The sequence below is a fragment of the Streptomyces sp. LaBMicrA B280 genome (assembly GCF_049222185.1).
GTDB classification, from domain to species: Bacteria; Actinomycetota; Actinomycetes; order Streptomycetales; family Streptomycetaceae; genus Streptomyces; species Streptomyces murinus.
In genome coordinates this window covers 225,899-282,051 of the sequence record NZ_JBMJCT010000044.1, presented here as the reverse complement: position 1 = coordinate 282,051, position 56,153 = coordinate 225,899, and the positions used below count along the sequence as shown (strand labels likewise).

Genomic DNA, 56,153 nt, shown 5'->3' with positions numbered 1-56,153 from the left:
GGCTCGGCGGCCCGGTCCTCACCCTGCTCCGCCCGCGCCGTCCCGGGCGGGTCCGGATCCGGGTGCCGCGTCCCTCCGCTCATCCCACTCGCTCCTTCCGCCGCCCCGCCGGGCCGACGCCGTTGTGTCCGGCCCTCGGCGGCCGGTGGGGCACGCACCGTGGTGAGCGCCGTACGCCGGTGAGACCGGGCCGGGCCTCACCTCACGCCTACCCGTGCACGGGCGATCCGCAGCGACCCGGAGGGGTCAGTCCGGGGGAACCGGTCCGGGACCGGCCGGTCCGCCCCCGGGGTCACCGGCCGTGTCCCCGGTGCCGCCCGGCCTGTTTTTGGTGGTGGCGGCGCCGTCCTCGGCGGCTTCGACGTCCCCGGGTTCGTTTTCGGCACCACCCGGTCGGCCCTCACCCGCTCCGTCCCCGTCCGTCCCGAGTTCCCCGCCCGCCCGCGCGATCCTGGACAGATCGGCCATGAGGGAGTCCAGCCAGGACACGGTGGCGTAGTAGAGCCGGGGTGCCCCCGGCGGCTCCGCGTCGGCGCCCGCCAGGGAGCGGGCGAGGTGCGGCACCTGGCCCGTAGGGGTGTCGCCACCGGGGTCCAGGGCAGCCGAGATCAGCAGCATGCGCCCGGCCACCCGGTCCCCGAGACCGCTGACCGCCGTGGCGGCGGGGCCGAGACCGGTGCACGGCGGCTCCAGCAGGCGCTCCGAACCCCACAGGGTGTGATGCCCGGCCATCAGGGCCGCCTGCCAGTCCACCCCGGGCAGCACCGGGCCGCGCCCCCGGCCGCCGAACGGCGTCGGCTCGCACTGGAACTGCCCGTACGCGGACTCCGCCAGGATCACGGCGTGCTGGAGCGAGCGGTGCCCCGGCATCCCCGCCGGTACGACCGTCTGCCCCTCCCGTCGCAGTGGCCCCTCCAGCGCCACCGAGGCACTGGTCGCCACCACGATCTCGGCCGCCCTGCGCAGCAGCTCCGCCGCCGCGTACCGCAACTCGTCATGGGCGCCGCGCGGCCAGGCCAGCAGCCCGAACACCGCGCCGATCGCGCTGCCGACCAGCACATCGAGCAGTCGTACCTCCGCCAGCCGCCAGGTCGGCGGCGCCAGCTGGGCGAAGACCAGGGCCACCAGCACGGTGAACAGACCCTGCGCCCAGCCGACCCCCTTGACCGGCCCGACGGTGAAGGCGAACAGCATCCACAGGGGGAGGAGCACGGCGTAGACATTGGTGTGCGTGCTGACCAGGGCCAGCGTGCCGCCGGTCACCAGGGCGCCGGCCAGGGTGCCGGCGAGTGCGGATCTGATGGTGCTCCAGGTCTCGTCCATGGTGGTGCGGGTCAGGGTCAGGGTCGCGAGCGTCGCCCAGAAACCGTGGGGCAGCGTGTCCACGCCCGCCACCAGCCGCGCCGCCGTCAGCGCCAGGGCGATGCGCACCGCGTTCTGGAAGAACACCGACCGCCGTCCGGCGTGCCCGCGCACCCGGTGCCACCACAGCGCGGGGGCCCGGGCGGCGGCGTACCAGAAACGCTCCGGCGGCCCCGTCACCGAGGCCCGTCGGCCGTGCACCGCGAGATCGGCCGCCGCCCCCATCGCCAGCGCGGCGTCGGCGACCTCCAGCGCGGCCGCGTGCCGCCGCAGCACGTCCGGCGCCGGTGTCTCCCCTTGACCCGGGTGGGCCGCGGACCGGGCGGCCAGCACGGCACGCACCGCGGCCAGCTCCTGGTACGCGGCCAGCGGCGAGGCGCCCGTTCGCAGACAGCCCGCGGTGGCGGTGGCCAGCCGCGCGACGGCGTCGAGTACGTCGGTCACGAGGGCGTCGGGCGGGCAGCAGGGCGCGGCCGGTGGGCGGGCGTCGCCGTCCGGCGTGGTCAGCGGCCGGACCCCGCCCCCCGACATGGCCGACAGCCGGGGCAGCCTGCTCAGCAGCGCCCGGGTCGCCAGGCCCGTGTGGGCCAGGGCGCGGTCCCGTACCCCCGGGCCCGCCGGGCGGTCCGCCTCCGGCACGGTCAGGGAGCGCAGCCGGTGACCGGCCTCGCGGGCGGTACGGATCTCGGCCCGGGAGAGGACGTACGGCGGGGCGGCGAGCAGGGCGGTGCAGCGGGCCGCGACGGCGGCGGCGTGGGCGGCGCGCGCCCGGTAGGGCGGCGGGGTCGGCTCGGGGAAGAGCAGGGCCTCGGCGAGGACGAGCAGGGCCATGCCGGTGGTCGTGCCGAGCAGCCGGTCGCCGAGCTGACCGGGGTCGTAGGGCGGGAACGACGGCAGGATGTACAGGAGTTGCAGCCCCGGCGCCGCCCCGGCCGGGCGCGGGCCGCCCACGGCGGAGAAGGCCAGCGCGAAGCCGACGACCAGCATGCCGACGACGGCGCTCCAGGTCCGTACGGACAGATACGTCCCGACGATCACCAGCAGCCAGCCCACCGGGATCAGCCGCAGCACCACCACGGCACGCTGCCGCCCGGTGCCCGGGATCCTGGAGAGGCCGCCCAGCGCCACGGCGGCGAACAGGGCGTACGTGGCGGCGGCGGGGCGGTCCAGGCCGTAGCGGAAGAGATAGAAACCGCCCGCGGCGACCAGCGTCACCTGGACCGCCCGGCGCCCCGGGGCGGCGTACGGCGCGGGGATCCGGCCGGCGGGAACACCAGACACCTCTCCAGGCTCACGCATCACCGCGCGCCCGGCACCTGCGGGCAGGCACCGGGCGCGCGGTCGGAGGACCCTGAGGGACTCTTGCCCGGGTACGGGACGCCCCCTGCGGGCGCCGCTCAGCCGAGGGCGAGATCGTCGGCGTAGACGCTGCCCTGGCCGTACCAGCCGTGGACGTACACCGTGACGGTGCCGCTGCCGCCGGTCGTGAAGGAGACCTTCAGCTGGTTCCAGCTCGAACTGTTCGACCAGGTGCTGGCGGTGGCGCCGCCGCTGACGCCGAGGTAGGCGTAGGGGCCCTGGACCCAGCCGGTGAGCGTGTAGCTGTGATTGGGGGACAGGGTGACGGTCTGGTCGCACTCGCCGGTGCCCCCGGAGTCGGGGGTGACCTGGAGGGCGTGGCCGCCCGAGTGGACCGGGGTCGAGACCAGGGTGCTGCCGCCGGCGCAGGTCCAGGGGCCGAGGCTTCCGGTCTCGAACCCGGCGTTGGTCAGCGAGCCCCCACCGCCACCGCCCCCGCCGCCGCTGCCGGTGACGGTGAGCGTGTAGGTGGCGCTGTGGGTGCCGCCGGTGCCCGTGCCGGTGACCGTGATCGGGTAGGTGCCCGCGGCCACGGACGACCCGACGGCCGCCGTCAGGGTCGAGGAGCCGCCGGAGGTCACCGTCGCCGGGCTGAAGGAGACGGTGACGCCGGAGGGCGCGCCGGAGGCGGTGAGGGCCACGGACTCGGCGCTGCCCGAAGTGGTGGCCGTGGCGACACTCGCGGTCGCGGAACCGCCCTGGGCGACCGAGGCGGAACCGGGGGAGAGGGACAGCGAGAAGTCGCTGCTCGTACCGCCGCCCCCGCCCCCGCCGCCCGAACTGCCCTCGTACGGCACGAAGGCGTCCGTGAAGGCCAGGCTGCTCTGGCTGATCTCGCTGCATGTGGGCAGGGAGTTGGCGCTGCCGCTGCACGGCTGGTCCCGGTTGACCGACCAGAAGGCGAGCCGCCCCACGCCGTTCTGCGCGGCGAAGCTCTCGACGGTCTGCGCGTCGGCCAGGGTGAACGTGGAGCCGTCGTCGTTCTTGCCGATCATCGGGGTGATGCCGAGATCGGCGTAGCCGTACCCGGAGTCGACGGACTGCATCTGCGCCAGCGTGGCCTTGGCGGCGTCGATCGCGCCCTGGCCCATCTCGGCGCCCGTACCGGCGTAGTAGTCCATGGTCATGATGTTGACCACGTCAATCTTGACGCCCGCGTTCTTGGCGGCCTTGAGGATGTTGACGCCGTCATTGGTCAGCCCGCTCGTCAACACCGGCAGGGTGATGGAGAACTGGAGGTTCGGGTTGGCCGCCTTGAGGTCCTTCATCGCCTGCATCTGGCGGGCCGCGGCGGCGGTGTCCGCGACGGCGGCGCCCTCGACGTCGAAGTCCAGCTGGGTGACGCCGTAGTCGTCGATGAGCGCCTGGTACCCGGCGTCGATGCTGCTCTGGGTGGTGCAGGTCCAGGCGAGCGGCAGACCGCTGGCACCGCCCGAGGAGATGATCACCGAGGCGCCCTCGGACCTGGCCTTCGCGATCTCGGGGTCGGTGTAGGAGTCGTTGCCGATGGGGAGCGTGTCGCCCCAGACCTGGTTGCAGCCCTCGCCGAGGACGAAGGCGGCCGTGTAGGCCTTGAGATGGTGCCCGGTGACGGCGGTGTCGAGCAGCCCTTCCTGGCCGTTCGACATGTCGACGTAGGGAGCGACGGAGTAGACGCTGCCGCCCGTGGCGCTGCTCGTCGCCGTGCTGTTCGCCGCCGCGGTGCTCGCGGGGGCGAGGGCGACGGCCGCGCCGGTGGCCGCGAGCGCGAACGCGCAGGCGGAGGCGGCGAATCCGCCAAGTCTTGCCAGGTGCATGACAGTGTGCCCCTCTCGGGGATGCCCCTAGGGCGTGGGGTGGTGGGGTGATGGTGCCGTGCACGGCGGGGATGTTGGTACATACCAAACCGCCGCCGCCCCCCTCCGTCAAGAGGACTAGACCAACTTTGAACCTGTGAACCTGGCGGCCCCCGGCCGGAGTTGATCCGTACCGCCCCCCCTCGTGCCCCCTGTCGGGAACCCGTCGCCGGAAGCGACCGGAAATCGCCGCCCGACAACTGTTATCCGGGCCGCTTCGAACGGTCTCCCAGTCATCGGGAACAATCGTTCGGCGTCGAGGACGGGAAACATCTGATGAGCACACGGCACACGGACGCGGTGCAGACGGCGGCCCTGGTGATCGCGGCCCGCGAGGGCGACGCGGCGGCCCAGGACGCCCTGGTCAGCGCCTATCTGCCGCTGGTCTACAACATCGTGGGGCGGGCGCTGAACGGCTCGGTGGACGTCGATGACGTGGTGCAGGAGACCATGCTGCGCGCCCTCGACGGCCTGGGCGGACTGCGTGCCCCCGAGCGTTTCCGCTCCTGGCTGGTCGCGATCGCGATGAACCAGGTCCGCGGCCACTGGCAGGACCGCCAGTCCGCGCCCGCCGCCGTGGAGGAGGCGTACGACCTGGCCGACCCGGGCGCCGACTTCGTGGACCTGACGGTGGTGCAGCTGCAGCTGTCGGGCCAGCGCCAGGAGACCGCGCACGCCACGCGCTGGCTGGAGCCCGAGGACCGGGGGCTGCTGTCGCTGTGGTGGCTGGAGTGCGCGGGCGAGCTGACCCGCGCCGAGGTCGCCGCCGCCCTGGAGCTGACGCCGGAGCACACCGCGGTCCGCGTGCAGCGGATGAAGGCCCAGCTGGAGGCGGCCCGGGTGGTGGTACGGGCGCTCGACGCGCGGCCGCGCTGCGAGGAGCTGCGGGGCGTGCTGGCCGCCTGGGACGGCAAGCCCTCGGCGCTGTGGCGCAAGCGCATCGCCCGGCACGCGCGCGGCTGCTCGCGCTGCTCCGGGCTGTGGAGCGGACTGATGCCCGCGGAGGGGCTGCTGGCCGGACTCGCGCTGGTCGCCGCGGCGCCCGCGCTGCTCGCCGCGGTGCGCTCCGCGTCCGCCTTCGCCGGGATGGCGCCGGTCGCGGTGGCCTCCCCGTACGACGCCTCGACCGGGTCCGGCGGCCCGGGTTCGGGCGCGGGCTCGGCATCGGGTTCGGCATCGGGTTCGGTTTCCGGTTCCGGGGGCGGGCGGCGGGCCGCGCGCGGCCGTTCGGGCGGGCACGGTGACGGACGCGGCGGCACGCGCCCGTTCGGGCGGGCACGGTGACGGACGCGGCGGCACGCGCGGCGCGTCCCGCCGCCGCAGGCGCATGCGGCGCCGGGTCGTCGGTGGGGTCGTCGTGGCCTGTGTCGCGGGCGGCGGCCTCTGGTACTTCGGCATGGACGCCGGGTCCGGCAGCGGTGACACCACCGCCGAGCGGAGCGCGAACGCCTCCGTGGCGGACCTCTCCGCGCCCAGCGCCGTACCCACCTCGGCGTCGCCCTCGCCGTCCGCCTCGAAGTCCGGGAAGCCGAAGAAGCCGAAGGAGCCGAAGAAGAAGGCGACCGGGAGCCCGAGTCCGAGCCCGACGCGGAAGAGCACGCCGGCGCCGCGCCCGACCGTCCCGCAGGCCCCGGTGCGCACCACCGCGCCCGCGCCGGCCGGTGACACCGTCAGCCAGGTGATCGCGCTGGTCAACAAGGAGCGCGCGAGCGCCGGTTGCTCCCCGCTGACGGCGGATCCCCAGCTCCAGCAGGCGGCGCAGGCGCACTCCGACGACATGGCCGCGCGGAACTTCTTCGACCACGTCAACCCGGACGGCGTGGACCCCGGGCAGCGCATCACCGCCGCGGGTTACCGGTGGTCGACGTACGGCGAGAACATAGCCATGGGCCAGCAGACCCCGGCCTCCGTGATGGACTCCTGGATGCACAGCTCCGGGCACCGCGCCAACATCCTCAACTGCGCCTTCAAGAACATCGGCGTCGGCGTGCACAAGGGCGCGGGCGGCCCCTGGTGGACGCAGGACTTCGGCGCGAAGATGTGACCCGGCCCGGCCGACACCCCCTGGGCGGGGGGACCGCCCAGGGGGTCAACCCGGAGTTCCAGCGCCCCCGCTGAGGGAGCGGGTAGCGGATCGGTCCCGCCCGCCCTCACACGTTCTCCCGCCCGCCCTCACGCGTCCTCCCGGCCGCCGATCTCCCGCAGGATCCCGAACGCCCGCCGCAGCGGCTCCGGTTGCGTGTCCTCGACGCCCGCCGCGCGGTTCGCCCGCCGGGTGCGCAGCACCGCGCGTACGGCGGAGAGCGCGGCGCCCGCGATCACGGCCGCCCGCAGATCGGCGTCGGGCGCGTCCCGGGGCAGCCGGTGCCGCACCAGCACCGCGAGCCGCTCCTCGAAGTCGGCGAAGGCCTGCACGAGCCGGGCCGTGATCACGTTCTCCACGTCCCCGAGCGGCCGGGTCAGCGCGGTCAGTGTGGACGCCGAGAACGGCTTGGCCGCCTCCAGCAGCGCGGCGCACACCGCGTCCAGCGGCTCCTCGCCCATCGGCCGCGCGGCCAGCGCCCGTTCCACGTACGCGAAGATCTGCACGCCGTCCGGCAGCAGCACCTCTTCCTTGCTCTCGAAGTAGCGGAAGAACGTGCGCACGGAGACGTTCGCGTACGCGGCGATGTCCGCGACCGTGGTGGCCTCGAACCCCCGCTCCCTGAACAGCCGCGCGGCCCCTTCCAGCAGCAGGCGGCGCGTCTCCTCCTTCTTGCGTTCGCGCAGTCCGGCGGGGGTGGTCTCACTAGCCATGGCCGAAGCCTCCCGTCCTGGTGTCGCGACTGTCAATCGGCACGCGTGCCACCTCCGTGCCACCGGTGCCCCCTCTGCGGCGCGATCGCGTCCGCAAACCTTGCGCAAACTGTCATGGATGCCAATTGTCACGCATGACATTTTCTCCCTAGAGTTCGTGTCAGTCGTGACACTTTTCCCGGACAGCTTTGGAGACCCCGGTGCCCCGATCCACCGCACAACCCCCGGCGCCCCCCGAATCGGGCCCGACCGTCCCGGAGAACACCCCGGGCCCCGCCGACCCCGGCCTTCTCGGCCGGCCGGGCGGCCGCTGCGCCCGGCATCCCCTGACCGTCATCGCCGTCTGGCTGCTGATCCTCGTCGCCGCCCTCACGGGCCGGCACCTCGTCGGACCCGTCTTCAGCGACCAGGTCAGCCTGCCCGGCACCGCCTCCCACACCGGCGCCGACCTGCTCGCCCGCTCCCTGCCGCAGGCGGGCCGCCCGAGCGGCGAGGTCGTCTTCCACACCGGGGCGGGCACCGTGGCCGACCGGCGCCCCGGGCTCGACCGCACCCTCGCCGAACTGCGCGGGCTGCCCCATGTCACGGCCGTCGGGGCGCCCGTGACCAGCACGGACGGGCACACCGCCGAGACCACCGTCACCTTCGACGAGCAGCTGAAGAACCTCGGCCACGACTACACCGCCCGGCTCGACGCGGCGACCGCGCCCGCCCGCGCGGCGGGCCTCGGCGTCGCCTACGGCGGCGATCTCGACCAGGTCGTACGGCAGCCCGCGAACGACAAGCTCAGCGAGGGCGTCGGCGTCGCCACCGCCCTCGTCATCCTGCTGCTCGCCTTCGGCAGTGTGCTGGCCGCGCTGCTGCCCCTGGTCACGGCGCTGATCAGCGTCGGCGTAGGACTCGGCGTGGTCGGTGTCGTCGCCGGTGTCGTCTCCTTCGCGACCTCCGCCATGACCCTCGCGGGCATGATCGGCCTCGGCGTGGGCATCGACTACGCCCTGTTCCTGACCACCCGCTTCCGGCAGGACCTGATCGACGGCCACGACCCCGTGACCGCCGCCGCCCGCACCGCCCGCACCAGCGGCCGCGCGGTGCTCATCGCCGCCCTCACCGTCGCCGTCGCCATGCTCAGCCTCTACGCGTGCGGACTGAGCTTCATCGGCCGGATCGGGCTCGCGGCCACCCTCGCCGTCGTCGTCACCGCGGCCGCCGCCCTCACCCTGGTCCCGGCCGCCCTGGGCCTGATCGGCACCCGGATCGACCGGGTCCGGCTGCGCCGCCGCCCCGTCGCCGAGGGCACCGGCGCACGCCCCGGCGGCAACCGCTACGCCGCCCTCGTCGCCCGCCGCCCCTGGCTCTTCCTCGCCGCCGGTACCGCCCTCCTCGCGGTCTGCGCCGCACCGGCGCTGTCGCTGCGCCTCGGCCATGTGGACGCAGGCGCGGACCGGCCCGGCAGCAGCACCCGTACGGCCTACGACTGGATCGCGGCCGCCGACGGACCGGGCTTCGGCAAGGGCGCGAACGGCCCGGTCGTCACCGTGATCGACCTGAGCCGGGCGCACGCCCCCGCCGACCGGATCACCACCGAGGTGACCGACGCCCTCAGGACCACCCACGGGGTCGCCGCCTTCACCCCCGTACGGGCCAGCCCCGACGGCCGGATCCTCGTCACCACACTCACCCCGGCCACCGGCCCCCAGGACGCCGCCACCGGCACCCTGCTCGACACCCTCTCCGACCGGGCCCTGCCCGGCGCCCTGCACGGCACCGGCGCCCGCGCCTACCTCACCGGCACCGTGGCCGGACAGGCCGACTTCCGCGCCACCGTCGGCGAGCGGCTGCCGCTCGTCATCGGGATCGTGCTGGTCCTCGCCTTCCTGCTGCTCCTGGTCGTCTTCCGCAGCCTGGTGATCCCGCTGAAGGCCGTCGTCCTGAACCTGTTCACCACCGCCGCGTCCTACGGCGTCCTCGTCGCCGTCTTCCAGTGGGGCTGGGGCGACGCGCTGCTCGGCCTGTCGGAACCGGTGCCCATCGAGTCGTACGTCCCCATGATGATGTTCGCGATCGTGTTCGGGCTGTCCATGGACTACGAGATCTTCCTGCTGTCGCGGATCGCCGAGGCCTGGCACCGCACCGGTGACAACCGGCTCGCCGTGGGGGAGGGGCTGTCCGCCACCGCCCGGGTGATCTCCGCCGCGGCCCTGATCATGACCGCGGTGTTCCTGTCCTTCACCGCCTCGCCGACCGTGGTCGTCAAGATGCTGGCGCTCGGCCTCGCGATCAGCGTGATCGTGGACGCCACGGTGGTCCGGCTGGTCCTGGTGCCGTCCGCGATGTTCCTGATGGGCCGCGCCAACTGGTGGATACCGCGCCGCCTCGACCGGCTGCTGCCCCGCGTGCGCGCCTGACCGCGCCGCCCGCGCGCGAACCGGTGGCCCTTCGCCCCTTGCGCGCGGGCGGTATTACGCTGGATGACCGTGCCCCCGGCACGTCAACAGGGGTGCGGGGCCGGACGAAACAGGGAGCGACCGATGACAGCGGGAACCGAACGAGCCGTACTGGCGGGCGGTTGTTTCTGGGGCATGCAGGATCTGGTCCGCAAGCAGCCCGGCGTGGTCGCCACCCGCGTCGGCTACAGCGGCGGCGACACCCCGAACGCCACCTACCGGAACCACGGCGACCACGCCGAGGCCATCGAGATCCGGTACGACCCCGCGGTCACCAGCTACCGCGACGTCCTGGAATTCTTCTTCCAGATCCACGACCCGACCACCCGGGACCGCCAGGGCAACGACATCGGGCGCAGCTACCGCTCCGCGATCTTCTATGACGGCGAGGAGCAGCACCGCACCGCCGTCGACACCATCGCGGATGTCGAGGCCAGCGGGCTGTGGCCCGGCAAGGTGGTCACCGAGCTGGCGCCGGTCGGCGACTTCTGGGAGGCGGAGCCCGAGCACCAGGACTACCTGGAGCGCTACCCGAACGGCTACACCTGCCACTTCCCGCGCCCGAACTGGAAGCTGCCGCGCCGCGCCTCGTCCACCGCGGAGACCGCGAACACCGCGGACTGAGCCGCCCCGCGCCGGGCACCACCGTCTCGTGTGGCGCTCCTCCCCCCAGGGGTGATCCTGGGGGGAGGAGCGGAGCGCGCTGTCCGCGACCCGACGACGATGGTGGTGACCACCATGGGCGTGCCGGACGAGACCGGAGCGGACCCCTACGGGCCCGCCGATCCCTGTGGGGATCCGTTCCTGCGGACACGGTTCGCGATCCCCACCCTCCCGGTGACCTATCTGCGCCGCGACCGGCTGCTCGGACATCTGGACCTGGCCCCGCGCACCCCGCTGACCGTGGTCGGCGGAGCGGCGGGGGCGGGCAAGACGCTGCTGGTCGCCGACTGGGCCGCGACCCGGCGCACCCCGGTCGCCTGGCTCACCGCGCAGATGGCCGACAAGGGCCGCGGCACCTTCTGGGCCTACCTCCTCCAGGCCCTGCGGCTGGCCGGGGTGACCCTCTCCGCCGAGGTGGGCCTGCCTGCCGAGGCGGGCCGCGTGGACGATGCGCTGCTCACCCGGCTCGCGGCCGAACTCAGCGCCCGCGAGGCACCGGTGACCGCGGTCATCGACGAGTACGACCGCGTCACCGACCCGGAGATCGCCGACCAGCTGGAGTTCGTGCTCCGGCACGCGGACACCGGCGTACGCCTGGTCCTCGTCACCCGCACCGAGCCGCTGCTGCCGCTGCACCGCTACCGGGCGGCCGACGCCGTCACCGAGATCCGCAACGACGAACTGGCCTTCACCCCCGAGGAGGCCTTCGACCTGCTGGCCCTGCACGGCATGCGGCTGCCGCCCGACGAGATCGGGGCGCTGCTGGCCCGCACCCGGGGCTGGGCCGCGGGGCTGCGGCTCAGCGCCCTGGCCGCGCAGGGGGAGCGCGACCCGCGGTCGTATCTGAAGGAGTTCGAGGCCGACCGCACCACCATCGGCGACTATCTGATCGCCGAGGTGCTGCGGCGGCAGCGCGCCGAGACCCAGGACCTGCTGCTGCGGATCAGCGTCCTCGACCGGTTCTGCCCCGCCCTCGCCGACGCGCTCACCGGGCGCGCCGACGCCGAGCTGATCCTCACCGCGCTGCACCGCGAGAACGCCTTCGTGGAGGACCTCGGGCACTCCTGGTTCCGGCTGCACCCGCTGTTCCGGGAGATCCTGCGCGCCCATCTGCGGGCCCGCCACCCCGGTCTGGAGACCGAGCTGCACCGCCGGGCGGCGGCCTGGCTGCGGCGCCACGGACCGCTCGGCGAGACCCTGGAGCACGCCGCCGCGGCGGGCGACTGGGCGGCCGCCGCCGGTGCCCTCGTCGGCGACCTCGCCCTCGGTGAACTGCTCACCGGACCGCGCGCCGAGCCCCTGGCCGCGCTCTTCGCCGCCATGGGCCCCGAGCCGTGGACCCCGGCCACCGACCTCGTCCGCGCCGCCCGCGCGCTCTCCCTCGGCGACCTCGACCGGGGCCTGCCGTCCCTGGAACGGGCCACGCGGGAGCTGGAAGCCGCCCCGAACCGGCCGCCCCGGGGACCGGACGGGCCCGCCCACGAGCGGCACCAGGTGCGGCACCGGGGGCAGCCCGACCCGGCCGAGGTGGCCGCCGCCCGGCTCGGCTGCGCCCTTCTGCACGTCCTCGCCGCCCGGCTGACCGGTTCCCCCGCGCGCGCCGAGGCCGCCGCCCGCCGCGCCGAGGAGCTGAAGCAGGAGGTCCCCGGCCGGCTCCTGGACCGGCACCCCGAGCTGACCGCCCTGCTGCGCGCCCACCTCGGCGCGGCCCGTCTGTGGGCCGGACGGTTCGCGGAGGCGCGCGCGGCCCTGACCGCGGTGACGGACCACGGCCGTACGACACCGACGGCATCGGCACAGGTGCGGGCCCCGGAACCGGCGCCCCCGGTCAGGACGCGGACCCCGGCGGCACCGGGGCGCCCCTCGACGGCCCAGGTCCGCGAGGAGTGCCTCGCCCATCTCGCCCTGCTCGACCACCTCGACGGCCGCCCCGGCCGCGCCGAACGCAAGGCCCTCGCCGCGCTCGCCGCCGCCGACCACACGGACCCCGCCACGTTCCCCGGGGTCGGCCCGGCCCCCCTCGTGCTGGCCGCCGTCGCGACGGACCGCGACGAACTCTCCCCTCCCCACCCCCCCTGGACGCGCCGCCCGACGCGGCCGACGCCCGGCCCCCGGCGCGCGACCCGGTGGCCCGGGCGCTGCACGCCCTGGTCACCGCGCGCCTGCTGCTCGCCCGGGGGGACACGGAGGGCGCTCTGGAGGCGGCCGACCGGACCGTCCTCGCCGAGGAGCCGTCCCCCTGGGCAGAGGCGCACGCGGCGCTGGTGGCCGCGGGTGCCCATCTCGCCGACGGACGGCCCGAGTTGGCCGTCAAGCTGCTGACGGAACTGCCCGGCGAGGACCCGCTGTGCCTGGTGGGCGCGGCACAGGCGGAGCTGGCGGCGGGCCGCCCGGCGCACGCCCAGGATCTGCTCGACCGGATGGGCCCGCAGGACGCCCCCGGCCCCCTGATCGCCGTACGGTCGGCCCTGGTCGAGGCGGAGCTCGCCGGGGCCGGGGGCGACCGGGAGGCCCGGCGGCGGCTCGTTTCGCGGGCGCTGCGCGAGGCCCGGCGGGACCGGCTGCGCCGCCCCTTCAAGGAGGCGGGCCCCTGGCTGCGGCCACTGCTCGCCACCCCGGCGCTGCGCCCGCTCGCCGAGGGCTGGCTGCTGCCCGGCGCCGGTTCCCCGGACGGCACCGCGGCCGTGCCCGAACCGCCGCCGATGGTCGAGGAGTTGAGCGCCCGGGAACGTGATGTGCTGGTCCGGCTCGCCGAGATGATGTCCACCGAGGAGATCGCCGCCGACCTCTTCGTGTCCGTCAACACGGTCAAGACCCACCTCAAGAGCGCCTACCGCAAGCTGGGCGTGAACCGCCGGCACGACGCCGTGCACCGCGCCCGCGAAATGGGCCTGCTGTGACCGCGCGGGCCCACATCACCTGCGACGGGTGAGGCCCGGCGCCGGAGCGGGGCGCAGGATCGCAGGAAGAGGGCCGGGTACGCCCGTCCGCGGCACGCGGGGAAGGCACCTCATGCGCTACGAGATTCGCGTCGACGGCGAGCTGACGGAGACGCTGGCCAAGGCGTTCCCCGAGCTGGACCACGTGGTGGTGTCCGGCCACACCATCCTGTTCGGCCGCGTCCTGGACGAGACGCATCTGTACGGCCTGCTCGCCCGCTGCCAGTCCCTCGGCCTGCGCGTCCTGGAGATGCGCCAGGCCCCGCAGTGAGAACCCTGAACCCCCTAGGGCTCCCGCCCCTTGCGGCGCAGCCCCGCGTTCACCGCCGCCGCGAGCAGCCGTACGGCCACACCCACCAGCAGCAGTCCGCCCGCCATCTGGCACATCACCGTCACCCGGCCCGCCTCCGAGCGCGCGGTGATGTCGCCGTAGCCCACGGTGGTGAACGTGGTCAGCGTGAAGTACAGGGCGTCGGTCCTGGTCAGCGGCTCGGAGAAGGAACCGGGGGCGTCGTGTTCGATGATGTGGTAGACGCTGGCGAAGACGACCAGGTACAGGCCCACCGTGGCGACCAGCGCCTCCACCGCCTTCAGCCGGGGGTACGGCGCGTTCATGATCAGCCAGGCCTCCCAGCCGAAGACCAGCGCGACCGCGAGCAGCCCGCACAGCAGCAGAAGGGCCGTCGCCAGGGTGGTGCGGGCGTCCAGCGGCACCAGATAGTAGGCGACGATCAGGGCGGTCAGGATGGCCACCGTCCGTGCGAAGGACGCGGCCGCGGCCCGGCGTTCCGACCCGCTGTACAGGGAGCGCCGGGCGTCCTTCGACCGGGCGCGCCTCGCTGGATCGGTCATCGCGTGCCTCTTCCGCCGCTCACGGGCAGGCGGGCCCGCCTGCGCCCGCTACCCACCTCAGCGCCCCGGCCCCCGTACGGGATCACCCGCCAGGGGTGATCCCGTACGGGCCGTCAGGGGCGACGCTGTCCTGGTGAGGTCCCCGCACAAGGCCCCGCCGGCCGGCCGGGAGCGGCCTCGGGCACGGGACGGAGGAGCCATGACCTCCCTCGCGCGACCCGGGTCCGTACGGCCCCCGCGGCCCGTCCCCGGACCGGAGCACGATCCCGGCGGGGCCGCACCTCGGCGACGACCGCGCACCGAAGCCCCCCGGGCCCCGGAGCCGGCCGCCGTTCACCCGCGCAGGGTGAAGCGTCCTTCTCCCGCCGAAGCGCAGCCTGAGAACGGTGGACGACCGACTACCGGGCGCGGACCCGGGACGGAGGGAGCGACATGAGCGTCCCGACCTACCTCGCGTACGACTATCCGGCGCTGAGCGTCTTCTGGTCCATGCTGGTGTTCTTCCTGTGGATCATGTGGTTCGTGCTGCTCTTCCGGGTGGTCATGGACATCTTCCGCGACGACTCCCTGGGCGGCGTGGCCAAGGCCGCCTGGCTGGTGTGCGTCGTCGTACTGCCGTTCCTCGGCGTCTTCGTCTATCTGATCGCCCGCGGCAAGGGCATGGGCCGCCGCGAGGTGGAGCAGGCCCGCGCCCAGCAGCGCGCGTTCGACAGCTATGTCCGCGAGACCGCACGGGGCGGCACCTCCAGCGCCGACGAACTCACCCGGCTGTCCGAGATGAAGGCCCGCGGTGACATCACGGAGGACGAGTTCCGCAAGGCGAAGGACATGGTGTTCGCCGCCCACGGACCGTCCACGGGCCCATCGGCGGGCGCGTCCGGAGGCACGGGGCCGGAATCCACCGGATCCGGCCGCTCGGGATCCGTCTCCTCCCCCTCCCCGCACTGAACCGCCCCGCACCGACCTACCGCACACCGGAGAGAATCGAGGTGGCACGATGACCGCACCCCACGCACACCACAACACCGGCCCCGGCAGCGGCCCTGGTGCCGGCACCGGCGCCGGCACCACGCGCGAGCCCACCACCAAGGACCTGTGGGCCACCGGGCTGACCGCGTTCGCCGCGGTGATGCTGCTGCTCACCGGCGTCCTGGACATCTTCCGCGGCATCATGGGGATCGCCCGGGACGACGTCTTCCTCGCCACCCGCAGCTATGTCTTCCAGTTCAGCCTCACCGGCTGGGGCTGGGTGCACCTCGTCCTGGGTGCCGTGGCCGTCATCGTCGGCCTGGGACTCATGAAGGTGTCGACCTGGGCGCGGGCGGCCGGTGTGGTGATCGCCGCGCTGATCATCATCGCCAACTTCCTGTCCCTGCCGTACTACCCGGTCTGGTCGATCGTGATGATCGCCCTCGCCGCGTTCACCATCTGGGCGCTGTGCGTGGTGCGCAAGGAAGGCAACCAGGGCCTGTTCGACTGAACCGCGCGCGCCGTACAGTCGGCGCCGTGGTGGAACACCCCGGCCTGCGGTGGGACGGCGTGACCCTCCGGGCGACGCTCGCGCCCCGGTTCGCGAAGCAACGCGACCGGCTCGCGGACGCCGCCCGCGAGCGTGTCCGGCGGACCGTCTCCGAGGCCGAGCGGCGCGCGCCCGGGTCACTCCGGCGGGGGCGCGCCTCCAGGAGGGGGCTCGGCGGTGACATCCGGTGCGCCAGGCAGCGCCAGATGGGCGAGGTCGGCCGGGCGTGGCGAGGTCACCGGCCACAGCGGGGCGGCGCGGCCGTCGGCGAGCGCGGCCGGGGCGTCGGTGAGGTTCATGCGCTCACGCAGCCGGCCGTAGAAGTCCATCGGACCCAGCCGTACCGCCTTCAGCCGCCGGGGCGCCGCGTACACGCCGATCCAGTCGCCGGGACCCAGCACCCCGCGCAGCTGGCCGTCGATGCTGACCGCGGCCCGGCCCGAGCGTTCCAGCACCCGCAGGGCGACGGGCTCGTCCGGGGCGGCCACGACCGAGCGGTTGAACACCATGTGCGGGGCCACCGGGGTGAAGACCAGCGCCTCCGCGCGCGGGGAGACCACCGGGCCCCCGGCGGCGAAGCTGTAGGCCGTGGAACCCGTGGGCGTGGCGACCAGCAGCGCGTCCGCCGAGTAGCAGGCGAGCAGCCGGCCCGCCAGATACACCGCCACCGACACCTGCCGGTCCCGGGCCAGCTTCTCCAGGACGACGTCGTTGAGCGCGGTGACGTTCAGCGCGACACCCCAGTCGCCGCCCGCCGCGCAGTCCACCCGCACCCGGGGCGGCGGCAGCATCGGCCCGCGGCCGTACCGCATCAGCGCCTCCATCTGCGCGGGCACCTCAAGGCGGCACGATGCCCGCATGGTGAGCAGCATCCGGCTCTCCACGGTGATCCGCTCCTCGCGCACGGCGTCCAGCGCCGCCCGTACGGCGGGGGCCGGCACCTCGGTCAGGAAGCCGACCCGCCCGAGGTCCACGCCGAGCACCAGGGCGTCGTTCTCCGCGGCGAGCCGGGCGCCGCGCAGGAAGGTGCCGTCGCCGCCGAGGGTGACGATCAGGTCCGGGTCGCCCGCCGCGTCGACCTCCGCGCGGGCGCTGTGCCGGGCGCCCTCCTGCCACACGTCGATGTCGGTGCACTCCACCGCGTGCTCCGCGCACCAGTCGCGCACCGCCCCCGCGGCCGCCCGCGCCTCGGCGCGCCCGCCGTGCACGACCAGGCCGACACGGTTCACCGTCATACCCGCACCACCCGCCTGAGAGCCGGCCTCTGCCGAGCGCCATCCTCGCCGGGGACGGCACGGGGCCCGCGCACGCCACGCCGCCGGGGCGGCGGCGCGCCTACCTCATCCGTCGAACCAGAGCCGCGCCGAGGAGAGTCCCGGGCAGGACGTCGAGGAGGGCCGCGGCCGACGAGAGATCCCGAGTGCCTTGCGTTGCGGCCCCCGCGGTGCCGACCTAGCGTGATCTCGACACGTCAGACAGGTAGGCCGTGATGACGCATCCGCACGACCCCCTCGGCATCACCGACAACAGAGCCGCCGCCCGCCCGATCCAGCTGGAGACGCACGGGCTCGACGTGATCGGGGACGCGGACCGCAGGGGTACCCCGCGCATGCTGTTCTGGCCCTGGTTCGGGGCGAACGTCTCCGTGCTCGGGCTCAGCTACGGCGCCTTCGCGTTCGGCTTCGGCATCTCCTTCTGGCAGGCGCTCGTCGCGGGCACCATCGGCATCGTCGTCTCGTTCCTGCTGTGCGGCTTCGTCTCGGTCGCCGGGAAGCGCGGCTCGGCGCCCACCATGGTGCTCAGCCGCGCCGCCTACGGGGTGCGCGGCAACCGGCTGCCGTCGGTGGTCTCCTGGATGCTCACCGTCGGCTGGGAGACCGCCCTCATCTCGCTCGCCACCCTGGCCACCGCGACCGTCTTCACCAGCCTCGGCTGGGGCGGCGGCACCGAGACCAAGGTGGTCGCCCTCATGGTGGTGGCCGCGCTGACCGTCGTCGCCGGTGTCATCGGCTTCGACCTGATCATGCGGCTCCAGACCGTCATCACCGTGATCACCGGCGTGCTCACCCTCGTCTACGTCGGCCTCGTCGCCCACCAGGTCGACTGGGACGCCGTCAAGGCGGTGCCGGGCGGTTCCGCGCAGCAGGTGATCGGCGCGCTGGTGTTCATGATGGCGGGCTTCGGCCTCGGCTGGATCAACGCCGCCGCCGACTACTCCCGCTATCTGCCCCGCGACTCCTCCAGCCGGGGCGTGATCGGCTGGACCACCTTCGGCGGCTCGCTCGCGCCGGTGCTGCTGCTGGTCTTCGGCGTGCTGCTGGCCGGGTCCTCGCCGCAGCTGAGCCGGTCCATCGCCGACGACCCGATCGGTGCCCTGACCACGATCCTGCCCACCTGGTTCCTGGTGCCGTTCGCCGTGGTCGCCGTGCTCAGCCTGGTCGGCGGCGCCGTCCTCGACATCTACTCCTCCGGCCTCGCCCTGCTCTCCGCCGGGCTGCGCGTGCCCCGCTATCTGGCCGCGCTCTGGGACGGCTGCCTGATGATCGCCGGGTCGATCTACATCGTGTTCTTCGCCGGTGGCTTCCTCGGCCAGTTCATGGGGTTCCTCACCACGCTCGGCGTCCCCATCGCCGCCTGGTCCGGCGTCATGCTGGCCGACCTCGCGCTGCGCCGCCGCAACTACGACGACGGCGACCTGTTCCGCCCGCACGGCCGCTACGGCGACGTCCCGCTGGTGCCCCCGCTGCTCACCCTCGCCGCCACGGCCGTCGGCTGGGGCCTGGTCACCAACACCGCCGCGCACTGGCTGGGCTGGCAGGGCTACCTCCTCGGACCGCTGGGCCTCGGCGGCCGCACCGGCGCGTGGGCGTACGCCAACCTGGGCGTCGTGGTCGCCCTCGCCCTCTCCTTCCTCGGCACCCTGCTGCTCGGCCGGCGCCGGGTGCGCGCCCAGGAGGCCCTGGCCCCGAGCCCGGCACCGGGCGAGGAGGTCCTTCGGGCCTGAGCACCGCCTCGCACCCCGTGCGCCCGGGCCCCCTGTTTCGTACGCATGTCCGAGTCGGGGTCCCGCTCCGCGCCTCTTCCGGTTCGCACGCATGCCCCGGGTCCGCACCGGGTACGCGAGGCGGGAGCCCGCCCGGGCAGTCCGTCCGGGTGGCCCGTACGACCACCGCTACCAGGGGATCTGCCATGGAGACACCCGCACACGACGCCCTTCCGACGCCGGCCCAGCAGGCGCTGGACGACCTGGTCGCCAACGCCGAGGACCAGAGGGCCCTGGACACCCTCGCCCACAGCGACGTGCTCGTCCCCGTGCCGGACGACGCGATCGACGGCGAGGGCGCCGACGCCACGACGGTGGCCCTGCCCATCCTGGAACAGCCCGGGGGAGACCCGGTCGTCCCCGTCTTCACCACGGAGAACGAGATGGCCGAACTGCTGCCCTTCGTCTCCCGCTACCGCCTCATCCCGCTGGGCGCGCTAGCCTCGCAGTGGCCCGACGAGGAGATCTCCCTGGCGATAGACGGCAGCTCGGAGCACGCGCTCACGCTGACGTCCCAGGGGGTGCGGACTCTGCTGGCCCGCTGAGGGCGCCCCCGAGGGGCGCGGGGACGCGCGCGACAGGCCACCACGCACCGGCGGTCGCGCCCGAAGTCGATCACCATCCCCCGCGGGCGCCAAAATACCCTCATGGAATACATCGCCGGCACGGCGGGCGCCCTGCTGCTCCTCGCCGTGCTGAGCAGCATCCTGCGCACCCTCGTCGTCCCGAGGGGCCTCTACTCCACGCTGGTCTTCCGCCTGTGGTGGCTGCTGCGCAGACTCCTCAGGCTGACCACAACCGGCGGTGACTACGAGGCCATCGACCGCGCCCAGACCTGGCTGGCGCCCCTCATGCTGATCGGCATGCTCGCCAGCTGGCTCATCGGCGCCCTGCTCGGCTTCGGCCTGCTGCTGTTCGCGCTGTCCTCACTGACCTGGACGACCGCGTTCCGCGAGGCCGGATCCAGCCTGTTCACCCTCGGCTTCGCCAGCGGCGCCCGGTGGAAGCTGTCGATCCTCGACTTCTTCGCGGCGGCCACGGGACCGGTCCTGATCGCGCTCCAGATCGCCTACCTGCCCACGCTCTACGCCGCCTACAACCGCCGCGAGGTCGAGGTCACCCTCCTCCAGGCGCGGGCGGGCGAGCCCTCCTGGGGCCCGGAGATCCTGGCCCGGCAGTGGCTGGTCGACACCGAGACCGCGCTGCCGGAGCTGTACCGGGCCTGGGAGCGGCTGGCCTCGGACATGGGCGAGAGCCACTCCACCTACCCGGTGCTGCTGACGTTCCGCTCCCCGCGCCCGTACCGCAGCTGGCTGGTGGGGCTGGTCGCCGTGATGGACGCGGCGGCGCTCCAGCTCGCCCTGGACCCGAAGTCCGCGCCGCCGGAGGCCCGCCTGGTGCTGCGGGCCGGGTTCAGCGCCCTGCGCGACATCGCCCGCGCGGTCCGTGCCCCCTTCGAGGAGGACCCCGCGCCGAGCGCGCCCATCCGGCTCACCTACGCCGAGTTCGACGCGGCCGTGGCGATGCTGGACTCGACCGGCTTCCGCGCCGAGCGCACCTCCGAGGAGGCATGGCCCCACTTCCGTGGCTGGCGGGTCAACTACGAGGCCGTCGCCTATGAACTGTGCCGCCGCTGCGACGCCGTACCGTCCCTGTGGACCGGCCCCCGCGACTTCCCGACGACCCCGATCCCGCCGCGCCGCCCGGTGGACCGGCGCCCGGACGACCCGCCGGAGACCGTCTAGGGCTTTTCTCCCGGGTCCGGTCGGGGCCGCTCGCCCTCCGGCTCGGCCAACATCCGCCCGAGGACGGCCCGTTGCACCGGCAGCACCTCGGTGTGCAGGCCCCGGCCCTTGGTGGTGAGGGCGACCCAGACACCCCGGCGGTCCTCGGCGCACACCGAGCGTTCCACCAGGCCGTCCTTCTCCAGCCGGCCGATCAGCCGGGACAGGGCGCTCTGGCTGAGATGCACCCGCCCGACCAGGTTCTGCACCCGGCAGTGGTCGCCGTCGCGGGGGGACTCGGCGGCCAGGAGGTCCAGCACCTCGAAGTCGCTGGCGCCCAGCCCGTAGGGGTGCAGCGCACGGTCGATCTCGCACATCGTGCGCGCGTGCACGGCGAGGATGTCCCGCCAGCGTTCCTCGAGCCGGGCATCGGCGGTTTTCACTGCCATACCGGCACGGTAGCACCGATCCAGCCACTCGTTGAGAGTGCAACTACTTTTCGGTGACGGGATCCTGGAGCAGCCCCACCATGTTGCCGTCCGCGTCCTTCACGGAGGCCACGAGCCGGCCGTTGCCGACGTCCCGGGCGTCCTGGACGATCTCCGCGCCCGCCGCCACCAGTGCCGCCAGCCGCTCCCGCAGATCGGTGACGTGCCAGAACGGCACCGGTCCGGTCAGGCCCTGCGCGTGCCCGTTCGGGTCGAGGCCGACGTCCTGGCCCCCGGCCTTGAACCCGATGTAGTAGGGCTCGTCGGCGTACGGCTCGACGCCCAGCAGCGCGCCGAACAGGGCCTTGGCCCGCTCCGGGTCCTTGACGGGGTAGATGATCGTCTGCACACCGGCGGTCATATGACTCACTCCTTGCGGGTCAAAGGGTCAAAGGGTCAAAGGGTCAAGGGGGCAAAGGGTCCGAAGAGCCAACGGGTCGAAGGGCCGGGGTATGAGGCCCGACGGGAACCCCTTCGGTGCTCCCACGCTAGGCCGGGGGAGCCCCTCACGGCTTCTCGAATCCTGACCGGTTCGGCTCCCCGCGGGTGAACCCCTCGGCGGACGGAACACACCATGGCCGGGGCGCGGCCGATCCGGCGGTAATGTGGTGCGCGGCCATGATCACCCACCGGGGGTCGGCCGAGCAGGAGACGCAAGAACGATGACCACCCCCGAAGCCGACACCCTTCGCGCCCGCCGCACACCGCGCCGGCGGACGCGGTGGCGTGCCCAGGGCCCCGTCGTCGCGGTGGTCGCGGTCGGCGGCGCCCTCGGTGCCTGCGGCCGCTACGGACTCGGCCTCGCCTGGCCCGCCGCGCCCGACAGCTTCCCCTGGGCGACCTTCTGGATCAACGTCATCGGCTGTGCCGTGATGGGCGTGTTCATGGTGTTCATCACCGAGGTCTGGGCCGCCCACCGCCTCGTCCGCCCCTTCTTCGGCACCGGTGTCCTCGGCGGCTTCACCACCTTCTCCACCTACGCCGTCGACATCCGCCGCCTCGTCGAGGCCGGCCGTCCCGGCGTCGGCCTCGTCTATCTGGTGGCGACGCCCTGCGCGGCCCTCACCGCGGTGTGGCTCGCCTCCACCATCGGCCGCCGGATGCTGACCTGGAGGGAACGGGCATGACCTCGCTCACCGGCCGCGCGCTGCGGTTGACCGTGTACATCGGCGAGGACGACACCTGGCACCACAAGCCGCTCTACAGCGAGATCGTGCACCGCGCGCACGCCGCCGGGCTCGCGGGCGCCAGCGTCTTCCGGGGTATCGAGGGCTACGGCGCCTCCTCCCGCATCCACACCTCCCGACTGCTCTCGCTCGGCGAGGACCTGCCGGTCGCGGTGGTCGTCGTGGACACCGACGAGCGCGTCCGGGCCTTCCTGCCCCAGCTGGACGAACTGGTCCGCGAGGGCCTGGTCACACTGGACGAGTGCGAGGTCGTACGGTACGTCGGCCGGGCGCCCGCGCCGGACCCCGCTGCGGCCGGGCCGGAAGGTGAGGAACCGTTGTGAACTGGCTGCTCGTCGTGGCCGGAGCCGTGGTCGGCGCGCCCGCGCGCTACCTCACCGACCGCGCCGTGCAGTCCCGGCACGACTCGGTCTTCCCCTGGGGCACCTTGGTGGTGAACGCCGTCGGCAGCCTGATCCTCGGGCTCGTCACCGGCGCCGTCGCCACCGGGACCGCGGGGCCCCCTCTGCAACTCCTGCTCGGTACCGGGCTGTGCGGGGCGCTGACCACGTACTCGACCTTCTCCTACGAGACCCTGCGGCTGACCGAGGCCGGCTCGGGCCTCTACGCTTCGGTGAACGTCGTCGTCGGCATGGCGACCGGGCTGGCCGCGGCCTTCGCCGGGTACTGGCTCGCCGGCGCTGTGTAGACCCGGGCGCTTGGCACCCCGCCAGGCGCAGCAAGTACTGTCTACAACACTGTCGACCTACTCTCCTCAGAACTGGATCCCATGAGCGCCATCTCTGTCGGTCAGGCCGTCGTCCTCGGAGTCGTCGAGGGGGTGACCGAGTTCCTCCCCGTGTCCTCCACCGGCCACCTCAAGATCGCCGAGGGGCTCATGAACATCCCCGTCGACGACAAGTCCGTCGTCGGGTTCTCCGCCGTCATCCAGGTCGGCGCCATCGCCGCCGTGCTCGTGTACTTCTTCAAGGACATCAAGCGGATCGTTTCCGCCTGGTTCCGCGGTCTGACCAACCGCGAGGAGCGCTACCACCACGACTACAAGTTCGCCTGGTGGGTGATCGCCGCGACGATCCCGATCGTCCTGGTGGGCCTTGCCGCGAAGCCGCTGATCGACGGGCCGCTGGCCTCGCTGTGGGTGGTGGCCGGTTCGCTGATCGTCGGCTCCGGTGTGATGTGGTGCGCGGACCAGATGGGCCGCCACAAGCGCGGTGAGGACGACACGTCCTTCAAGGACGCGATGTGGGTGGGCTGCTCCCAGATCCTCGCCCTGCTCTTCCCCGGCTTCTCCCGCTCCGGCGCCACCATGTCCACCGCGCTCATCCTGGACCTGGACCGCGTCGCCGCGACCCGCCTCTCCTTCTTCCTCGGCATCCCCGCGCTGACCGGCGCCGGAATCTACGAGCTGAAGGACGCCCTGGGCGCGGGCGTGGGCGCCGCCCCGCTGGCCGTCGGCACCCTCGTCTCCTTCATCGTGGCCTACGCCTCGATCGCCTGGCTGCTGAAGTTCGTCGCCAAGCACTCCTTCAACGCCTTCGTGATCTACCGCATCATCATCGGGCTGGGCCTGATCGGCCTGCTCACCACCGGTGCGCTCAACGCCTGAGCCCTGACCTCCAGGCCACCCCACGGGGTGCGGCGGCCCGAATGCGGGCGCCGCACCCCGTGGGCGTTTCCCGGCGCCTCCAGCGGCCCGGCCGAGGGTCCGAACCGGCCGCCTTGACAGAGCGGGCGGGCAGCGCGCAGGATCGGCCCGTGAACCTGTCAGACAGCCAGACAGGTGGTATGGGTCCGCGGCGCGTGAGCGCAATGGAAGCGGTCCTCGGCCACCTCCGCGGCGCCATCGAACGCGGCGACTACGCCATCGGCGACAAACTGCCCTCCGAGGCCGAGCTGGGCCGCACCCTGGAGGTCTCCCGGCCCGTGCTGCGCGAGGCGCTGCGCGCGCTCCAGGCGATGGGCCTCACCGTCTCCCGGACCGGCAAGGGCACCTTCGTCGTCGCCAACGCCGTGGAGGACCCCACCTTCGGCGACTACGCGGCCAGCGACCTGCTGGAGGTCCGCCGGCACATCGAGATCCCGGTCGCCGGGTACGCGGCCCTGCGCCGCACCCCCGACCACCTGGACCGGCTGGCCCAGCTGCTGGACCGCATGGAGCGGGAGACGGACACCATCGCCTGGGTCGCGATGGACACCCTCTTCCACCTCACCGTCGCCGAGGCCGCCCAGAACCCGGTCTTCCGCCGGGTCATCGAGGAGATCCGCGACGCCCTGGCGCGCCAGTCGGCCTTCCTCAACGAGCTCGGCGGCCGCCGCGAGCAGTCCAACCGCGAGCACCGCGCCATCGTCGAGGCGCTCGCCGACGGCTCCGAGCACGACGCGCTCGCGGCCATGAGCCACCACCTGGACCGCGTCGAACGCACCCTCACCGACATCGTGCGCCCCAGACGGCCCGACCCGGCCGCGAGCGGCGCGCCCGAGGCATGAGCGTCGCCCGCCCCTGACCCCCGGGCACCCCGACGCCGGCACCGGAGACACCACCGTGCCCCTCCGCCGCCGGCCGCCGGGACACCGGGCACGGCCGTACGACGCCCGTGCCCGCCCCCCCCCGTGCGATCCGCACCCCGCGCACCCGACCGGCGCGCCGCCGCGTGACCCGCGAACCGGCCGCCCCGACCTCTTGATACAGGCAGAAAGAAATGGACATCAGCTTCCCCGCCGACGCGCCCGTCGTCCGCGCCCCCGGCCACGCCCCCGTCGCCCATCTCGTCCGCGGCGGTGTCATCGAGGGCATCCACTACGGCTCCGTCGTCGTCCTCGGCGCCGACGGCACCGTCGAGCACCAGGTCGGCGACATCGAGGCCGCCTTCTACCCGCGTTCGGCCGTCAAACCCCTCCAGGCCGTCGCCATGGTGCGGGCCGGGCTGCCGCTGGACGGCGAACTGCTGTCCCTGGCCGCCGCGAGCCACTCCGGCGAGGAGCGCCACCTCGCCGGTACCCGGCGCATCCTCGAACTGGCCGGACTCGCCGAGGACGATCTGCGCAACGTCCCCGACCTGCCCTTCGACCCCGCCGTTCGCGACACCTGGGTGCGCGCCGGGCGGACGCCCTCCCGGCTCGCCCAGAACTGCTCCGGCAAGCACGCGGCGATGCTGTGGACCGCGCGCCTCAACGACTGGTCCCTGCCGGACTACCTGGACCCCGCGCACCCCTTGCAGCAGGCGATCCGGGAGACCGTCGAGGACCTCACCGGACAGCGGGTCGCGCACACCAGCGTGGACGGCTGCGGCGCGCCCCTGTTCGCCGTCTCCCTGCACGGGCTCGCCCGCGCGCTGTCCCGGATCACCTCGGCGGCGCCCGGCACGGCGGAGGCCGGGGTCGCCGACGCGATGCGCGGCCACGCGGAGATGGCGTCCGGCGCGAGCCGTGATGTCGCCGCGCTGATGCGGGCCGTGCCGGGGCTGCTCGCCAAGGACGGTTTCGAGGGCGTCCAGGTCGCCGCGCTGCCGGACGGGCGGGCGGTGGCCGTGAAGATAGCGGACGGCGCGGACCGCGCGCGGATACCGGTCGCGGCCCGGGCACTGGAGCGGGCCGGGGTGGACCCGGCCCTGCTGACCGGCTTCGCGGGGCAGGCGCTGCTCGGCGGCGGGGTCCCGGTGGGCGCCGTACACGTGGTGGACGAGCCCGGTCCCGCCTGAGATCACCCCTCGCCGACGTTTCCCCTCCCGAAGCCAAGAAAGCGGATCACCCCTCATGACCACCACCCGGCGCGAACACGACCTCCTCGGCGATCGGGACGTGCCCGCCGACGCCTACTGGGGCATCCACACCCTGCGGGCGACCGAGAACTTCCCCATCACCGGCATGCCGATCTCGGCGTACCCGCATCTGATCGACGCCCTGGCCGCCGTGAAGGAGGCCGCCGCGCTCGCCAACGAGGAACTCGGCCTGCTGGCACCGGAGAAGGCCCGCGCGATCGTCGCCGCCTGCCAGGAGATCCGGCGGGGCGAGCTGCACGAGCAGTTCGTCGTGGACGTCATCCAGGGCGGGGCCGGCACTTCCACCAACATGAACGCCAACGAGGTCGTCGCGAACCGGGCGTTGGAGCTGCTCGGCCGGGCCAAGGGCGAGTACATGTATGTACACCCGAACGAGGACGTCAACCTGAGCCAGTCGACCAATGACGTCTACCCGACCGCCGTCAAGATAGCGACGGTCTTCGCGGTCCGTGGACTGCTCAAGGCGATGGCTGTACTCCAGGACTCCTTCGCGGGGAAGTCCGTGCAGTTCCGTGATGTGCTCAAGATGGGCCGTACACAGTTGCAGGACGCGGTACCGATGACGCTCGGTCAGGAGTTCTCCGCGTTCGCCGTGATGATCGAGGAGGACCGCAGCCGCCTCGCCGAGGCCGTCGAGCTGATCCATGAGATCAACCTGGGCGCCACGGCGATCGGTACGGGAATCAATGCTCCGTCCGGGTACGCCGAGGCCGCCCGCCGGCATCTGTCCGCGATCACCGGGCTGCCCCTGGTCACCGCCGCCAACCTGGTCGAGGCCACCCAGGACTGCGGGGCCTTCGTGCAGATGTCCGGGGTGCTCAAGCGGATCGCGGTCAAGCTCTCCAAGAGCTGCAACGACCTGCGGCTGCTGTCCTCCGGTCCGCGCGCCGGACTCGGGGAGATCAACCTGCCGCCGGTGCAGGCCGGTTCGTCGATCATGCCGGGCAAGGTCAACCCGGTCATCCCCGAGGTGGTCAACCAGGTCGCCTTCGAGGTCATCGGCAACGACGTCGCCATCACCATGGCCGCCGAGGCCGGGCAGCTCCAGCTCAACGCCTTCGAGCCGATCATCCTGCACTCCCTGTCGGAGTCGATCACCCACCTGGAGCGGGCCTGTCTGACGCTGGCCGAGCGCTGTGTCGACGGCATCACCGCCAACACCGAGCGGCTGCGCGCGAGCGTGGAGGACTCCATCGGACTGGTCACCGCGCTCAACCCGCACATCGGCTACACGGCGGCCACCGAGATCGCCAAGGAGGCGCTCGCCACCGGGCGCGGGGTCGCCGAACTGGTCCTGGAGAAGGGCCTGCTGCCCGCCGGGACGCTGGCCGCCCTGCTGCGCCCCGAGATCATCGCGGGCAGCGGGGCACCGGCCGCCTGACCTGCGGTTACGAATGATTCCAGGGCGGGGGCGAGTGGGCTGCGGGAACGGTTCGGAGGCACAATGGTGATCATGACAACGACGTCGACCCACGCCTTCCTGCCGGTCCTGGAGCGCATAGCCGAGGAACTGGAGCACACACCGGGCCGCGGCCGCGCCGCCGACTACATACCGGCGCTGGCCGCGTGCGACCCCCGCACGTTCGGCATGGCCGTCGCCGAGCTGGACGGCACGGTGTACGGAGTGGGGGAGTGGCAGCAGCCGTTCTCCTCGCAGTCCATCACCAAGGTGTTCACCCTCGCCCTCGACCTGGCCCGCGAGGGCGACGAACTGTGGGAGCACGTCGGCCGCGAGCCCTCCGGCAACCCGTTCAACTCCCTGGTCCAGCTGGAGTACGAGAACGGCATCCCGCGCAACCCGTTCATCAACGCGGGCGCGCTCGTCGTCACCGACCGCCTCCAGACCCGTACCGGGGACGCGGCCGGTGAACTGCTCGACTTCCTGCGCGCCGAGAGCGGAAACCCCGCGCTGGACTTCGACCAGGAGGTCGCCGCCTCCGAGACCACGTACGGCGACCGCAACGCCGCGCTCGCCCATTTCATGGCGTCCTACGGCAACATCGACAACGAGGTGCCGGTCCTGCTCGACCAGTACTTCCGCCAGTGCTCCATCGCCGCCTCCTGCGCCGACCTCGCCCTCGCCACCGGCTTCCTCGCCCGGCACGGCATCCGCGCCGACGGCACCCGGCTGCTCAGCCGCAGCCAGGCCAAGCAGGTCAACGCGGTGATGCTGACCTGCGGCACGTACGACGCCGCGGGCGACTTCGCCTACCGGGTCGGCCTGCCCGGCAAGAGCGGCGTCGGCGGCGGCATCATCGCCGTCGTACCGGGCCGCTGCACCCTGTGCGTCTGGAGCCCCGGCCTGGACGAACGCGGCAACTCCGTGGCCGGCGTCGCGGCCCTGGACCGCTTCACCACCCTGACCGGCCTGTCCGTCTTCTGATCACACGAGCCCCGGAAACCACGAACGCCGGTGGCGACATTCGCCGGACCATCGCCGCCGGAGCCACCGGATACCGGCCCGGAATCCGCCGGGCATCGGTTCCCGGAACCCACCGAACACCGGTGGCGGAATCGGCCGGGGCATCGGGGGCGGAGGCCGTGGGGCACTGGCCCTGGAACCTCCCCCGGCATCAGCGGCGGAAGCCATCGGGCACGGGCCCGGGAGCCCGCTGGGCACCGGCCGCGGAGGCCGTTGGGGGCTTGTCCTGGATTCTGTCGGGCACCGGCCTCGGGCATTGCCGGGCTCTGGCCCTGGACGTCGGCCTGGGAGCTCGCTGGGCACCGGCCGCGGGGAGCCACCGGGTGCCGGCCCCGGCATCTGCCGGGCACCGATCTCGGACCCCGCCGGGTACTGGCCCGGGAGTCCCCCCGGCATCGGTCGCGGAAGGCGTCGGGGTCCAGCCCCGGAACCTCCCGGCTGCCAGCCCCGAAACTCACCGCGCACCGCCCCCCGCACCACTCCGGTACCCACCCGCCCCCGGCCCGCCTCACGCCGCCCCCGCCGCACCCCGTCCCACCACGCCCCGGCCACACCTCGGCCCCCGTCCGGATGGGCCCGCGTCGTCTCGTGGACATCCGGTGTTGCCACGCTGAGCCGGTGTTGGCCATGGCGTTTCCCTTCGATCTGCGTCGGTGTCGGCTGCTCGGGCTGGCCGGGACCGCGTTTCTCGCGCTCGGTGGGGAGACCGCCGGTGCGCTGCCCGTGGCGGAGCTGCCGGCGCCCGCCTCGGCGCAGGAGGCCATCGGGCTGGTCGCGGTGTACTTCGGTGTCGTGCTGCTGACAGCCGCCTGGGTGTTCCTCGGCCGCCTGGTGCGCGGGCCGCGGCCGCCCGCGCCGCGCGCCCTGCTGCTCGTACTGGCCGTCTGGGCCGCCCCGTTGGTGCTCGCGCCGCCGCTGTTCAGCCGGGACGTCTACAGCTATCTCGCGCAGGGCGCCATGGCCGACGCGCACATGGACGTCTACACCCAGGGCCCTGCGGCCCTCGGCGGTCCGCTCGCCGACCAGGTGTCCCCCATGTGGCAGCACACCGGAGCGCCGTACGGCCCCGCCTTCCTCGGCCTCGCCTCCGCGCTGTCCGGCCTCACCCGGGGCGAACTGCCCGCGGGTCTGATCGGCATGCGCCTGCTCGCGCTCCTCGGGGTGGCCCTGATGGCGTTCGCGCTGCCCCGACTCGCCCGGCACAGCGGTGCCGATCCGGCCGCCGCGCTCTGGCTCGGCGCCCTCAACCCGCTGGTGCTGCTGCACCTGGTCGCGGGCGCCCACAACGACGCGCTGATGCTCGGACTGCTCGGGCTCGGCCTGGTCGCCGCCCGGGGACGCAGGCCCGTCCTGGGCGCCGTACTCGTCACCCTCGCCGCCCTGGTCAAGGCGCCCGCCGCGCTCGGTCTGCTCGCCGTGGTCGCGTTCCAGGCCCGCGCCGGGCGCCGCCCGCTGCCCGCCGCCCTGACCACCGCGGCCGTCGCCGCCGTGACCACGGTCGCCGCCACCATGACGGCCGGTACCGGCTACGGCTGGATCGGCGCCCTCGGCACCCCCGTCTCCCCGCAGAACTGGGCGCTGACCAGCCTGCTCGGCCGGGCCACCGGCCACCTGCTCGACCGGCTCGGCAGCGGCCTGGCCCCGCTGGCCGTCCCCGGCTGGCATCTGCTCGGCCTCCTCGCCACCGCCGTCGCCATCCTCCTCATATGGCTGCGGCTGCGCCTCAAACCGGTGTACGCGCTCGGCCTGAGCCTGCTCGTCGTCGCCGTGTTCGGCCCGGCGATCCGCCCCTGGTACGTGCTGTGGGGCCTGTTCCTGATCGCCGCCGCCGCGCCCAGCGCCTCGGTACGGCACCGGGTCGCCGCCCTCGCCGGGGTGCTCGCCCTCGCCGTCCTGCCCAGCGGCGGCCCCGCCGACGCGGGGCAGCTGGTGCTCGCGGGCTGCGGCGGACTGCTCGGCGTGGTCGTCCTGTGGCAGGCCCACCAGGCGGCCCAGGCACCCGCCGTGTCCCCGGCCCCGGGGCGCGCCGCATGACGGGCCCGCGCACCGAGCGGGGCAGGCTGCTGCTGGTCCTCGCCCTCGCCGCCGCCGTGACCGCGTTCACCGCGACCGTGCCGCTGCTGCGCGGCTTCTTCGACCTGCGCGTCTACTACGGCACCGTGCACACCTGGGTGCACCACGGCGGCCTGATCTACGACTACCGGGTGCCGGGCACGCAGTACGGCTTCACCTATCCGCCGTTCGCCGCGGTCCTGATGCTGCCCCTGGCCCTGCTGGGCCGCACCCCCGCGATCGCCGCCTCCCTGGTGGTGAACGCGATCGCCCTCGGCGTGGTCCTGCGCGTCCTGGCCGGTGACCGCTGGCGGCGGCACGGCTGGTACCGCTGGTCACTGGCCCTGTGCGCGCTCGCGCTGTTCGAACCCCTGCGGGACACCTTCAGCTTCGGCCAGGTCAATGTCGTACTCCTGGCCCTCGTCCTCACCGACGCCCTGCTGCTGTCGAGCGGCCGGGGCCGCTGGGCGGGCGCCGGGATCGGGCTGGCGGCGGCCGTCAAGCTGACACCGGCCCTGTTCATCGGGCTGCTGCTGCTCGCCGGGCGCCGCCGGGCCGCCGCGCAGGCGACCGCCGTGGCCGCCGCCGTGACCGCGCTCGCCGCCCTGGTGGACCCGGCCGCCTCCCGGTTCTACTGGACCCGGGCGCTGTGGGACACCAGCCGGGTGGGCCGCCTGGACTACGTCTCCAACCAGTCGCTCCAGGGCGTGCTGGCCCGGCTCGGCGAGACCGGCCGCCCGCTGTGGGCGCTCGCGGTGCTGGGCACCCTGTGCGTCTGGGCGTGGCGGACCCGCCGGGCGGCGCGGGCCGGTGACTGGACCGCGGCCTTCGCCCTCACCGGGGCGGCGGCCTGCCTGGTCAGCCCGATCACCTGGGTGCATCACCTGGTGTGGCTGCTGCCCTCCTTCGCGGTCCTGCTGCGCGCCGGACACCGGCGCCTCGCGGGCGCGCTGTACGCGGTGCTGTGCACCAGCGTCGTCTGGCTGTGGTTCGACGACGCCTCGGGCCTCGACGGCTTCCTCGGCGGCAACCTCTACACCTGGATCACCCTGGGGCTGCTGCTCGGCCTGCCGATCGGTCAGCCGCGCGCCGCCCCGCCCTTGCTCTTGGCCCTGCCCCTGGCCCGCAGCGCCAGTGCCATCGCGGCCGCACCCAGCCCGGCGAGTGCCGCCCCGACGGCGGTGCCGGACCAGTCGTCGTCGTCCGGCGCCCCGGACGTGGCCGCCGCCACCGGCGCGGCCGACGCGGTCGGGCGGGGCTTGGGACGCAGCCCGTCCAGCGAGCCCACCGGATCCACCTGACCGTCCGCAGCGAAGCCCCAGTCGAGCAGTTGGCGCGCCTCCTCGTACACCTCGAACCCGTCGCCCGCCTGCGGGTTCATCACGGTCACCTCCAGGGTGCGCCCGCCGCGCCGGGCGGCGGCCACCAGGGTGTTGCCCGCGTTGGTGGTGTAGCCGTTCTTGACGCCGATCAGGCCCGGGTAGGGCGCCACGCCGTCGGCGCCGGTGAGCAGCCGGTTGGTGTTCTCGATGGCGAACGGCGCCCCGTCGCCGGGGAACTCGGACTGCGCGGTGGAGCAGTACGCGGCGAAGTCGGGGTTGCGCAGGCCCTCGCGGCCGAACACGGCGAGGTCGTAGGCGGAGGACACCTGACCGGGGGTGTCGTAACCGTCCGGGGACAGCACATGGGTGTCCAGGGCGCCCAGGGCACGGGCGTTGGTCTGCATCCGCTTGGCGGTGGTCTCCCAGCCGCCGTTGAGGGAGGCGAGCACATGCACCGCGTCGTTGCCGGAACTGAGGAAGACCCCCCGCCACAGATCCGCCACCCGGTAGCTGTGGCCCTCCTCCACCCCGACCAGGCTGCTGCCCTCGGCGACGTCGGCCAACTCCTGGTAGCGCACGGTGTGCTGCATCCCGCTGGGCAGCTTCGGCAGCACGGTGAGGGCGAACAAGGTCTTCAGGGTGCTGGCCGGCGGCAGTGGCCGGTGCGCCTCGCTCGCGGCCAGCACCTGCCCGCTGCCCGCGTCGGCCACCAGCCAGGACAGCGCGGAGACGTCCGGCAGGTCGGGGGCGCTCCGGCGCGGGCGTACCTGTGTGCCCGAGCGGTAGAGCAGGGCCGGGGCCGGGGTGGCCGAGCAGGCCCGCCACACACAGGGAACAGGCGGGGACGACCGCCCGATATCTGAATCTGGTGATCATATGATCAACGTACGAAGGGGAGTGGTGTGCGCGCGTCGGCCGCGCCGTCCGGCCCAACGGAGCAACCCGGATGCCAGCGGAGCAACCCGGTTGCCGTACCCGGTCAGCTCGCGGGCAGCGTCGGCAGGACCTGCCGCAGGAAGGCCGCGTTGCCCGGGGTGCGCCGCATCCGCTCCAGCAGGGTCTCCAGGCCCGCAGGAGAGCCCTCGCGCGAGCGCAGCGCGCGGCGCAGCCCGTGGACGGCGCCCAACTCGGCCGGGGTGAGCAGCAGTTCCTCGCGCCGGGTGCCGGATCCTTCGAGGTCCACGGCGGGGAAGACGCGCCGCCCGGCCAGTTCCCGGTCGAGGCGCAGCTCCATGTTGCCCGTGCTCTTCAGCTCCTCGAAGAAGTAGCCGTCGGCGCGGGAGCCCGTGTCCACCAGGGCGGTGGCCAGGATGGTGAGCGAGCCGCCCTCCTCGGCCTCGCGGGCGGCGCCGAAGAACCGCTTGGGGCCGATCAGCGCGCTCGCGTCGACACCGCCGCTGAGGGTACGGCCGCCCGCGCCGGAGGCGTTGTTGTGCGCCCGGCACAGCCGGGTCAGCGAGTCCAGCAGCACGACGACGTCCTCGCCCGCCTCGACCAGCCGCTTGGCCCGTTCGACGACGAGTTCGGCCAGGGCGATGTGCTCCTTGGCGGTGCGGTCGAAGGTGGAGGCGTACACCTCGCCGTGCAGCGCCCGGCGCATCTCGGTGACCTCCTCGGGGCGCTCGTCCAGCAGCAGCACCATCAGCCGGCACTCCGGGTGGTTCCCGGCGACGGCCGCGGCCAGCTGCCGCAGCAGCACCGTCTTGCCGCTCTTCGGCGGGGCCACGAGCAGTCCGCGCTGGCCCTTGCCGATCGGCGTGAACAGATCGGCGACCCGGCCCGAGAGCCCGGCGTCCGGGTGTTCCAGGCGCAGGCGCCGGCGCGGGTGCAGCGGGGTGAGGTCGCGGAAGTTCCGGCGGGCGGCGAGGTCGCCGGGCGCGCGGCCCTCGACCCGGGCGACCTCGGTCAGCGCGCGCTGCGCGCCCCGGGCGCCCTCGACCAGGTCGCCCTTGCGCAGCCCGTACCTGCGGATCAGCGCGGCAGGTACCTGCGGGTCGGCGGGGGTGGGGAGGAGGTCGGCGGCCCGCAGATGCCCCTTCCCGTGCGTGTCGATGTCGAGAACACCGGTGACGAGCCGGGCCGCCGGGGCCCGCAGCTCGACCGGAGGGTGTTCGAGTGTGGTGGTCATGGAGGGGTGTCCTTTCGCGGACGAAAAGTGGAGAGAAGCGCGTGGGAAGGGGGAACGGCCGCGAGCGGGAGGCGGATACGACCTGCCTCCGGGCGGCGGGAACCACACCCCGGACACGACGGCGAAAGCCCTGGTCACGAGGTGGTGCGAAGAGGAAGCCCGGGGCCGCGCGAACGGATCGGCCGAGGGGCTGGAGAGAAGACGGCGACATCGGTGCCGGTACGAGGGACACGCACATGCGCTGTTCGCACTATACCGGTGCGCTCGGTGACGTCAACAGATCGGTGCGCGGGGGTATTCCCGGGGACGGATCCGCAAGGCCCGGCGAAACGGCGGGGGCGGCCCCGGTGCGGGCCGCCCCCCGCGGAATCAGGAACGCGCCTGCGCCTCCTCGGCGATCTGTTCGAACCGTGCCCCCATCGCCTCGGCGAGGGCATGCGCGCCCGACAGCGGGCGGACCATGACCATGAGGTCGTCGATCAGCCCCTCCTCGTTCACGTGCAGGAAGTCGCAGCCGGTCAGCTCGCGCCCGCCCACCCGGGCGGTGAAGACCAGCGCGTGGTCGGGGGAGCCGGGCGCGCCGAACTCGCGGACGTAGCGGAAGTCCTCGAAGACCTGGGAGACCGCGCGCAGGATCGCGGCGGTGATGGCCTTGCCTGTATACGGTTTGAAGACGACGGGACTGGTGAAGACGACGTCCTCGGCGAGCAGCGCCGCCACGGCGTCCAGGTCCCCGGCCTCGACTGCCGAACGGAACGCGTGCATGGGATCACCCCTGTAGGTTGGGTCGGTGCGGATGAAACTGATCAATGGGTACGAGAGTTGACGGGCTGACGGACATGTTCGGACCCGAAGGCCCCTCGCTGCGCGAACTCGCCGTCCAGGCGCTGTCCTCCGTCGAGCACGGATACGACCTGCTCGCGCCGAAGTTCGACCACACGCCCTTTCGCACCCCCGGCCGGGTGCTCGACGCCGTGGCGCGGGCGCTCGCCCCACTGGGACCGTTCGACGACGGCCTCGACCTGTGCTGCGGCACCGGCGCCGGTGTCCGGGTGCTGGCCGCGCTGTGCCGTCGTAGCGCCGTGGGCGTCGACTTCAGCGCCGGGATGCTGGACGTCGCCCGGCGCCGGGTCCGCCCCGAGGAGGGAACCGCGATCGGCTGGGTGCGCGGCGACGCGCGGGCGCTGCCGTTCACCGCCGCCTTCGATCTCGTCGTCAGCTTCGGGGCGTTCGGTCACTTCCTGCCCCGCGAGCTGCCCGGCCTGTTCGCCCAGGTCCACTCGGCGCTGCGGCCCGGCGGCAGCTTCGCCTTCCCGCTGGGCGCCCCCACCCCGGTGAACCATCGCGCGTACTGGACACTGCTCGGCTTCGACGCGGTGATGCGGGTGCGCAACGCCCTGTGGCGGCCGCCGTTCGTCATGTACTACCGGACGTTCCGACTGGGCACGGTGCTCGCGGAGTTGGAACGCGCCGGGTTCACGACCGAGCTGCGCGCCCTGCCCGAGTTCGGGCGGCGCGACGACGGGAGCCCCCGGGCCCGGCTGGTGGTGGCCGCCAAGCCCGGTCCGGCACAGGGGCGTTGAGCCGGATCCGCTGATCACAGGGCGCCGTACAGGGCGTCGACCAGGGCCATCTTCCGGGGGTCGTCCATGATGCGCGGGCCCATCCGGTTCATGACGTAACCCAGCGACACCCCCGCCTCCGGATCGGCGAGCCCGCACGAACCGCCGAACCCGTCATGGCCGAACGCCCGCGGATTGGGCCCGTACGCGCCCCGCTCCCCGCTGAGCCACAGGCCGAGCCCCGCTTCGCTCTCGCCGCCCAGGCCCGCCCCGAGGACCAGGTCGACACAGCGGCCCTGCCCCTCGCGCACCCGCTCCGCGGCCTCGGGCGAGAGGATCCGCCGCCCGCCGAAGGAGCCGCGCCCGGCGAAGACGCCGTACAGCGCCGCGACCGCCCGCGCGGTGCCGTGCCCATTGGCCGCCGGGATCTCCGCCGCCCGCCACCCGGGTGTGTTCGCGTGGGCCGCGCCGATCGCCGGGTTGGCCATCGTCGCGAGCGTCAGCCGGTTCAAGTGGCGCAAGGAGGGCGAGTGCTCGTCGTCCGGGGTGGCCGGGGCGTGCGCCAGCTCGGCGGCCCGCCCGTACTCCCCGACCGGCAGGCCCACGCCGAAGTCGATGCCGAGCGGCCGGGTCACCTCCCGCTCCAGGAAGGCCCCCGGCTTCAGGCCGGTGATCCGCCGTACGACCTCGCCGACCAGGAAGCCGTACGTCACCGCGTGGTACCCGGACCGGGTGCCCGGCTCCCACCAGGGCTCGGTGGCCGCGAGCCGCGCGGTGGTCAACTCCCAGTCGTACAGGTCCTGGAGGCTGTGCGGCTCGCGCAGTCCGCACAGCCCGGCGCGGTGCGACAGCAGATGCCGTACCAGCACCTTCTCCTTGCCGGCCGCCGCGAACCCGGGCCAGTACCGGGCCACCGGCGCGTCCAGGTCGAGCAATCCCCGGTCGGCCAGCAGATGCGCGCACAGCGCCACCGGGCCCTTGGTGGTCGACCACACGTTCACCAGCGTGTCCCGCTCCCAGGCCCGGGTGCGGGCCGCGTCCGCCCAGCCGCCCCACAGGTCCACCACGGTCCGCCCGCCGAGGGTGACCGCCACCGCCGCGCCGAGTTCGCGCCGGGTGTGGAAGTTCTCCTCGAACGCCTCGCGCACAGCCGTGAACCGGGGATCGCAGAAGCCGTGGACCCCGGCCGCCCGCGGAGCCGGCGGGGTCTGCTGAGCGTCGTGCGTGGCTGACATGGGCCCTCCGTGGTCGCGGGAACGCCCGGCCCGTGTCGGCCCCGGACCGGGCACCCCGAACATACCGACCGGTCGGGCATCGAGGAAGAGGTGATCTCAGGCGTACGACCGCAGCCAGCGCATCTTCACCGCGTCATGGAAGGGGCCGCCGCCCTCATGGTCGTTGAACTCGTACACCTCGATCGTCTTGTCCGGGTGCGCCCAGGAGTTGAACGCCGCGAACACGGTCGACGGCGGGCAGGTCTCGTCCTCCAGGGCGGTCGAGAACAGGGCCGGTGCCCGGCCGCGGGCCGCGAAGTGCACACCGTCGAAGTAGGAGAGGGTGCGCAGCGCCTGCGCCGCCCGGCCCCGGTGGGTCTTCAGGAACAGGCCGACCTCACGGTAGGGGTGACGGTCCGTCAGGGTGATCGCGCGCGGGAAGTCGCACAGGAACGGCACGTCCGGCGCCACCGCGACGAGGTCGGGGACCAGCGCGCCGACCGCGAGGGTGATGCCGCCGCCCTGGCTGTGGCCGAGCGCCACCGTGCGCGCCGCGTCGGCCAGCGGATGGGCGCGGGCCGCCTCGATCGCGCGCACCGCGTCCGTGAACACCCGCCGGTAGTAGTGGTTCTCGGGCGCGTCGATGCCCCGGGTGAGGAAGCCGGGATGGGCGGGCCCGGAACCCACCGGGTCCGCGGTGCCGCCCCCGCCGCCCCAGACGCTGCCCTGCCCCCGGGTGTCCATCACGAAGTGCGCCCGGCCCGTCGACGCCCACAGCAGATCCTCGTGCGCCAGCCCGCGCCCGCCGCCGTACCCGATGAACTGCACGACCAGCGGCAGGGGTTCGCGCGTGCCGCTCGGCAGCCGCAGCCAGCCCTTGACCGGGTGCCCGCCGAACCCGGCGAACGTCACGTCGTACACCTCGACCGTGGCCAGACCGGACTCCACCGGCTCGAAACGGACGGCGAGTTCGTGCGCGCGTGCCTCGCGCAGGGTGGCGTCCCAGAAGGCGTCGAAGTCCTCGGGTTCGGTGGACTCGCCGCGGTGGGCGCGGAGTTCGGACAGGGGCAGGTCGAACAGGGCCATCGGCCACCGCCTTCGCCGGAGAAGAGGGGAGCGGGGAGTGGGGAGCGGGGGACCCACCGTACGAGGACGGCGTACCGGCCGACCACGGCCCGTCGCGCGGTTGTTCACGCCCTCGGCTGGGTCCACCTCGGCCCGGTGTGGGCCCATGCCCGCTCCCACTCGGCGAGCCGGTGGCGCAGCGCGATCCGGCGGGCGACGGCGTGCCCGAGGAACACCACGCCCCCGGCGCAGACCGCCGCGCCCACCCCGATGGTCACCGCGTGCTGGAGGACCTCCGTACCGGACGGCGGCGCGGCGGCGACCCGGCCCCGGGAATCGACCCACACCGCGACCGTGTCCCCGGTCCGGGCCCCGGCCGGTACCCGCGTCCAGGCCGTTCTGGTCCCCCGGCCGGGCTCGGTCCAGCGGACCTCGGCGCGGTGCAGATGCCCGCGCTCGACGCGGACGGCGGGCGGATCGCCGGACACCGTGGCCGACACCCGGTGCCGCGCGGCCCGCCGCGCCGCCGCGGTCGCCGCGTCCCGGTCCTGGATGTGCAGGCCCGCGGCCACCCCGACCAGGGGGGCCACCACCAGCAGCAGCACGGCGACGACCAGCACCGTCCACGCCTCGACGACATCACAGCGGCGCCGCAGCGGATTGCGCCGCCAGCGCCAGCCACGCACACGCACCCGGGTCCGCATGTCCGCCTCCTCACCGAAGCCGACCGGCCGCCCGCCCGCGCCGACACCCGTCCGGTGTGCGCGCACGAGCGTCCACACTCGTGTCGTACCCCGTACGGCGCACCCGGCCCACCCGGTGAACCGCGAGTTCAGGCCCACTTGAGGCACGTTCGAGCCAGGTGCCCCGCCAGCGCCCCGATGTCGCGGCTCAGCCGAAGCGTTCGATGCGGATCCGGTCCGCCGGCTGACCGGCGCGGACCAGCAGCCGGGAGACATGCTCGGCGAACCCGTTGGAGCCGCACACGTACGCCTCCCACCCGCCGGGCGGCCGCTCGGCCAGCAGCGGCGCCAGATGCGCGGCCGCCACCCGGCCCACCGGCACCCCGGCGGGGGCGTCACGGGTGAACACCGGGGTCGTCTCCGCGCCCAACTCGGCCGCGTAGATCAGTTCCTCGGGGCTGCGTGCGGACACCAGCATCCGCAGCGGCACGTCGAGGCCGCGCGCCCGGTGGTGCCGGATCATCGACATCAGCGGTACGACCCCGGAGCCGGCGCCGAGCAGCAGCGCGGGCCGGTCGCCGGGCCAGGCGAAGAAGCCGCTGAGCGGGCCGCGCACATCGATCGTGTCACCGGGCCTGGCCACGGTGTGGAACCAGCCGGACACCTCGCCGTCCGGCACCCGGTCAAGAGTCAGCTCGATATGCCCGCTGTCGTCGGGCGCGGAGGCGATCGAGTAGTGGCGCTGCGCCGTGTAACCGTCCCCGGCGGTCAGCCGCAGCATCAGGTGCTGGCCGGGCAGATGACCCGCCCACCGGGGCACCGCGAGCCGGAACGTGGCCGCGTGCGGGGTCTCGCGGCGGATCTCCGTCAGGGTGGCCGGCTGCCACACCGACTCGGCCTGCTCGCTCACGGCGATCCGGCCGGGCACCGCGAACCGGGGCGTGCCACCGGGCACGGTCGTCGTCTCAGTCACCGGCGTACCGCTGCTCTTCCCAGGGGTTGCCGCGCGCGTGGTAGCCGTTGCCCTCCCAGAAGCCCGGCTCGTCATGGTCGAGGAGCGTGATGCCCGCGATCCACTTGGCGCTCTTCCAGAAGTACAGATGGGGCACCACCAGGCGCGCCGGGCCGCCGTGCTCGGCCGGCAGCGGCTTGCCGCCGTACTCCCAGACGATCCAGGCGCGGCCGCCGGTGAGGTCGGCGAGCGGCAGGTTCGCGGTGTAGCCGGTGTGCGAGCGGGCGAGCGCGTGGGTGGCGGCCGAGGCGGGCCGCACCACGTCGAGGAAGGCGTCGAGCGAGACCCCGCCGAACCGCACCCCGAACTTCGACCACCCGGTGACACAGTGGATGTCACCCTCGTACGCCGAGGCGGGCAGCGCGTGCGCCGTGTCCCAGTCCCAGGTGTACGGCCGCTCGACCAGACCGTCGACGCGGAAGGTCCAGTCGGCGGGTGTGAGGTCGGGGGTGACCTCGGCGGACAGGACGGGCCAGTCCTCGCGCGCGTCGTACTGACCGGGCGGCAGCCCCGGATGGTGCTCGCGCGCGCGGCCCGTGAAGCCTCGCGTGACGTTCATGCTTCAACCGTACGCTGTCCCGGCGGATGCTCCGTGCCTGGTCACCGGCCCGGCGCCGGGGCGCGGGGCCCTATCGTTGCGGTCGTATGAACAGCGCGGGGGAGCGGGAATACCGGACGCGGGCCGCTCCTTGGCGATCGGTACCGGCCGTGGTGCGCCGGGGACGGTGCGAGAGAAGCGAGGGATGAGAATGCGCAAGGCGTACGGCTCCGGCACGGTGATCGAGGTGGCCGCGTGAGCGTCATCGGTCCCCGGTCCCCCGCGCACGTCCTCGACAACCCCGCCCTCGCCTCCCTCACCGGCCCGCACGCCGGCTTCGCCGAGCGGCGCGGCCGGGTGCTGCGCTACCCGGTCGACGTCTCCCCGTGGCTGGCGCTGCCCGACAGGCCGGAGGCCCGGGACTGGGCGGACCTCGCCGTGCTGGCCGGGGCGGGCGCGGAGGTCCCGCTGAACGGGTATTGCGGGGACGTCCCGGCGGACTGGGAGATCACCTTCCACGTGGGCGGCGTCCAGCTGGTGGACGACGGTCTGGCCGCGGCGCCGGACGCGGAGGCGGTCCGCCTCGGCCCGGCCGATGTGCCCGAGATGCTGGACCTGGTGGCGCGTACCCAGCCGGGACCGTTCCTGCCGCGCACCGTCGAGATGGGCACCTATCTCGGCATCCGCCGTGAGGGCGCGCTGGTCGCCATGGCGGGGGAGCGGCTGCGGCCGCCGGGCTGGACCGAGATCAGCGCGGTCTGCACCGACGCGGCCGTGCGCGGCCAGGGCCTGGCCAGCCGGCTGATCCTCGCCGTCGCGCACGGCATCCGGGAGCGCGGCGACACCCCGTTCCTGCACACCAGCGCCAGGAACACCAACGCCATCCGGCTGTACGAGTCCCTGGGCTTCCGGCTGCGCCGGACCACGTCGTTCCTGGCGGCGCGGGCCCCGGAGCGGCTGACGGAGGGGCGGGCCGCGGTGCCGGTGGGGTGATCGTCGGGCGACGCGGTGAAGAGGGTCGTACGAGAGGCGAGCGAGGCGCCGGACGGAGCGCTCAGTCGGCGCCGATGCCCTCGGCCCCCGCGTTGTAGCGCTCCAGATAGGCCGCGAACCGCACCAGGTCGTCCTCCGGCCACTCGGCGAGCCGCTCCCGGAAGGCGGCGCGGCGGCGCCGGGTGACCTGGGCGAGGATCTCCTGGCCCGCCTCGGTCAGCTGGAGCACCTGGACCCGCTGGTCCTCCGGGTCCGGGCGGCGCTCGATCAGGCCCGCCCGCTCCAGCGCGGCGACCTGGCGGCTCACCGTGGACTTGTCCAGGGCGTAGTGCGCCGCGAGATCGGTGGCCCGGCAGCCGCCGCTCTCCTCCAGATGGCCGAGCAGGGTGTACGACACCAGGGACAGCTCGGGGTGCATACGGCCCGCCGAGGCGCGGGCCCGGCGGGCGAAGACCGTCATCTCGCGCTGGATCGCCTCGACGGCCGACTCGGCTGTGCGCACGGGACCTCCCTCCTGGCGGTGTTCCGCGGTGGTCCGCATTCCGGTTGCAGAGTACAACTCGCGACGTCAGGGGGCCGAACCCGGCCATGTCCGGTGGGGTATGGTGACCGTCCGGTCGCGGAGGTCCGCGGCCCCGAGTGCGAGGAGGTGAGACCCATATCCGCTGTGTCAGCCGGGGTGCTCTCTCCTCGTGACGGCGCGGTGCACCGGCAGCGGTGACCGCGGGAGCGCCCTGTGATCTCGCGCTCCCGAAAGGCATCCGCCCGCACATGCCCACTCCCTCTTCCCTTTCCCCTGCGGCCGTCGTGTCCGCGTTGCGTGCCGCCGGGTGCGTGTTCGCCGAGGACGAGGCCGAGTTGATACTCGCCACCGCCCGTGACGCCGCCGAACTCGCCTCGATGGTGGACCGCCGCACGGCCGGTCAGCCGCTCGAACACGTCCTCGGCTGGGCCGAGTTCCACGGGCTGCGGATCGCCGTCGAGCCCGGCGTGTTCGTCCCCCGTCGCCGTACCGAGTTCCTGGTGGACCGGGCGCTGGCCGAAGTCCCGGAGGCCTCCGTCGTCGTGGACCTGTGCTGCGGCTCCGGCGCGCTCGGCGCGGCGCTGGCCGCCGCGCTGGACGGGGCGCGGGTGCGGGCCGCCGACATCGACCCGGCCGCCGTGCACTGCGCCCGCCGCAATCTCGCCCCCTACGGCGGCCACGCCCACCAGGGCGATCTCTACGCCGCCCTGCCCGCCGACCTGCGCGGCCGTGTCGATCTCCTGACGGCCAACGTGCCCTACGTCCCCACCCCCGATCTCCCGCTGCTCCCCGCCGAGGCCCGCGACCACGAGCCGCCCACCGCCCTCGACGGCGGTCCCGACGGCCTCGCCGTCCTGCGCCGGGTCGCCGCCGAGGCCGCCGACTGGCTCGCCCCCGGCGGCCGGCTGCTGTCCGAGACCAGCGAACGCCAGGCCCCGGCCGCGCTCGCCGCCTTCACCGAGGCGGGTCTCAGCGCCCATGTGGCGGTCTCGGAGGAATGGTCGGCGCATGTGGTGATCGGCGTGCGGGACGAGGCCCCGTGATCACCTTCCCTGTGCTCACCGCATGATCGGGGGAACGCCTGTACGGCTGCGGGCGACCTCCACTTCGGCCCCGTCACGGTCGGCATCACCGTCGGGGAGCGCGACCGCAGGGGCGGCGGCTGGATTGACGCCCTGTCAGCATTCCTTCGCCCGTGCGATGAGCAGGGCCACGTCGTCGTGGTTGTCCGGGTGGTGGAGTGTGCGCAGGAGGAGGTCGCAGGTCTCCTCCAGGGGGCGGGTCGGGTCGGTCAGCAGGGACAGCATGAGGTCCAGGCGTTCGTCCAGGGTGTGGTGGCGGGTCTCGACCAGTCCGTCGGTGTAGAGGACCAGTTCGTCGCCGGGGGCGAAGTCGACGGTGACGGTGGAGAAGGGGACACCGCCGACGCCGAGGGGGACACCGGTGGGCAGGTCGAGGAGTTCCGGGGGGTGGCCGGGGCGGACGCGGGCCGGGGGCAGATGGCCGGCGTTGGCGATGCGGCACTGCCGCAGCCGCGGATCGTGGACGGCGTACACACAGGTCGCGATGGAGTGGTCCAGGGCCGAGGTGGTCTGGTCCAGGTGGGTCAGGAGCACCGCGGGGTCCAGTCCGAGCGCGGTCAGTGTGGTGGTCGCGGTGCGCAGCCGGCCCATCGTCGCGGCCGCCCCGATCCCGCTGCCCATGACATCCCCGACCACCAGCGCGGTCCGCCCGCCCTCCAGCGGGATGACGTCGAACCAGTCCCCGCCGACCTCGCTGGTGGCACCCGCCGGCTGATAGCGCGAGGCCACTTCGAGCCCGGTGGTCACCGGCGGGCTGCTCGGCAGCAGGCTGCGCTGGAGGGTCAGCGCCGTGTTGCGGGCGTTCTGGTACCAGCGGGCGTTGTCGATCTGCACCGCCGCGCGCGCCGCCAGCTCCCGGGCGAGCAGCACGTCGTCCGCGTCGAACGGCCGCGCGTTGACGGTCCGTTTGAGATCGAGCGCGCCCAGCACCTCGCCGCGCGCGATGAGCGGCACCGCGAGGTAGGAGTGCAGCCCCGCCCGCCCCAGCAGCACGGCCGCCTCCGGGGAGCGGGCGATGCGCGGCAGGTCCTCGTCCTTCACCCGCGGCACCAGCACCGCCTCACCCGTGCGCACGCACTCGGTGACCAGGCGGTCGGGCGCGTACCGGGCGATCCTGCCGGGCGGGTCCGCGGCCCGTACGGCGTCCGAGCCGTCCTCGGGGCGCAGCGCGAGGGCCCGGAGCACCGCCACATCCGCGGGGCCGAGGGTGCTGGGGCGGCCCTCCACCACCGCCTCCAGCAGGTCCACGGCGGCCACATCGGCCAGTTCCGGCACCGCGACCTCGGCCAACTCCCAGGCCGTACGGTCCAGTTCGAGCGTCGTGCCGATCCGGGCCCCGGCGTCGGCGATCACCGCGAGCCGGCGCCGTGCCGCCTCCGCCTCCACGGCGGCCCGGTGCTGCTCGGTGATGTCGGCCACCGAGCAGGCCACGCCCAGCACATGGCCCGCCGCGTCGTCCAGCCGGTACAGCGAGACCGCCCAGGTGTGGTCCGCGTCCGGGTCCGCGGGCGTACGGCCGACGACGGTGTGGTCGATCAGCGGCGCGCCCGTCTCCAGCACCCGGCGGGCGCCGGCCTCCATGCTCGCGACGTCCAGCTCCGGCACCACGTCGGCCATCCGGCGTCCCAGGTGCTCGGCGGCCGGGCGCCCGTTGATCCGCTCCAGGGCCGGGTTGACCGACACGAACCGCAGCTCCGTGTCGAGCACGGCGAGCCCGGCCGGGGACTGCATGACCATCCGCTCGGACAGCGCCACGTCCTGTTCGAGGCGCCGTACGGTCGAGCGGTCGGCGGCGAGCCCGAGGGCGTACACCTTGCCGCGGGCGTCCAGCAGCCGCATGTTGCGGAACTCCACCAGACGGGTGCTGCCGTCCTTGTGCCGGACCGGGAAGCCGCCGGCCCAGCTCTGCCCGGTGGTCATCACATCGGCGAAGAGCTTGCCGACCAGTCGCATGTGCCGCTCGTCCACCATCAGCCGGGCGGCGTACTGGCCGAGCGCCTCCGCCGCCGTGTAGCCGAACAGCTCCTCGGCCTGAGGGCTCCACAGCGCGATCCGGCCGTCGGTGTCCAGGACCACCGAGGCCACCGCGAGCACGTCGAGGAGGCCGCCCGGCGGCACGGGCCCGCGGGCCGGCTCGCCGCCCTCCGTCGCCGCAGCCCCGGCTGCACTCATGCCACGCACCGCCTTCGCCCGTCCGGACGGCACGCCGTCCCCCGTGCCGGTTCCCCACGTCCTGTCGCGCTCACATCCGACTCTCCGACGCCGTCGCCGTCAACCTCCACCATCTCTCAACCCGGCGGCGGGCGTCCGCCCGGACCGGCGCCCGTCCGGGGTGCCGGGACCGCTCGCGCGGACCGTACCGCGCGGTCGGGGGCGCCGGGAGAGTTCATGTCCATGTTGCTGCATTGGCCTGTACATGACGATCACGCCACGCCAGACTGTGCGCCGTTCGAGTGTCCCCACCGCCCGTTCGAGGAGTTGGTCATGCCCGCGTCCGCCCGGTTACGCCGCAACGGAGCCCTCGCAGCCCTCGTCGCGCTCGCCGCCGCCCTGTCCCTCGCCGCGCCCGCGCCCGCCGCTGCCGCGGGCAGCTGGACGGAGACCGGCTCGGACCGCGCCGATCCGCTGACCGAGAGCCAGGGGCTGGCCTCGATCGAGGTCCCGGCGGGCAGCCCCAACCGCTACACCGGCATCGGCACCGTCCCGCTCAGCGACTCCGTCCGGGGCTGGAACCATGTCGGCGACCCCGACGCGTCGTACGAGGGCTACTACATCGAGCCCTACCAGGAGGACTCGGGCACCGCGAAGATGTACCGCGTGCAGGCGCCCGACGGTTCCTGGTCGGAGTACGTGCACCAGCTGAGCCCCGGTGAGGCCCTGAACAACTCCTGGGACGCGATCACCCCGGACGGGCAGTGGATGCTGTCCGGCGAGTGGGGCACGATGAACCGGCTGCTGGTCTTCCCGACCCCGGGCGAGAACCGCGCCACCTCGCCCTCGGCGAACCTCCCGCAGGCCGCCACGGTGCACCTGGACCACGCCGTCAGCGATGTGCAGGGCTGCGACTTCTCCGGCCCCACCACCCTGCTCTGCTCCTCCGACGACTCCGACGGGAGTCTCTTCGGCATCACCAAGCCGCTGCTCCAGATCGATCTGTCGGCCCCGCCGAACGGCTCCGCCGATGTCACCGGGCATGTCACCGCCCTGCGCCAGCTGCCGCTGCGCAGCGCCTGCTCCGGCACCTTCGAGGCGGAGGGCATCGACTACGACCGGCGCAGCGGCGTCCTGCGCGTGATCGTGGTGTCGCCGAGCATCTGTGTGCTCACCGACAGCAAGACGTACAAGTTCTCCCTCGGCTGATCCCGCGCAGCGCGTGCGGGTGAACGTGCGGGTGAAGGGGGGCGGTGTTTTCCTGGGCGGGGGATGGACGCGGCGCGGCGGGGTACCCCGGGCAGCGCACAGCGGCCGCGAAAGGAGCGATCAATGGCGAACGAGGACCGGTCGCATCCGGAAACCGTCATGGTGGAGATCAGCGGATGTTCCAAGGAGGACGCGCGTCTCGTCTTCGAGGCGCTGAACACGTGCTTCGCATCCGACCGGGGCAGCGACGAGGTGCCCCAGCAGCTCCACGAAACCCGCCCGATGGTGTGGCTCGGCAGCTATGAGGTCGGGGACGCCCGGCGCCAGGGCTGCCCGCCGGTCCACCTCGGCTCATCCGTGCAGGCGGACGTCCAGGGCGGCTACTGGGCCGTGGACCGCTTCCGTCACACCCTGGACTCCATGTTCACCGTCCAGGAGACCAGCACGGCCTCCGGCGACCAGGAACGCGATCTGCATCTGCGCCTGGAGAGCCTGTGAAGACGTACGACTGACGACACCTCCCTACGACGCCCCCCCTACGACGCCCCGGCCGGTCCCGTACCGGCCGGGGCGTACTACGTCGTGTGCCGGTGGACGCGGACGGAGGGCGGCGCGGGACACATTGTTGTGCAACTAGTTGCATAAACGGGGGCGGGTGCTCTACAACAAGATGCGACCGCATCTGTGCACGGAGGGCCTGACATGAGCCGCTACCCCCACCTGCTGACCCCGCTCGACCTGGGATTCACCACGCTGCCCAACCGGGTGCTCATGGGATCCATGCATGTGGGCCTGGAGGAGGCCGAGGGCGGGTTCGAGCGGATGGCGGCGTTCTACGCCGCCCGGGCGCGCGGCGGCGTCGGGCTCATCGTGACCGGCGGCATCGCGCCGAACGAGGAGGGCCGGCCGTACGAGGGCGGGGCCATGCTCACCACCGAGGCGGAGGCCGACCGGCACCGGGTCGTCACCGAGGCCGTGCACGAAGCGGGCGGCCGCATCGCGATGCAGATCCTGCACTTCGGGCGGTACGCCTACCACCAGGACCTGGTCGCCCCGAGCCCCCTCCAGGCGCCGATCAGCCCCTTCGCGCCCCGGGAGCTGTCCGACGCCGATGTCGAGCGGACCGTCGAGGACTATGTGCGCGCCGCCCGCCTCGCCCGGCACGCCGGATACGACGGCGTCGAGATCATGGGCTCCGAGGGCTATCTGATCAACGAGTTCATCGCCGCCCGCACCAACCACCGCACCGACCGCTGGGGCGGCTCCTACGAGAACCGGACGCGCTTCCCGGTCGAGATCGTGCGCCGGGTCCGCGAGGCCGTCGGCGCGGACTTCATCATCGTCTACCGGCTGTCCATGCTGGACCTCGTCCCCGGCGGCTCCTCGCACGCCGAGGTCGTCACCCTCGCCAAGGCCGTCGAGGCCGCGGGCGCCACCATCATCAACACCGGCATCGGCTGGCACGAGGCCCGCATCCCCACCATCGCCACGTCCGTGCCGCGCGGCGCCTACACCTGGGTCACCAAGAAGCTGATGGGCCAGGTGACGATCCCCCTGGTGACCACCAACCGCATCAACACCCCCGACCTCGCCGAGGAGTTGCTGGCCGGTGGCTGTGCCGACATGGTCTCCATGGCCCGGCCCATGCTTGCCGACCCCGACTTCGTCGCCAAGGCCGCCGCCGGTACCCCCGAGGCCATCAACACCTGCATCGGCTGCAACCAGGCCTGCCTGGACCACACCTTCGGCGGCAAGCTCACCTCCTGCCTGGTCAACCCGCGCGCCTGCCACGAGACCGAGCTGGTGCTCTCCCCGACCCGCACGAGGAAGCGCGTCGCCGTGGTCGGCGCCGGACCCGCCGGACTCGCCTGCGCCGTCAGCGCCGCCGAACGCGGCCACGAGGTCACCCTGTTCGACGCCGCGAGCGAGATCGGCGGACAGCTCAACGTCGCCCGCAAGGTCCCCGGCAAGCAGGAGTTCGACGAGACGCTGCGCTACTTCCGCCACCAGCTCGACGCCCACGGGGTCGCCGTACGACTCGACACCCGGGTCGGCGCCGAGGACCTGGCCGACTACGAGGAGGTGGTCGTCGCCACCGGCGTCACCCCGCGCACCCCCGACATCCCGGGCGTCGACCACCCCCGGGTGCTCGGCTACCTCGATGTGCTGCGCGACGGCGCCCCCGTCGGCGAGCGGGTCGCCGTCCTCGGCGCCGGTGGCATCGGCTTCGACGTCGCCGAGTTCCTCACCGACGGCGGCGACAAGGCGAGCGAGGACCCGCAGACGTACTTCCGCAACTGGGGCGTCGACATGGAGTACACCGCGCCCGGCGGCCTCACCGAGCCGCGCCGCCCGGCCCCGCCGCGCCAGGTCCATCTGCTCCAGCGCAAGACCACCAAGGTCGGCGCCGGGCTCGGCAAGACCACCGGCTGGATCCACCGCACCGAGCTGAAGCACCGCGGCGTCACCATGGTCCCGGGCGTGCGCTACGACCGGATCGACGACGCGGGACTGCACATCACCGTCGGCGAGCGGAGCACGGTCCTGGAGGTCGACACGGTCGTCCTGTGCACCGGCCAGGAGCCGCGCCGCGAGCTGTACGAGGCGCTGGTCGCCGCCGGGCGCAGCGTCCATCTGATCGGCGGCGCGGACGTCGCGGCCGAGCTGGACGCCAAGCGCGCCATCAAGCAGGGCACCGAGGTGGCGGCGGCGCTGTAGGACCCCTGCGGGGATCCCTAGGATGAGCCCATGTCACTCCCGCACGCGATCCTCACCGCCCTGCTGGAAAAGCCGTCGTCGGGGCTGGAGCTGACCCGCCGGTTCGACAAGTCGATCGGCTACTTCTGGTCCGCGACGCATCAGCAGATCTATCGCGAGCTGGGGAAGCTGGAGGGGGAGGGGCTCATCCGGGCGCTGTCGAACGCGCAGCCGTCCCGCGGGCAGAAGAAGAGTTACGAGGTCCTGCCCGCGGGCCGCGCCGAACTGGCCCGCTGGGCCGCCGCCGGTCAGGACCCCAAGCCGCTGCGGGACACGCTCTTGCTGCGGCTGCGCGCCTCGGCGGTGGTCGGCACGACCGGTCTCGAAGCGGACCTGCGCCGCCATCTGGAGCTGCACCAGCGGCAGTTGGCCGAGTACGAGGGGATCGAGAAGCGCGACTTCCCACCGGACCGGGACGCCCCCGAGGACCGGTTGCGCCACCTGGTGCTGCGGGCCGGCATCGACCTGGAGACCTTCTGGACCCAGTGGCTCACCCACGCCCTCGCCGAGTTCGCCGAGCTGCCGTCACCCCCGACCGACCCCGAGCCACCCGAGGCCGAGCGGCCCTAGACAGTGCCGACCGCCCCGGACGGCCCGCCCCCGAGCCGCCCCGAGCGGTGTCGAACGAACCCGGGCCGACCGGAGCCGGACCGTGCGGAGCGGTGTCGGGCGGAGCCGATCGGGGCCCGGCGTCCTCCCTGGAGGGGTTCAGTACCGGTGCGGCTTCGTGCGGCGGCGCAGACAGCAGGCGGCCGTGACGGCGCCCGCGCCCACCAGTGCCGCGCCGGCGCCGAGCGTCAGCGGGCCGTAGTCGCGGACGGCGCCGCCGAGTCCGCCGTTCACGCCCCGGTTCGGCGCCGGTCTGGTGGTCGACGTGGTGGTGCCCGGCCGGGAGGTCGCCGCGAGCGTCGGCGCGGAACCGGCGGACACGATCACCGACTGGCTGCCCGCCGTGCTGCCGCTGGAGCAGACCACCACCACGGTGTACGTCCCCGGGTTTACCTTGGACCAGGCCGCGGACTGACTGATGGTGGTGCCCGACAGCGCCACCTGGCGGCCCTGCGCGAAGTTCGCCTGGCTGCTGGTGAGCAGGGCCGCAGTGCCCCAGCTGCCGTTGATCTGGGTGCACGCGCTGGTGACCACGGAGACGCTGGATCCCGTGGTGCTGACGGAGATGCCGGAGACCGCGGCCGAGGGCGGCGCGAGCACGGCCGGGAGCACGGCGGCGGCCGCCAGGGCCGGAGCGAAGCGGAGCATGGATATGGAGTTGCGCATCGGGGCCTCCGGCGGCACGGCCGGCGGTACGTCCCATGCGCCGCCCAGGGTCGGGGAACATCCGTGCTGCCTGGTCAGCAGCCAACGCGGCCCCGGCGGCCCCCGCACCCCGGCGGCACCCGGCCGGGTGACGGCACCCCACGCCCGGCGCAGGCCGCGCCCCGCCGGGATGCGCCGGGCGCCGACCTGTGATCAGGGGCGCTCGGGTCAGCGTCCCGTGGTCACCGTGCGCTGCGCCGACCAGCCGCCCCAGGTGCCGTCCGGCAGCCGGGCCCGCAGCCGCACCCGGTGCTCCTCCCCGGCCGTACGGCCCAGGTAGAAGTTGTAGTGCGCCCGGCCGCGCGGCGGGGTGCCGCCCCACTCCAGCGAGGTCGTGGTGGCGCCGTCCAGCAGGATCGAGTACTCGGTGATCACCCCGTCGGTGGCCGGCGGGTCCCAGGCCAGGTCCAGATAGTAGGCGCCGTCCGTGCGATGGGTCGCGGCGGTGAAGCCGGTCGGCGCGGTGGCCCGGCCGTCGTCGCTGCCCGGCGTGGTCAGGCGCACCGGAGCGCTGGCGGGGGAGAGGTTGTCGGCCGCGTCCCGGGCCCGCACCGTGAACACGTACCGGGTGCCGGGGCGCAGCCCGGTGACCACGGTCGAGGTCTGTGCCCCGCCGACGCTGTGGATCTGAACGCCGCCCTGATCGATGTCGTACGACACCACACCCCGGTCGTCCCGGGCGGCGCCCCACGCCAGCTGGACCTCGCGGCTGCCGACGGGGTGTCCGGTCGGGGTGCCGGGGCGGGTCGGCGCCGAGTGGTCGGCCGCGACCCGGGCGGGGGTGCGGGCCCGTACCGCCCGGCTCGGCGGTCCCAGGCGCCCGGCCTTGTCCCGGGCGCGCACGGTGAAGGCGTAGCCGGTGGACGGGCTGAGCCCGATGACGTCGACCATGCGCTCGGCGCCGGGCACTTCGGCCGCCTTGGCGGAGCCCCGGTAGACCTCGTAGGAGCGGATGCCGGAGCCCTCGTCGGGCACCGCGTTCCACATCACATGCACGGTGGTGGCGCTGCCGGCCTGGGCGGTGACCCCGGTCGGGGCGCCCGGCATCCGGCCCTCGTCGCCGTCGTCGGCCCGGCTCAGGCCGCAGGACGCGAGGAGCAGCAGGGCTCCGGCGACCAGCACGAGCGGAAGGGGAACGCGTCGCACGGTTCTGCCTCCACGGCTGTTCGGCATTCGATGGCGAGTTCGACATCGATGGGTCCCGGCAATGGTCCGGACCAATATGGCCCGGCCGGTGCGCCCACGGCAAGGGGCCGTTGTGGAGCACACCCGGAAGTTACGTATGCTGAACCTCCCTACGGCTGAACTACCCGCGAGAGCAGGGAAGTTCATGCCTGCGGCGCGGAAACGCTGTCGTCGCCGAATCCGCGCCGGCGCGGGCGGCCGGGGGATTCGGGCCGAGGCCGGTCCGGGTCCCCGGCCCCTGTTGTCCTCGTGCCCCCGCTTCCGTTTATGCGCTTTGTGCACCAAATGCCGAAATTATTCCCTCATGGGTTGTCAGAAGCGTGCTCCATCCGGTCGCTTCGGGGTGGCCCGGGCGGACGGCTGTCCGGGCCGCGGACCACAGTGGCCTGGACATGTCCCCGAGGAGAGGGTTCCTCATCGTGCGTGTGCGCGTCCCGACGCTGACGCTGGCCGCGGCCGGCGTCGCCCTGATCGCCCCCGCCACGTTGCCCGGTGCCGCCGTGGCCCTGCCGCCCGAGGCGCGGACCGCGGCCCATGGCGAGGGTGCCGCGCCCCGATCGGGGCGCCACCACCCCGAGCCGGGGCAGGACCACCACCGCCCCGCCCCGCACGGCCGCCGGGACCGCCCAGGACCGCGCCGAGGGCGCCGTGACCGCCGCCGATCTGCTGGCCAAGGTCGGCACCTGCGCCGAGATCTCCAACGGCCGCTACCGCACCGACGAGAACAGCCCCGCGACCGTGCCCGTCTGCGGCGCTCAGGGCGCCGTCTTCTGGAAGGCCGACCTCGACATCGACTGCGACGGCCAGCCGACGGCCCACTGCAACGGCCAGGCCGACCCGCTGTACTCGCCCGGCACCGCCTATGCGCAGTCCGACGGGCGGCCGCTGAACGCGGAGACCCTGCCCTACATCGTCGTACCGGCCGCGAGCAGCCGCTGGAGCCCCGGCGCGAGCGGGGTGCGGGGCGGTTCCGTCGCCGCCGTCGTCTACCAGGACCGGGTGCAGTATGCCGTGGTCGGGGACACCGGCCCGAGCGATCTCATCGGCGAGGCGTCCTACGCCACCGCGCGCGGCCTCGGGATCCCCGCCGGACCCAGCGACGGCGGGGTGCCCTCCGGGGTCACCTACATCGTCTTCAAGGACTCCAAGGCGGACCCCATCGAGGACCACCAGGCGGCGGTGTCGACCGGGGAGCGGCTGGCCCGGCAGTTCGTGACCGACAACTGACCAGCCGCATCGGCACCCTGACGAACCATCACACCTTGCGGTAGTCGTACGCCTCCGTCGCGGCGGCCTCCACCGCGGCCAGATCGGCGCCGGTGGAGGCCGTCACCACCGCGGCCACCGCTCCTTCCAGGAAGGGCGCGTCCACCAGCCGGGTGTCCTCGGGCAGTTCGTCCTCGGCGAGCAGCGCCTTCACCGTCAGTACGGCGCTGCCGAGATCGGTGAGGACCGCCACCCCGGCACCCCGGTCGACGGAGGCCGCCGCCGCGGAGATCAGCTCGGCGCTGGTGCCGAGCCCGCCGCCCTCCGTACCGCCCGCGGGGGCCACCGGCACCGCGGCGGCGTCGCCCGCGAGCCCCTTGGCCAGCGCGACGACCGAGGCGGCCACCTCCGCGCTGTGCGACACCAGCACGATCCCGACCAGCTTCGCCTCGCTCATGTCAGCCCTCCGCCGTCTCGGCCAGCGCGGCCATCAGCAGCGCCGACGACGTCGCCCCCGGATCCTGGTGCCCGACGCTGCGCTCGCCCAGATAACTCGCCCGGCCCTTGTGGGCCAGCAGCGGGACGGTCGCCTCCGCGCCCCGCTCGGCGGCGGCCCGGGCGGCGGCGAAACCCTCGCCGAGCGCGTCCACGGCCGGCAGCAGGGCATCGACCATGGTCTTGTCGCCCGCGGCCGCCCCGCCGAGCTTCATCACCCCCTGCACCCCCGTCCGCAGCGCCTCGGCCAACTGCTCCTCGGTGACCTCCGGGGCCTCCCCGAGCGCCTTGCCGGTCCGGCGCAGCAACGTGCCGTACAGCGGCCCCGAGGCGCCGCCGACCGTCGAGATCAACAGGCGCCCGGCGAGCATCAGCACGGCGCCCGGGGTGCCCGGCGTCTCCTTGTCCAGCTCCGCCTGCACGGCCGTGAACCCGCGCCGCATGTTGCTGCCGTGATCGGCGTCCCCGATGGCCGCGTCGAGGGCGGTGAGCCGTTCCGCCTCGCGGTCGACGGACGCGGCGGTCGCCGTCATCCAACGGCGGAAGAAGTCGGCGTCGAGCACTGGACCTCCAAGCATAGTAAGGGCGTTGAGACGTGTACCGCCGTATCACATCCCCCAGCGCAATGCCGGGGTGCGCACCGGCGCGTCCCACAACCCGAGCATCTCCTCGTCGACCTGGCAGAGCGTCACCGAGGCGCCCGCCATGTCCAGGGAGGTGACGTAGTTGCCGACCAGGGTGCGGACCACGGCGACCCCGCGCTCGGCCAGCACCCGCTGCACCTCGGCGTTGAAGCCGTACAGTTCCAGCAGCGGGGTGGCACCCATGCCGTTGACCAGCACGAGCACCGGGTTGCGCGGGGGCATGTCCTCCAGGATCGCGTGCACCGCGAAGTCCGCTATCTCCCCGGAGGTCATCATCGGCCGCCGCTCCCGGCCCGGCTCGCCGTGGATGCCGATGCCCAACTCCAGCTCGCCGTCCGGGAGATCGAAGGTGGGGCTGCCCTTCGCCGGAGTGGTGACGGCACTCAGCGCCACGCCGAAGCTGCGGGAGTTCTCATTGACCCGGCGGGCCACCGACTCCACCTGCTCCAGCGGCCGGCCCTCGGCCGCCGCCGCGCCCGCGATCTTCTCCACGAACAGCGTCGCGCCGGTGCCGCGCCGACCGGCCGTGAAGAGACTGTCGGTGACCGCCACGTCGTCGTTCACCAGCACTTTGGCGACCTGTATGCCCTCGTCCTCGGCCAGCTCCGCCGCCATGTCGAAGTTGAGCACGTCCCCGGTGTAGTTCTTCACCACGAACAGCACCCCCGCGCCGCTGTCCACGGCGGCCGCCGCGCGCACCATCTGGTCCGGCACCGGCGAGGTGAACACCTCACCCGGACAGGCGGCGGAGAGCATGCCGGGACCGACGAATCCGCCGTGCAGCGGCTCGTGCCCCGACCCGCCACCGGAGACCAGGGCGACCTGTCCCTGCACCGGGGCGTCCCGGCGGACGATCACCCGGTGCTCCACGTCCACCGTCAGATCCGGATGCGCGGCGGCCATCCCGCGCAGCGCGTCCGCCACGACGGTCTCCGGCACGTTGATCAACATCTTCATGCCCGTCTCCCAGAAAGCTCAGCAGGTGGTCCCTGACCGGCGTTCTCCCTGCTCAGGCCGGGTGGGACCGGATAGGTGGTCGGAGTCTTGCACCTCAGTATCGACCTTGTGGCCGTGAAGGTCATGTGCGCTGCGGCATTCTGCCCGGCCGCGCCCCGCCCGAACCGGCCCCGGCGGGGCGTGTCGTGGCGCGCGACCGGCGCGCTCACCGCACGTCACCTCCACCCGGCCGGGGCAGCTCGACCACGACGAACGCCTGCCGGCGCGCGGCGCCCGCGGCCTGGTCCGAGGGTGCCCCGGGGGGCGGCGCGTTGCCCTCGGAACGGGTGGTGACCTCGATGTCCGCCAGGAGCGTGACGGCCTCTCCGTCGGCCTGGAGCCGCGCCAGGTGGACCCCGAGCGCCGAGCGGAACACCTCCGCCACCCCGTCCGCGCGCGCCTGCCCCCGCCGCAGCGCCTCACCGAAGTGGGGAAGACCGCCGCGCATCCCGTTGGCGTGGCCGACGATCACGACCCGGGGCGGCGGGAAACCCGCACGCGTGTTCGCCACCGACGCCCAGGCCACCTCGGCGGCCAGCCGGTGCACCGTCTCCCGCTGCGCCCCCGTCAGCTCCACCGAGCCGTCCGCGAACTCGACCCCGCCGATGGTGAGGCGTTCACTGCGGTACGACGACGGGGGCGCCGGGACCGGGTGGGGGACCGGGGCGGGTGCCGGGGCCGTGTCCGGGTGGTGCGGTCGCGTCGACGGATGCGCTGTCGGCCGCTGCGGTTGCTGCTCCGGGGGCTGGTGCCGCGCCCGGGGCGCCCGGGGTGCCGCCTCGGACGAGGGCGAGGACGAGGACGGGGCCGCGGTGGTGTTGGCGGTGGTGTCCTCCGGCCGGGGATCGTGCACCGTGACCGTCGCCCGGCGGCCCTGCTCCCGGTCGCCGCCCGGCGCGGTGTGCTCGGTGGAGACCGCGACCGGGAAGTCGGCCGCGGTCAGCCGCCGCTGCGCGATGCCGTGCTGGTAGTTGATGAGATACCGGTCGAGCCGGTCCCGCAGCTCCCCGTGCACGGCCTCGGCCCGCTGCCGCGCGGCCTCGGGCAGGACCCCGCCGAGCGTCGGACGGCGGGCGTTGCCGCGCCCGGTCACGGTGATCCGGGGCAGCGGCAGCCCGTTGTGGTGGTTCCACAGCCCGGTCCGGGTCGCCAGCTCGGCCACATAGTTGAGCTTGCGGCCCTCGTCCCTGCTGATCTGCCGGGAGCCCTCGCGGAACCCGATGTCCACCTGCGGGAGCCGGTGGCCGTGCACGATGACGGAGGTCAGCGGGTTGGCCTCGGCCGACGGTTCGTTCGTCAGCAGGTCCGCGCTGACCTCGTGCATGGACTCGCCGGGCCGCTGGGAGAACATCCGGAAGTGCCACAGCTCGCTGCCCTTGGCCAGCTCCGACGCCTGCTTCATGCGCGCCTCGGCCACCTTGACCGCCTTCTCGTACGCGGCGTCGGCGGCCACGCCCTCGGGGCTGCCCTCGACGGTCGCGTCCCGGGCCTCCCGCGCGTCCACCGCCCGGGCGAGCGCGTCCGTGAGGGCCAGATGCCGCTCCAGCCGCTTGACCTGCGCCTCCTGCGCGGCACCCGCGCGGGCGCTCTCCAGCTCCCCGCCGATG

At 73.8% G+C, this 56,153-nt stretch carries 48 protein-coding genes and 3 pseudogenes (1 of these 51 cut by a window edge); 28 read left to right on the top strand and 23 right to left on the bottom strand.

Annotated elements, in window-relative coordinates; genetic code table 11:
- Positions 1–246 precede the first annotated feature (246 nt).
- Both ACLF5H_RS29595 and ACLF5H_RS29590 read right to left on the bottom strand, forming a co-directional pair.
- The gene (locus ACLF5H_RS29595; protein ID WP_421679048.1) at positions 247–2,643 is read right to left on the bottom strand and encodes an FUSC family protein; all 2,397 of its coding nucleotides are present in this window, start codon (positions 2,641–2,643) and stop codon (positions 247–249) included.
- Between the two features lie 116 nt (positions 2,644–2,759).
- Complete coding sequence (locus ACLF5H_RS29590; RefSeq protein ID WP_421679047.1) at positions 2,760–4,517, bottom strand: carbohydrate binding domain-containing protein; 1,758 nt, start codon at positions 4,515–4,517, stop codon at positions 2,760–2,762.
- Positions 4,518–4,832: 315 nt separating this feature from the next.
- On the opposite strand from ACLF5H_RS29590, the pseudogene ACLF5H_RS29585 reads away from it, so the two are divergent.
- A pseudogene (locus tag ACLF5H_RS29585) lies at positions 4,833–6,600 on the top strand (sigma-70 family RNA polymerase sigma factor).
- A 128-nt stretch (positions 6,601–6,728) separates the two neighbouring features.
- Here ACLF5H_RS29585 and ACLF5H_RS29580 read toward each other — a convergent pair.
- Positions 6,729–7,352 (bottom strand): TetR/AcrR family transcriptional regulator, encoded by a 624-nt coding sequence (locus ACLF5H_RS29580; RefSeq protein ID WP_421679046.1) that lies wholly within the window; start codon positions 7,350–7,352, stop codon positions 6,729–6,731.
- Between the two features lie 200 nt (positions 7,353–7,552).
- On the opposite strand from ACLF5H_RS29580, the gene ACLF5H_RS29575 reads away from it, so the two are divergent.
- The 4 genes and pseudogenes from ACLF5H_RS29575 to ACLF5H_RS29560 all read left to right on the top strand — a co-directional run bounded on the left by ACLF5H_RS29575 (position 7,553) and on the right by ACLF5H_RS29560 (position 13,672).
- On the top strand, positions 7,553–9,760 hold the full coding sequence (locus tag ACLF5H_RS29575) for an MMPL family transporter (protein ID WP_421679045.1): 2,208 nt from the start codon (positions 7,553–7,555) through the stop codon (positions 9,758–9,760).
- Between the two features lie 123 nt (positions 9,761–9,883).
- The gene (gene msrA / locus ACLF5H_RS29570) at positions 9,884–10,423 is read left to right on the top strand and encodes a peptide-methionine (S)-S-oxide reductase MsrA (protein WP_421679044.1); all 540 of its coding nucleotides are present in this window, start codon (positions 9,884–9,886) and stop codon (positions 10,421–10,423) included.
- Positions 10,424–10,537: 114 nt separating this feature from the next.
- Positions 10,538–13,362 (top strand): annotated as a pseudogene (locus ACLF5H_RS29565) (LuxR C-terminal-related transcriptional regulator).
- A gap of 112 nt (positions 13,363–13,474) precedes the next feature.
- Complete coding sequence (locus ACLF5H_RS29560) at positions 13,475–13,672, top strand: hypothetical protein (RefSeq protein ID WP_085563090.1); 198 nt, start codon at positions 13,475–13,477, stop codon at positions 13,670–13,672.
- Positions 13,673–13,686: 14 nt separating this feature from the next.
- Here the strand turns inward: ACLF5H_RS29560 and ACLF5H_RS29555 are convergent, their stop codons facing one another.
- A complete protein-coding gene (locus tag ACLF5H_RS29555) occupies positions 13,687–14,253 on the bottom strand; it encodes an ion channel (RefSeq protein ID WP_421679043.1) in 567 nt (188 codons plus the stop codon).
- A gap of 432 nt (positions 14,254–14,685) precedes the next feature.
- Between ACLF5H_RS29555 and ACLF5H_RS29550 the strand changes: the two genes are divergently transcribed.
- Positions 14,686–15,201, top strand: a complete 516-nt coding sequence (locus tag ACLF5H_RS29550) for an SHOCT domain-containing protein (protein ID WP_421679042.1) — start codon at positions 14,686–14,688, stop codon at positions 15,199–15,201.
- Between the two features lie 49 nt (positions 15,202–15,250).
- Positions 15,251–15,733 carry a DUF7144 family membrane protein gene (locus ACLF5H_RS29545; RefSeq protein WP_421679041.1) on the top strand — a complete coding sequence of 161 codons (483 nt, stop codon included), beginning with the start codon at positions 15,251–15,253 and terminating at the stop codon, positions 15,731–15,733.
- Between the two features lie 176 nt (positions 15,734–15,909).
- Here ACLF5H_RS29545 and ACLF5H_RS29540 read toward each other — a convergent pair whose 3' ends face one another.
- On the bottom strand, positions 15,910–17,007 hold the full coding sequence (locus ACLF5H_RS29540; RefSeq protein ID WP_421679040.1) for an NAD(+)/NADH kinase: 1,098 nt from the start codon (positions 17,005–17,007) through the stop codon (positions 15,910–15,912).
- A gap of 254 nt (positions 17,008–17,261) precedes the next feature.
- On the opposite strand from ACLF5H_RS29540, the gene ACLF5H_RS29535 reads away from it, so the two are divergent.
- From ACLF5H_RS29535 to ACLF5H_RS29525, 3 genes are all read left to right on the top strand, one after another.
- Positions 17,262–18,776, top strand: a complete 1,515-nt coding sequence (locus tag ACLF5H_RS29535; RefSeq protein ID WP_421679039.1) for a purine-cytosine permease family protein — start codon at positions 17,262–17,264, stop codon at positions 18,774–18,776.
- 185 nt (positions 18,777–18,961) lie between these two features.
- The gene (locus ACLF5H_RS29530) at positions 18,962–19,360 is read left to right on the top strand and encodes an SseB family protein (protein ID WP_037655818.1); all 399 of its coding nucleotides are present in this window, start codon (positions 18,962–18,964) and stop codon (positions 19,358–19,360) included.
- Positions 19,361–19,462: 102 nt separating this feature from the next.
- Positions 19,463–20,560: a hypothetical protein gene (locus ACLF5H_RS29525; RefSeq protein WP_421679038.1), complete on the top strand. Its 1,098-nt coding sequence runs from the start codon at positions 19,463–19,465 to the stop codon at positions 20,558–20,560.
- Here ACLF5H_RS29525 and ACLF5H_RS29520 read toward each other — a convergent pair.
- Positions 20,557–20,988 (bottom strand): MarR family winged helix-turn-helix transcriptional regulator, encoded by a 432-nt coding sequence (locus ACLF5H_RS29520; RefSeq protein WP_421679037.1) that lies wholly within the window; start codon positions 20,986–20,988, stop codon positions 20,557–20,559. The genes ACLF5H_RS29525 and ACLF5H_RS29520 overlap by 4 nt on opposite strands.
- Positions 20,989–21,031: 43 nt before the next feature.
- Positions 21,032–21,388 (bottom strand): VOC family protein, encoded by a 357-nt coding sequence (locus tag ACLF5H_RS29515; protein WP_421679036.1) that lies wholly within the window; start codon positions 21,386–21,388, stop codon positions 21,032–21,034.
- A 301-nt stretch (positions 21,389–21,689) separates the two neighbouring features.
- Here ACLF5H_RS29515 and crcB (ACLF5H_RS29510) point away from each other — a divergent pair, with 301 nt between their 5' ends.
- From crcB (ACLF5H_RS29510) to ACLF5H_RS29465, 10 genes are all read left to right on the top strand, one after another.
- On the top strand, positions 21,690–22,154 hold the full coding sequence (gene crcB, locus ACLF5H_RS29510) for a fluoride efflux transporter CrcB (protein WP_421679035.1): 465 nt from the start codon (positions 21,690–21,692) through the stop codon (positions 22,152–22,154).
- Positions 22,151–22,537 carry a DUF190 domain-containing protein gene (locus ACLF5H_RS29505; protein WP_421679034.1) on the top strand — a complete coding sequence of 129 codons (387 nt, stop codon included), beginning with the start codon at positions 22,151–22,153 and terminating at the stop codon, positions 22,535–22,537. Before crcB (ACLF5H_RS29510) ends, ACLF5H_RS29505 begins: the two co-directional genes overlap by 4 nt.
- The gene (gene crcB, locus ACLF5H_RS29500) at positions 22,534–22,902 is read left to right on the top strand and encodes a fluoride efflux transporter CrcB (RefSeq protein WP_421679033.1); all 369 of its coding nucleotides are present in this window, start codon (positions 22,534–22,536) and stop codon (positions 22,900–22,902) included. The genes ACLF5H_RS29505 and crcB (ACLF5H_RS29500) overlap by 4 nt, the downstream gene beginning before the upstream one ends.
- Before the next feature lie 81 nt (positions 22,903–22,983).
- Positions 22,984–23,820: an undecaprenyl-diphosphate phosphatase gene (locus ACLF5H_RS29495; protein WP_361669894.1), complete on the top strand. Its 837-nt coding sequence runs from the start codon at positions 22,984–22,986 to the stop codon at positions 23,818–23,820.
- A gap of 203 nt (positions 23,821–24,023) precedes the next feature.
- Positions 24,024–24,701, top strand: coding sequence for a FadR/GntR family transcriptional regulator (locus tag ACLF5H_RS29490; RefSeq protein ID WP_421679155.1), 678 nt, complete (start codon positions 24,024–24,026; stop codon positions 24,699–24,701).
- A gap of 212 nt (positions 24,702–24,913) precedes the next feature.
- The gene (locus tag ACLF5H_RS29485) at positions 24,914–25,912 is read left to right on the top strand and encodes an asparaginase (protein WP_421679032.1); all 999 of its coding nucleotides are present in this window, start codon (positions 24,914–24,916) and stop codon (positions 25,910–25,912) included.
- Positions 25,913–25,967: 55 nt separating this feature from the next.
- On the top strand, positions 25,968–27,374 hold the full coding sequence (aspA, locus tag ACLF5H_RS29480; RefSeq protein ID WP_421679031.1) for an aspartate ammonia-lyase: 1,407 nt from the start codon (positions 25,968–25,970) through the stop codon (positions 27,372–27,374).
- Positions 27,375–27,437: 63 nt separating this feature from the next.
- On the top strand, positions 27,438–28,376 hold the full coding sequence (locus tag ACLF5H_RS29475; protein ID WP_421679030.1) for a glutaminase: 939 nt from the start codon (positions 27,438–27,440) through the stop codon (positions 28,374–28,376).
- A 666-nt stretch (positions 28,377–29,042) separates the two neighbouring features.
- Positions 29,043–30,449 carry a polyprenol phosphomannose-dependent alpha 1,6 mannosyltransferase MptB gene (mptB, locus tag ACLF5H_RS29470; RefSeq protein ID WP_421679029.1) on the top strand — a complete coding sequence of 469 codons (1,407 nt, stop codon included), beginning with the start codon at positions 29,043–29,045 and terminating at the stop codon, positions 30,447–30,449.
- Complete coding sequence (locus ACLF5H_RS29465) at positions 30,446–31,768, top strand: glycosyltransferase family 87 protein (protein ID WP_421679028.1); 1,323 nt, start codon at positions 30,446–30,448, stop codon at positions 31,766–31,768. The genes mptB and ACLF5H_RS29465 overlap by 4 nt, the downstream gene beginning before the upstream one ends.
- 131 nt (positions 31,769–31,899) lie before the next feature.
- Here the strand turns inward: ACLF5H_RS29465 and ACLF5H_RS29460 are convergent.
- The 3 genes and pseudogenes from ACLF5H_RS29460 to ACLF5H_RS29450 form a co-directional block, all read right to left on the bottom strand.
- Positions 31,900–32,475: pseudogene (locus ACLF5H_RS29460) on the bottom strand (D-alanyl-D-alanine carboxypeptidase family protein); the annotation flags it as partial.
- 293 nt (positions 32,476–32,768) lie between these two features.
- Complete coding sequence (gene rho / locus ACLF5H_RS29455) at positions 32,769–33,917, bottom strand: transcription termination factor Rho (protein WP_421679027.1); 1,149 nt, start codon at positions 33,915–33,917, stop codon at positions 32,769–32,771.
- A gap of 369 nt (positions 33,918–34,286) precedes the next feature.
- Complete coding sequence (locus ACLF5H_RS29450; RefSeq protein WP_421679026.1) at positions 34,287–34,682, bottom strand: nuclear transport factor 2 family protein; 396 nt, start codon at positions 34,680–34,682, stop codon at positions 34,287–34,289.
- A gap of 74 nt (positions 34,683–34,756) precedes the next feature.
- Here ACLF5H_RS29450 and ACLF5H_RS29445 point away from each other — a divergent pair, with 74 nt between their 5' ends.
- On the top strand, positions 34,757–35,500 hold the full coding sequence (locus tag ACLF5H_RS29445; RefSeq protein ID WP_421679154.1) for a class I SAM-dependent methyltransferase: 744 nt from the start codon (positions 34,757–34,759) through the stop codon (positions 35,498–35,500).
- 14 nt (positions 35,501–35,514) lie between these two features.
- On the opposite strand, the gene ACLF5H_RS29440 is transcribed toward ACLF5H_RS29445, so the two are convergent.
- The 5 genes from ACLF5H_RS29440 to ACLF5H_RS29420 all read right to left on the bottom strand — a co-directional run bounded on the left by ACLF5H_RS29440 (position 35,515) and on the right by ACLF5H_RS29420 (position 40,012).
- Positions 35,515–36,714 carry a serine hydrolase domain-containing protein gene (locus ACLF5H_RS29440; RefSeq protein ID WP_421679025.1) on the bottom strand — a complete coding sequence of 400 codons (1,200 nt, stop codon included), beginning with the start codon at positions 36,712–36,714 and terminating at the stop codon, positions 35,515–35,517.
- Between the two features lie 96 nt (positions 36,715–36,810).
- Positions 36,811–37,779 (bottom strand): acetylxylan esterase, encoded by a 969-nt coding sequence (locus ACLF5H_RS29435; RefSeq protein ID WP_421679024.1) that lies wholly within the window; start codon positions 37,777–37,779, stop codon positions 36,811–36,813.
- A 104-nt stretch (positions 37,780–37,883) separates the two neighbouring features.
- Positions 37,884–38,462, bottom strand: coding sequence for a hypothetical protein (locus ACLF5H_RS29430; protein WP_421679023.1), 579 nt, complete (start codon positions 38,460–38,462; stop codon positions 37,884–37,886).
- 187 nt (positions 38,463–38,649) lie between these two features.
- On the bottom strand, positions 38,650–39,414 hold the full coding sequence (locus ACLF5H_RS29425; RefSeq protein WP_421679022.1) for a ferredoxin reductase: 765 nt from the start codon (positions 39,412–39,414) through the stop codon (positions 38,650–38,652).
- Positions 39,407–40,012: a sulfite oxidase-like oxidoreductase gene (locus tag ACLF5H_RS29420; protein ID WP_421679021.1), complete on the bottom strand. Its 606-nt coding sequence runs from the start codon at positions 40,010–40,012 to the stop codon at positions 39,407–39,409. The genes ACLF5H_RS29425 and ACLF5H_RS29420 overlap by 8 nt, the downstream gene beginning before the upstream one ends.
- Before the next feature lie 234 nt (positions 40,013–40,246).
- On the opposite strand from ACLF5H_RS29420, the gene ACLF5H_RS29415 reads away from it, so the two are divergent.
- Positions 40,247–40,984 (top strand): GNAT family N-acetyltransferase, encoded by a 738-nt coding sequence (locus ACLF5H_RS29415; protein ID WP_421679020.1) that lies wholly within the window; start codon positions 40,247–40,249, stop codon positions 40,982–40,984.
- Between the two features lie 61 nt (positions 40,985–41,045).
- Here ACLF5H_RS29415 and ACLF5H_RS29410 read toward each other — a convergent pair whose 3' ends face one another.
- A complete protein-coding gene (locus tag ACLF5H_RS29410) occupies positions 41,046–41,525 on the bottom strand; it encodes a MarR family winged helix-turn-helix transcriptional regulator (protein WP_421679019.1) in 480 nt (159 codons plus the stop codon).
- A gap of 230 nt (positions 41,526–41,755) precedes the next feature.
- On the opposite strand from ACLF5H_RS29410, the gene ACLF5H_RS29405 reads away from it, so the two are divergent.
- Positions 41,756–42,550: a putative protein N(5)-glutamine methyltransferase gene (locus tag ACLF5H_RS29405; RefSeq protein WP_421679018.1), complete on the top strand. Its 795-nt coding sequence runs from the start codon at positions 41,756–41,758 to the stop codon at positions 42,548–42,550.
- Between the two features lie 135 nt (positions 42,551–42,685).
- Here the strand turns inward: ACLF5H_RS29405 and ACLF5H_RS29400 are convergent, their stop codons facing one another.
- Positions 42,686–44,761, bottom strand: coding sequence for a SpoIIE family protein phosphatase (locus ACLF5H_RS29400; RefSeq protein ID WP_421679017.1), 2,076 nt, complete (start codon positions 44,759–44,761; stop codon positions 42,686–42,688).
- Positions 44,762–45,073: 312 nt separating this feature from the next.
- Between ACLF5H_RS29400 and ACLF5H_RS29395 the strand changes: the two genes are divergently transcribed.
- The 4 genes from ACLF5H_RS29395 (at position 45,074) to ACLF5H_RS29380 (ending at position 49,276) form a co-directional block, all read left to right on the top strand.
- Positions 45,074–45,949: a hypothetical protein gene (locus ACLF5H_RS29395; protein WP_421679016.1), complete on the top strand. Its 876-nt coding sequence runs from the start codon at positions 45,074–45,076 to the stop codon at positions 45,947–45,949.
- Between the two features lie 123 nt (positions 45,950–46,072).
- Positions 46,073–46,447, top strand: coding sequence for a hypothetical protein (locus ACLF5H_RS29390; protein WP_421679015.1), 375 nt, complete (start codon positions 46,073–46,075; stop codon positions 46,445–46,447).
- A 204-nt stretch (positions 46,448–46,651) separates the two neighbouring features.
- Positions 46,652–48,667 (top strand): FAD-dependent oxidoreductase, encoded by a 2,016-nt coding sequence (locus ACLF5H_RS29385; RefSeq protein ID WP_421679014.1) that lies wholly within the window; start codon positions 46,652–46,654, stop codon positions 48,665–48,667.
- A 30-nt stretch (positions 48,668–48,697) separates the two neighbouring features.
- Entirely contained in the window at positions 48,698–49,276 is a 579-nt protein-coding gene (locus ACLF5H_RS29380) for a PadR family transcriptional regulator (RefSeq protein ID WP_421679013.1), read from the top strand.
- A 138-nt stretch (positions 49,277–49,414) separates the two neighbouring features.
- Here ACLF5H_RS29380 and ACLF5H_RS29375 read toward each other — a convergent pair whose 3' ends face one another.
- Positions 49,415–49,981 (bottom strand): hypothetical protein, encoded by a 567-nt coding sequence (locus tag ACLF5H_RS29375; RefSeq protein ID WP_421679012.1) that lies wholly within the window; start codon positions 49,979–49,981, stop codon positions 49,415–49,417.
- 207 nt (positions 49,982–50,188) lie between these two features.
- Positions 50,189–51,166, bottom strand: coding sequence for a fibronectin type III domain-containing protein (locus tag ACLF5H_RS29370; RefSeq protein WP_421679011.1), 978 nt, complete (start codon positions 51,164–51,166; stop codon positions 50,189–50,191).
- A 573-nt stretch (positions 51,167–51,739) separates the two neighbouring features.
- Here ACLF5H_RS29370 and ACLF5H_RS29365 point away from each other — a divergent pair.
- Complete coding sequence (locus tag ACLF5H_RS29365) at positions 51,740–52,432, top strand: glycoside hydrolase family 75 protein (RefSeq protein ID WP_421679010.1); 693 nt, start codon at positions 51,740–51,742, stop codon at positions 52,430–52,432.
- A gap of 28 nt (positions 52,433–52,460) precedes the next feature.
- Here ACLF5H_RS29365 and ACLF5H_RS29360 read toward each other — a convergent pair whose 3' ends face one another.
- From ACLF5H_RS29360 to ACLF5H_RS29345, 4 genes are all read right to left on the bottom strand, one after another.
- Positions 52,461–52,868 (bottom strand): PTS-dependent dihydroxyacetone kinase phosphotransferase subunit DhaM, encoded by a 408-nt coding sequence (locus tag ACLF5H_RS29360; RefSeq protein ID WP_421679009.1) that lies wholly within the window; start codon positions 52,866–52,868, stop codon positions 52,461–52,463.
- A 1-nt stretch (position 52,869) separates the two neighbouring features.
- A complete protein-coding gene (gene dhaL / locus ACLF5H_RS29355; protein ID WP_421679008.1) occupies positions 52,870–53,469 on the bottom strand; it encodes a dihydroxyacetone kinase subunit DhaL in 600 nt (199 codons plus the stop codon).
- Positions 53,470–53,514: 45 nt separating this feature from the next.
- On the bottom strand, positions 53,515–54,507 hold the full coding sequence (dhaK, locus tag ACLF5H_RS29350) for a dihydroxyacetone kinase subunit DhaK (protein WP_421679007.1): 993 nt from the start codon (positions 54,505–54,507) through the stop codon (positions 53,515–53,517).
- A 205-nt stretch (positions 54,508–54,712) separates the two neighbouring features.
- Positions 54,713–56,153, bottom strand: partial view of a hypothetical protein gene (locus ACLF5H_RS29345; protein ID WP_421679006.1) — the 3' portion only. It continues 14,843 nt past the right edge of the window; only the last 1,441 of its 16,284 coding nucleotides appear in the window; the start codon falls outside the window, past its right edge; it ends in the stop codon at positions 54,713–54,715.

Coding starts and splice junctions, on each gene's coding strand:
- ACLF5H_RS29580 (WP_421679046.1), bottom strand. CDS start 7,352: ATGGCTAGTGAGACCACCCCCGCCGGACTGCGCGAACGCAAGAAGGAG.
- ACLF5H_RS29375 (WP_421679012.1), bottom strand. CDS start 49,981: ATGCGCAACTCCATATCCATGCTCCGCTTCGCTCCGGCCCTGGCGGCC.
- ACLF5H_RS29440 (WP_421679025.1), bottom strand. CDS start 36,714: ATGTCAGCCACGCACGACGCTCAGCAGACCCCGCCGGCTCCGCGGGCG.
- ACLF5H_RS29485 (WP_421679032.1), top strand. CDS start 24,914: ATGGACATCAGCTTCCCCGCCGACGCGCCCGTCGTCCGCGCCCCCGGC.
- ACLF5H_RS29550 (WP_421679042.1), top strand. CDS start 14,686: ATGAGCGTCCCGACCTACCTCGCGTACGACTATCCGGCGCTGAGCGTC.
- ACLF5H_RS29445 (WP_421679154.1), top strand. CDS start 34,757: ATGTTCGGACCCGAAGGCCCCTCGCTGCGCGAACTCGCCGTCCAGGCG.
- ACLF5H_RS29385 (WP_421679014.1), top strand. CDS start 46,652: ATGAGCCGCTACCCCCACCTGCTGACCCCGCTCGACCTGGGATTCACC.
- mptB (WP_421679029.1), top strand. CDS start 29,043: ATGGCGTTTCCCTTCGATCTGCGTCGGTGTCGGCTGCTCGGGCTGGCC.
- ACLF5H_RS29545 (WP_421679041.1), top strand. CDS start 15,251: ATGACCGCACCCCACGCACACCACAACACCGGCCCCGGCAGCGGCCCT.
- ACLF5H_RS29365 (WP_421679010.1), top strand. CDS start 51,740: ATGGCGAGGGTGCCGCGCCCCGATCGGGGCGCCACCACCCCGAGCCGG.
- ACLF5H_RS29590 (WP_421679047.1), bottom strand. CDS start 4,517: ATGCACCTGGCAAGACTTGGCGGATTCGCCGCCTCCGCCTGCGCGTTC.
- ACLF5H_RS29430 (WP_421679023.1), bottom strand. CDS start 38,462: ATGCGGACCCGGGTGCGTGTGCGTGGCTGGCGCTGGCGGCGCAATCCG.
- ACLF5H_RS29435 (WP_421679024.1), bottom strand. CDS start 37,779: ATGGCCCTGTTCGACCTGCCCCTGTCCGAACTCCGCGCCCACCGCGGC.
- ACLF5H_RS29400 (WP_421679017.1), bottom strand. CDS start 44,761: ATGAGTGCAGCCGGGGCTGCGGCGACGGAGGGCGGCGAGCCGGCCCGC.
- rho (WP_421679027.1), bottom strand. CDS start 33,917: ATGACCACCACACTCGAACACCCTCCGGTCGAGCTGCGGGCCCCGGCG.
- ACLF5H_RS29450 (WP_421679026.1), bottom strand. CDS start 34,682: ATGCACGCGTTCCGTTCGGCAGTCGAGGCCGGGGACCTGGACGCCGTG.
- ACLF5H_RS29540 (WP_421679040.1), bottom strand. CDS start 17,007: ATGACGGTGAACCGTGTCGGCCTGGTCGTGCACGGCGGGCGCGCCGAG.
- ACLF5H_RS29405 (WP_421679018.1), top strand. CDS start 41,756: ATGCCCACTCCCTCTTCCCTTTCCCCTGCGGCCGTCGTGTCCGCGTTG.
- ACLF5H_RS29505 (WP_421679034.1), top strand. CDS start 22,151: ATGACCTCGCTCACCGGCCGCGCGCTGCGGTTGACCGTGTACATCGGC.
- ACLF5H_RS29535 (WP_421679039.1), top strand. CDS start 17,262: ATGACGCATCCGCACGACCCCCTCGGCATCACCGACAACAGAGCCGCC.
- dhaK (WP_421679007.1), bottom strand. CDS start 54,507: ATGAAGATGTTGATCAACGTGCCGGAGACCGTCGTGGCGGACGCGCTG.
- ACLF5H_RS29410 (WP_421679019.1), bottom strand. CDS start 41,525: ATGCGGACCACCGCGGAACACCGCCAGGAGGGAGGTCCCGTGCGCACA.
- crcB (WP_421679035.1), top strand. CDS start 21,690: ATGACCACCCCCGAAGCCGACACCCTTCGCGCCCGCCGCACACCGCGC.
- ACLF5H_RS29560 (WP_085563090.1), top strand. CDS start 13,475: ATGCGCTACGAGATTCGCGTCGACGGCGAGCTGACGGAGACGCTGGCC.
- ACLF5H_RS29360 (WP_421679009.1), bottom strand. CDS start 52,868: ATGAGCGAGGCGAAGCTGGTCGGGATCGTGCTGGTGTCGCACAGCGCG.
- ACLF5H_RS29530 (WP_037655818.1), top strand. CDS start 18,962: ATGGAGACACCCGCACACGACGCCCTTCCGACGCCGGCCCAGCAGGCG.
- ACLF5H_RS29495 (WP_361669894.1), top strand. CDS start 22,984: ATGAGCGCCATCTCTGTCGGTCAGGCCGTCGTCCTCGGAGTCGTCGAG.
- ACLF5H_RS29555 (WP_421679043.1), bottom strand. CDS start 14,253: ATGACCGATCCAGCGAGGCGCGCCCGGTCGAAGGACGCCCGGCGCTCC.
- ACLF5H_RS29380 (WP_421679013.1), top strand. CDS start 48,698: ATGTCACTCCCGCACGCGATCCTCACCGCCCTGCTGGAAAAGCCGTCG.
- msrA (WP_421679044.1), top strand. CDS start 9,884: ATGACAGCGGGAACCGAACGAGCCGTACTGGCGGGCGGTTGTTTCTGG.
- ACLF5H_RS29515 (WP_421679036.1), bottom strand. CDS start 21,388: ATGACCGCCGGTGTGCAGACGATCATCTACCCCGTCAAGGACCCGGAG.
- ACLF5H_RS29525 (WP_421679038.1), top strand. CDS start 19,463: ATGGAATACATCGCCGGCACGGCGGGCGCCCTGCTGCTCCTCGCCGTG.
- ACLF5H_RS29420 (WP_421679021.1), bottom strand. CDS start 40,012: ATGAACGTCACGCGAGGCTTCACGGGCCGCGCGCGCGAGCACCATCCG.
- ACLF5H_RS29520 (WP_421679037.1), bottom strand. CDS start 20,988: ATGGCAGTGAAAACCGCCGATGCCCGGCTCGAGGAACGCTGGCGGGAC.
- ACLF5H_RS29465 (WP_421679028.1), top strand. CDS start 30,446: ATGACGGGCCCGCGCACCGAGCGGGGCAGGCTGCTGCTGGTCCTCGCC.
- ACLF5H_RS29490 (WP_421679155.1), top strand. CDS start 24,024: ATGGAAGCGGTCCTCGGCCACCTCCGCGGCGCCATCGAACGCGGCGAC.
- aspA (WP_421679031.1), top strand. CDS start 25,968: ATGACCACCACCCGGCGCGAACACGACCTCCTCGGCGATCGGGACGTG.
- ACLF5H_RS29395 (WP_421679016.1), top strand. CDS start 45,074: ATGCCCGCGTCCGCCCGGTTACGCCGCAACGGAGCCCTCGCAGCCCTC.
- ACLF5H_RS29475 (WP_421679030.1), top strand. CDS start 27,438: ATGGTGATCATGACAACGACGTCGACCCACGCCTTCCTGCCGGTCCTG.
- ACLF5H_RS29390 (WP_421679015.1), top strand. CDS start 46,073: ATGGCGAACGAGGACCGGTCGCATCCGGAAACCGTCATGGTGGAGATC.